Origin of the sequence: Putridiphycobacter roseus (assembly GCF_003234935.1) — a bacterium.
GTDB lineage: Bacteria > Bacteroidota > Bacteroidia > Flavobacteriales_D > Crocinitomicaceae > Putridiphycobacter > Putridiphycobacter roseus.
In genome coordinates this window covers 57,672-115,342 of record NZ_QKSB01000001.1, presented here as the reverse complement: position 1 = coordinate 115,342, position 57,671 = coordinate 57,672, and the positions used below count along the sequence as shown (strand labels likewise).

The following is a 57,671-nucleotide window of genomic DNA, read 5'->3' as shown; positions in this document are numbered from 1 at the left end:
GGCTCTTGGATGCGTTTTTTACACGGAATAATGTCTGTGTCGTCAGTAAGACCTACTTTATAACTATAAACAATTGAATGGGTATCACAGGTTTTTACTGCTACCGTATAAGCACTCGAAATATTCGTTTTTAATACTATGGCGTCAATGGTTTGTACCAAGTTTTCAGGTTCAAAACCAAATGGCGTATCAAATTTTATTGTGTATTGATTGCCTGTTTTTTGAATGGGTAAAACACGAGAAGTACTGTCTCCATTATTTAACATGATTTGATGACCTATCATGCGCAATGCAATTTCAATAGGAGGGGTTTCCTCTTTGGCTAAAGCCACATTAAATAAATAAGGGCTGCAATAAAAAATAGTAAAGGCAGTAGCTTAATAACCATATAAGCAAATCTATGTCTTTCTGGTTGATTAAAAGAGTATTTGTTTTTCTTTTACATTAATTTACATTGTAAAAATGGTCTTCTACATGGTCAATGTAAAATGGATGTTGGCTAAAGTGAAAACAATAAGAAAATAAAAAAAAGAATAAGTATTTTATTATATTTGGTAATAATAAATTGAATTTCAGTACTAAATTGAATAACATGGAAAGAACTTTTGGCCCACTATTATTAGCAATAATCTTAATGTTCTGTTCCAGTCAATCGGCAAAAAAGGAAAGTAGTATAATTTTTACTGGTAAAATTGAAAATCCAAATACCAATCATATTTCATTGCTAGACTTAAGAAGGAATGTTGTTTTACAAATGAATATAAATGAGGAGGGAACTTTTCAGGATACTTTTTTTGTGGTAGAAGGTTATTATTATTTGGAGGATGGAAATGAAAATACCACAGTTTATTTAAAACCTGGCTTCCATTTAAACTTGCATTTAAATACCACGCAATTTGATGAGTCTATTATTTACAGTGGTATGGGGGCTGTAGAAAATAATTATTTGGCAAAAAAAGCGTTGATCCTAGAGGATTTTGGAAAGTTGAATTATTATGGCTTCTACACAAAATTATCCGAAGCAAATTTTTTATCATTAGCCGACTCATTATATAGTGTTCAAAAATCATTTTTAATGGGACAAAAAAATATGGACGCTGAATTTAAGGGAATCGAGTTAAAAACATTGTCATTTAATTATCTGCAAAAAATTTCGAATTTCGAAGGAATGAAAAGGTATTTGACAGAGGAAAAGGATTTTCAGGTGTCCGACAAATATCCAAACGCGTATGCGGACATTAATTTAACAGATGAAAAACTATTAAAGTCACCGGCTTACTTAAACTTTGTTGCGTCCTATTTAAGAGGCGAAGTCAATTTAATGTTGGACAAGTATGATGAGGACTATACCTTATTGTATGCACAGCATATCGTTAAGAAGGTGAAAAATATAAAGATAAAGGAAGCGTTATTGTATGATGTTGGAAAGTGGGAGTTAGACAATACAAAGGAATTGGAAAAGGTATACGACCTAATCCAAGGCGCATTAAAAAAGGAGTCCTATTTAACCGAACTTTCGGAAAAGTACCAACGATTACAAAAAGTGCAAAAAGGACAAGTATCTCCTACCTTTGAATTAAAGGATAGCCATGACAATGTGATTAAATTAGAAGATTTAAAAGGTAAATTGGTTTATATTGATGTTTGGGCGACATGGTGTATGCCTTGCCTGGTTGAAATACCACATTTAAAAGAATTGGAAGCACACTTTAAGGGAAGGGATATAGAGTTTGTAAGTATCTGTGCAATGGATACCGAAGAAAGTTGGCGAAAAATGGTAGCCGAAAAAGAACTAAGAGGAATACAGCTTTTTGCGCCAGACTTAAATATTCCATTCCTTGTAGATTATATGATTTATGGTGTTCCAAAATTTATTCTATTGGATGAAGAAGGGATTATTATAGATGCAAATGTTTCACGACCTTCCGATCCATCTTTAATTGAAATGCTTGAAAAATTATTATAATTTCCATTTTCAGGACTTAAATAGACCTTTTTTTAGATAAATTGTATTGTTTTTGGCCGTTTGAAGGTTAATCTATACCTTTGCAAGGCATGATGAAATTTAATCACGAAAACAATAACCAAGGTATTTTTACATTTAATTTTTTGGTTTTCCGTACCCAATCAGAAAAATTTATCCCTCCTGGGGTATAATGTCATGCCTTGCTAATTAATCTTAGCATTACTCTCCCCCTAAATAATTAATAAGTCAATTTACTTGGCTTAAAACTTTACGCCTCTTTTTTAAGAGATTGCGGTGACTTAAAATACTAATTTATATTTATGAAATTACTGACCATTAAAAGAACAATTCAAACAGAAAATAGATTCTCTCCACAAATGGGGAGATTAAGGACAAGAGTGACCTATATAAAAAAGCATTTTTTAGGTTTACCAATTAAAACTGTCCATCATTATAGGGAGACCTATTACGGTGAGATCAAAAACTGCGAAGACTGTAATTTATGCCGATAGAAAATACTTTTTATTAAGTGGAATTTTGTTGTCGTTAAAGTCCTAATTGTCCTATTTGAAGCTACCTTTGTGGCAGAAGATTTATTAGCATGTTAAGAAAATTAAAACGCTTATATATAAACTTTCTACTTTTTAGAAAGGCATTTATTAATTACCCATTTCGCAGGTTTAATTTTATTGAAATATTTTTAATTTGGTTGAGCCAAAAAATTAGTAGGTCACAATTTCTTATCATTTCGGGGATTCTGGTCGGATTAAGTGCAGGTTTAGCAGGGGTTTTCTTAAAAATTTACGTCCACTATATTCAGTCTTTTCTTAACAATAGTATTCCTTTCGAAGTCCGTATTTTCGTTTACGCTATTTTACCATTGATCGGTATTACACTTACCACTTTAATTGTTAAATACCTCTTTAAATCAGATGAAGAAAAAGAACTTTCTTTTGTGTTAAAAGATATTTCTCAAAATCAAAGTAGGGTAAAGTCAAATAAAATGTATTCCCAAATTATACAAAGTGGTATTACTGTCGGGTTTGGTGGTTCTGTCGGACTAGAAACCCCTATTGCGGTAACTGGTTCTGCTATTGGTTCTAATTATGCCTTAAGGTATAGACTTGGCTTTAAAGAAAGAACTTTATTGTTGGCTTCGGGTGCTGCTGCTGGTATTGCTGCTGCATTTAATGCACCTATTGCTGGTGTAATGTTCGCTTTTGAAATACTGTTGACAGGTTTGGTGTTTACCGACTTTATTCCTTTGGTAATTGCTGCCATTTGCGGCAGTTTACTTTCTACCATTATTTTAAACGAAGAAGTATTGTTTAATTTACAGGCCCGCGAAATATTTAACCACACTAATGTAATTTACTTTATTATTTTAGGGGTATTAACAGGTTTATATGCCCGATATTTTTTAGTAGTGGGGCAAAAGGTACACCACTTCTTTAACGGGTTTAAAAAAAATAAATTCTTATTGAAGGCATTAATTGGCGGGTCATTATTGTCCTTGCTCTGTGTTTTATTTCCGCCACTTTATGGCGAAGGATATTTACACATTAAAACACTGCACCAGGGTAATGTTGATTTGTTAATTCATGAAAGTTTATTCCGTTATTTTGAGTCCTCAAATGCCATTGTAATTTTATTTTTAGTTTGCGCTATTTTACTGAAAGCATTTGCAACTAGTATTACCTTAAGTGCTGGTGGTAATGGTGGTAACTTCGCTCCTTCTTTGGTCGCTGGCGGATTTCTGGGCTTTTTATTTGGTTATGTGTTAGAATGGATGGGTTTTGGTGATGTACCTACCACTAATTTAATGCTTGTAGGCATGGCTGGTGTAATGTCAGGAGCCATGTATGCGCCACTTACAGCCATATTTTTAATAGCGGAAGTCAGTAGTGGATATGATCTGTTTGTTCCTCTGATGATTGTGTCTGTGATTGCATACGCTATCAATCGCTTTTTTTCTCCGATTAATCCTGTTTATCTTGAATTGGCTGAAAAAGGGGAAATTTTCACGACCCAACAAGATCAAAACATACTGGCACACATTTCACTGAAAGAGTGTATGAATACAAACACATGTATAATCAATACGAATAATAGTATGGATGAGGTGTTGCAACTGTTTAGGAAAAGCGACCAAAATACAATTGCTGTTATTGACAATCACCAACAATTTTTTGGGGTCATTAATCGGGTCCAACTGCGGCCATATCTATTGGGTAAAATTGCAATTGAAGATACCAGTATAATGGACTTAGCCATTAACCCTCCTTTTGTTGTCGGTCATGATGATTCCGTTATGCAGGTTACTAAAATGTTTGACGAAGCAGATGTATGGCAATTGCCTTTATTGAACGAAAATAGGAATTTTGAAGGCTTTATAAGCAGATCAAAAATATTAACTAATTACCGTTCATTACTCAAAGATTATTCTGAATAATTGATGTAAAAATTCCTGGACTTATTTCAAGTTTATTGTCTATATTAGACAGAAAGTTGCTAAGGGAATAGGTGCTGCTAATATTTTTTAACACATTAAATCGAAACATGGGATTTTATCAATTCAAAAGAAAACAATTTGTTCATACAGACATTGAAACGCTCTGGCATTTTATTTCTAATCCGGTTAATTTAAAAAAAATTACGCCAGATTATATGGGGTTCGAAATTACCTCTGAGACACCGGAAGAAGAAATGTATGAGGGGATGATTATTGTCTACCAGGTTACACCTTTACTTGGTATAAGAACCACCTGGGTGACAGAAATAACAAAAGTAGAAAGAGGTAAGTTTTTTGTGGATGAGCAAAGAATGGGTCCATATAAAGTATGGCATCATGAGCACCGAATTGAAAAAGTTGAAGGTGGGGTGATGATGACTGATATTGTAAGTTACCAACCGCCATTTGGTTTTTTGGGTAGCATTGCAAATTCTTTGGTGATTGAGAAAAAGTTGCATGAAATTTTTGAATACCGCAAAAAAGTATTGGAGGAATTATTTTAAAAAATACTTGTTTTTAATAACAAATATGAAACAAAGCCTTCCCAACATTCACCACAGACTTATTGTCGTGACCAAATATAAAAGCATCTCTTTTTGCTGTTACTTTATGAATTTTACTAGTGTATGGGTCTGTTATATATCCCATTAATTCTCCTTTTTTCACCCATTCACCCGATTGTTTTTGTGCGACAAAAATTCCAGATGCAGTAGCCCGCATCCAAGTCTGGCTTTGATAAGTTACAGGTTTTTGTACAGGTACTTCATCCGCTGTCATCTGATAGTGATTTAGTACCCGTTTAATACCGTTTATTCCTTCCGTTATGGATAAGGCGTCTATTCTTAAAGATTCTCCACCTTCAAATACAACCATAGGAACGTTATGCTTAAAGCATTCTTTTCGGAATGATTTTGCTAATAATCCAGATTCCAAAATTAAGGGTGGAGCAAAAATATTCGCCAAAGCTATGCTGGCAGCATCCTCACTATTGGCCCTAATTTGTGGGTAATTATAAATACTTGAGCCACCGGTATGAAAATCAATACCCATATCGACAATGGGAATGATGTGACGGGTGATGGTGCTGGCAACTCTAGCGGCTAAAGACCCAATATGAGAGCCTGGAAAACTGCGATTAACATCTTTACCGTCTGGTAAATCGCGAGAAAAATTATTAAAGCCGTATAAATTCACTAATGGAATAGTGATCACAGTACCACATTTTAATTTATTAAACAATTTTTGCGCAACTGCTCGTCTTACAATTTCAACACCGTTTATCTCGTCTCCGTGTACTCCGCCCGTAATCAAAATGGTTGGACCAGGCTTTTTACTCCTAAACACATGTGCATACAAACTAATCACTGTGCCAGAAGGGAGTTTAGAAACATTGAGTTCTATGGTTGTATTCGTCCCCGGTTCAATTATGGTGTTGTTAATTTCCATGTGCGATATATTCTATAATTGCAGCAGCAACGTTAATTGCAGTTGTTTTTTCAATGCCTTCAATTCCAGGTGAGCTATTTACCTCTAGCAATAATGGACCGTTTGCAGAACGAATAATATCTACACCAGCAATGTTTAAACCTAAAACCTTGGTGGTTTTAATGGCTAAGTCTTCTTCGATTTTAGATAGTTTCACTATTTTACCAGAACCACCCCGGTGAATGTTCGACCGAAATTCATTTGCCGAAGCAACTCTTTCCATGGCGGCAACAACTTGATCGCCTACGACAATAATTCTAATGTCTCGTCCAAACGATTCGGAAACAAATTTTTGGACAATCACTTTATTTTTAGAACCAGAATATAAATCGAAATAGCGTTGCGCGGTTTCTTGGTCTGGAATTAAGAATACACCTATACCTTGGGTGCCTTCTATGAGTTTTAATATAAAAGGATACCCCATTTTTTTAGTCACTATCCCTTCCGCTTCATGTAAATCTTCGGATAGGTAAGTAGTGGGGACAGCAATGCCTTGTTCTACCAGACATTGCATGCATTTAAATTTATCTCTCGAAAGAATTAAGCCCATAGCTGAGGTCAAGGTTTTTACCCCCATTTTTTCAAAATGACGAATCACCTTTTCTCCATACCCCGTTACATTCGCCCCAATTCTAGGAATAATATAGTCTGGTTTTGGTAATTCTTCTCCATCTTGTAATACCACAAACTGATTGTTTTCAATGAGTAGGTCGCAATGTAGATGATTGATGACACGGATTTGGTGTCCAGCCTTACGGCCTTCTTCAAAAATTCTAGACGTGGAGTAAAGATTTTTGTTTCGCGATAAAATATAAATGAGCATATAATTCTAAAAGGTAATGTAAATGGGGTCAGTTTCCCCTAAATTACTATAGTTTAAAGCACGATCGACTAATTGAAATTGATATTTAATAGTATCTGCGTTAGCTGAAAATGGATTATAAAATTGCACCTTACCAAATGCATAAGTAATGGTACCTTTTATCCCTTTGGATTTATCATAAGGCAAAACAGGATCTACTCTAAAAGAAAACACAATCGGAACACCGTTTACTTTACCAGGTACCCAGCCAAGACTATCGTCTTTTTCAAAATAATATAAAAAGAGGTTGTTGTAGTTTTCACCATCTTTATTATATGGTGCAAGGGTATCACTCTCTAATAAACCAATATCTCCTTCACCATCTGTAAAATTTAAGATGAAAGTAGCACTGTCGTGTTGACCATATAGAATAAAATCATTAAATTCAACTACCGGAACGGAAGGGTAAGTTTCTTTTTTAAAACATGAATTTAGTCCTAAAATTAAACTTAAAATTATAAAAATAAAACGTACTTTTGCTTGCATAAACCTCAGTAATACTAGGAGTGTTAATTAATTATTAAAGATATATTAAAATAAAGTCAAGTGACACATTCTCCAATCGATTTTCTTGATAAGATACAAAAAATTAACAATAATAACCAATTTGAGAAATTAGCGCTTGAATTATTTAACTACCAATTTTCATCCAATTCTATTTACCAAAAATACTGTTTGTCTTTAAGAAAAACACCCGAAAATGTAAAATCATTAAATAATATTCCATTTTTACCCATTTCTTTTTTTAAATCACATGAAGTAAAGTCGGGAAATTATACGCCTGTAATAGCTTTTTCTAGTTCTGGGACCACAGGAATGGAAAGAAGTCAACATTTTGTAAAAGACATGGAGGTGTATGAGAAAACCTTTGAAAAAGCTTTTGAACTGTTTTATGATGACCCTAGCAATTATGTGGTAATTGGTTTATTGCCTTCGTATTTAGAAAGAGAAGGTTCTTCTTTAGTCTACATGGTAGACCATTTGATTAAGGCTTCCGGACATTCAAAAAGTGGTTTTTATTTAAATAATTACGAAGAACTGGTCGGTTTTTTAAAAGATTACCAAGGGGAAAAGCAAATTTTATTAATAGGAGTTTCTTACGCGTTACTTGATTTGGGGGAAATGTTTGAAGTGGATCTTTCAAAATATATTGTCATGGAAACTGGTGGTATGAAAGGTAAAAGAAAGGAAATGACAAAGGCGACTTTGCACCAAACGCTTCAGGAAAACTTAAAATTAACAACAGTACATTCGGAATATGGCATGACTGAACTAATGTCACAAGCTTATTCAAAAGGGAATGGTGTATTTCAAACACCGCCGTGGATGAAAGTATTAATTAGAGAATACAATGACCCTTTTAATTATATTGAAAATAAAACAGGAGGGATTAATGTAATTGATTTAGCCAATATTGATTCCTGTGCATTTATTGAAACAGAAGATTTGGGTAAATATAACAAAGATGGGTTTGAGGTGATTGGGAGATTGGATACTGCCGATTTAAGGGGCTGTAATTTATTAGTACAATGATAAAATTTTTATATACTTTTTATGGATTTATTTAACCGGGAACTAAGTTGGTTATCTTTTAATGAGAGAGTGCTACAAGAAGCATTAGACTTAAACACGCCCTTAATTGAGCGGATTCGTTTTTTAGGAATTTATTCTAATAATTTAGATGAATTTTTCCGTGTTCGTGTCGCTACAGTGCGAAGGTTAGCAGTATTAAATGTTAAAAAATTAGAAGGTTTTCCAGGTACGGCTGAAGCTTTGCTGATTGAGGTGAAAAAGGAAGTTTTAAAACAACAGCAATTGTTTGAGCTGGCGTATGAAAACATTTTAACTACCTTAAAGAAAAATGGTATTGTACAATGTAACGAAATAAACTTAAGACCTTCGGAACAAGAATATGTAAGAGAGTATTTTCAAGATGTAATTCGGGCTAGAATTGCACCTATTATCCTCTCGGATAAAATGCCTTTTCCACATTTAAATGACGACGCTATTTATTTAGCCGTTAAAATGGTAGAATACGAAAAGAAAAAAGTACGCTATGCCATTATTGAAATCCCAAAGTCGTTAAACCGATTTGTGGTTTTACCTTTCGAAAAAGGAGAAATTAGAAAGGTGATGCTTATTGACGACATCATTCGTTTTGGGTTGAAAGATGTATTTAGCATTTTTAATTTTGATAAAATAGATGCATATACTTTTAAAATAACCAGAGATGCAGAGTTAGATATTGAAGATGATATTTTACAAAGTTTCTTAGAGAAAATGAAGAAAAGTGTTGCCTTACGTAAGGAAGGGGACCCCGTAAGAATGGTGTATGATGCTTCCATTCCAATTGATTTATTACATTATTTAATTAATGAATTAGATCTACTGGTGGGTGAAAATATTATTCCAGGTGGTAAATACCATAACTTTAAAGATTTTATGGGTTTTCCTGATTTTGGGATGAAAGAATTGGTGTTCCCTAAACTTAAACCATTAGAACATCCCGTTTTTAAAAATTCGAATAAATCTATTCTTAAAACCATTTTGAACCAAGATGTATTATTGACTTATCCATTTCAAAAATTTCAATATTTAGTAGATTTATTACAAGAGGCAGCCATTGATCCTAAAGTACAAAGTATTAAAGTCAATTTATACCGTGTTGCGAAAGATTCACAAATCATAAATAGCTTAATCTGCGCCACTCGAAATGGAAAAAAAGTGACGGTTGTTATTGAGCTCTTGGCAAGGTTTGACGAAGAAAATAACATGAAATGGGCAAAATATCTGGAAAATAATGATGTACAAGTTATTTTTGGTGTCCCAGGTTTAAAAGTACATTCAAAATTAATTTTAATTAAAAGAAAGACCGGGAATAAAGTGCAGTCTATAGCCCATGTTGGTACTGGTAATTTCCATGAAAAAACAGCTGAAATTTATACGGATTATGGTTTGTTAACTGCTAATTCTAGAATAACAAAAGAAGTAGACAAGGTCTTTAAAATATTTAAAAGTAATATCGATCGTTCTTTGTTTAGAGAATTAATCGTTTCTCCATTTAGTTCCAGAAGAAAATTCAATGCCTTAATAGAGCAAGAAATTAAAATGGCTAAAAATGGTGAAGAAGCTTATATTGAATTAAAGTTAAATAATTTAGTGGATTCTAAATTGATTAAAAAACTGTATGAGGCATCTAATGCAGGTGTGCAAATAAAATGTATTGTTCGTGGAATTTGTGCCGTTAAACCTGGGGTTAAAGGCTTGAGCGAAAATATTGAAGTAAGATCTGTTGTTGGTCGGTTTTTAGAACATACGCGATTGTTCATTTTTAGCGGTGGTGGTAGTCCTAAATATTTTATATCTTCTGCCGATTGGATGGAAAGAAATATTGATAAAAGAATTGAGGTTACTTGTCCGATATTAGATAAAGGTATTCAAAAAGACTTGAAGGAAATGTTTGATACCTATTGGGCCGATAACGTAAAGTCGAGAATTATTGACGTGAATCAAAAAAATAAGTACTATTCAAACGATAATCCGAAAAAAATAAATGCACAAATGGAAGTGTACCAAAACTTCAAAAAAAAACTAAAAGGATAATATGAAATACGGGGCAATAGACATTGGAACCAACGCAGCCAGATTATTAATTGGTGAAATTAGTAAAAATGATGAAGGATATGTTTTTGTGAAAAAAATTTCCTACACTCGTGTTCCCCTTCGGCTCGGAATGGATGTCTTTGAAAGAGGTAAAATTGGAGAAAAGAAAAAACAAGATTTTATTAAAACCATTAAAGCATTTCAACTTATTTCAGAAGTTTTTAATGTGAGAGAAATGCGTGCCTGCGCAACTTCTGCCATGCGAGAAGCGGAAAATAGTGATTCGGTTAAAAAAGCCATCCTAAAACAAACCGGGGTAGATATCGAGATTATTGACGGGCACGAAGAGTCTGAATTGGTTTTTTCTGTTTTCTTTTTGATGGAGTTGGAAAAAAATATGCCTTTCTTAGTAATTGATGTTGGTGGTGGTAGTACTGAAATTACAATTTTTAAAGAAGGGAAAATAACGGCTGCTAAATCATTTAAAATTGGAACCATTCGATTGTTAAAAAATAAAGTAACCGAAGAAATTTGGACGGAAATGTTTGAATGGCTCAGCAGTAATACCAATGCTAAGCATAAAATAAAAGTTTTTGGAATCGGAGGAAACATCAATAAGGTGAATAAACTACTGGGGAAAAGAGATTTTGAAAATATGTCTTTTAAGGAAATTGACTTACTATATGAAGAATTAAAACCACTGTCGGTAGAAAAAAGAATCAGTAGGTACCAGTTGAAAGCCGATAGAGCAGATGTAATTGTTCCAGCAATGGACATCTATTTACGCATCATGAAAAAAATTGATGCAAAAAAAATTATTGCACCTAAAATCGGTTTATCTGATGGTATCATTTATAGTTTACACAACAATCATCTAAAATCTCTTTCGAAAAAAACAAAACTGTCTTCGGATAATGGATAGGAATCCTTTTTAACGGCTTACTTTTCTTCGGTATGAAAATAGTCCCTAATTTAGAGACTGTATGAAAATTCCACCACAAGTTTTAAAACCTATAAAACGACACCCATTAAGACGCGCTCTAGGGAAGGAGTTCTTTTGTTTAAAAAGAAAATGGCATTGGTATAGCGATAAGACAAAATATGCCAAGGAGATTAGACATGTAAAATATCCGATTGAGATCACACAACACCAATCTTTTTTACTAAAACCACTTCAAAATGTGGACATGCAGTTGCAAAGAAATAAAACAACCAATTTGGCAATTGCCATCAAAAAATTTAACGGTATAGTGATTAAGCCTGGAGAAACTTTTTCTTTTTGGAAATTGGTGGGAAGACCTTCCAAATTAAAAGGATATTTACCAGGTTTAGTGTTAAGTGATGGGCAAATTAAAAGTGGAATTGGTGGTGGACTTTGCCAATTGGGAAATTTACTTTTTTGGATGAGTATGCACACTCCTCTAACTATTAAACAAAGGTATAGACATAGTTATGATGTTTTTCCAGATGTAAATAGAAAGGTGCCTTTTGGTAGCGGTGCAACTTTGGCTTACAATTATATCGATTTACAGATATATAATGGCAGCGACCAAGCATTTCAACTCAATGTTTGGTTAGAGAAAAGGTTTTTAAGGGGCAGTATTAGCACAGAAATTGCATTAAAACATACTTACCATGTTTTTGAAAAAGAGCATAAATTTGAATTGCAGTGGTGGGGTGGGTATACTCGGCATAATGAAATCTGGCGAAATGTTATCCATAAAGTGAGTGCAGAAACTACCGAAGAATTAGTGACTGAAAATCATGCCATCATGATGTACAATCCTTTGCTAAATTAAAGTCGCTTGCGGAAACATTTAGTATTATTTAATGCATTCTCCGCTTATATATTAGTAATTTTGTGACAAATTATAATTTCAATGCAAAAACTTAAAGAATTTCCAATTTCAGATTTTATTATAAAATTCCTCAATAATTGGTTGGGTGAAATAGGGCTTTCGGATAAGTGGATTGATTTGGGGCGTACCGGAATTCTGCTGGTTGGAGTAGGCCTACTTATTATGCTACTTTGGTGGTTGACTCGAAAAGTGTTGATTAATATCTTGCATGTCTTGGTCAACAAATCAAAAACTAAATGGGATGATTATTTAGTAAAGCACAAATTTTTTGCAGTCATTGCTAATCTAGTGCCTCTTTTGTTTATGGATCACTTTATTTACACGGTATTTTATTCTTATCCGCGTATCAATACCTTTTTAATAAAAATGACTGATTTAGGAATCGTCATTGTGGTGCTATTTGGTATTTTAAGATTTTTATCTGCAGCTTCTGAAGTACTATCCACCAAAGAAAAATTAAGAGATAAACCCATTCATTCTTATTTTCAATTGAGTAAAATTCTTGCTGGTGGATTTATGGTCATATTAGGTTTGTCTATTCTTACAGGTAATTCTCCGCTATATTTTTTAACTGGTTTAGGTGCTGCAACGGCAATTTTATTGTTAATTTTTAAAGATACAATACTTGGATTTGTTGGTTCTATTCAGCTTGCGGCTAACGATATGGTGCGCATAGGAGATTGGATTACCATGGAAAAGTATGGTGCAGATGGTGATGTGGTGGAGATTAATCTGGCAACCGTAAAAATCCAAAATTTTGATAAGACCATTACAACCATTCCTACTTATTCTTTTATTTCCGATTCTTTTAAAAATTGGAGAGGCATGGAAATGTCAGACGGTAGAAGGATTAAACGTGCCATAAATATAGAAATTAACTCTATAAAATTTGCAGATAGTAAATTATTGTCTTCCTTAAAACAAGTAGACTTATTGGGCGGATTTATTGAAGAAAAAGAAAGCGAATTGGCAGATTTTAATGCAAAAAGCATCAAAGACCCTAATATTTTAGTCAATGGACGTAGACAAACTAATATCGGTCTTTACCGAAGGTATATTACCTCTTATTTAGAAGGTTTGGATGACATTAACCATGAGATGACTTTGATGGTGCGACAATTGGCACCAACCGAATTAGGAGTGCCAGTAGAAATATATTGTTTTTCTAAAAATAAGGAATGGGAAGTGTATGAAGAGATTGTTGCAGATATTTTTGACCATTTATTTGCAACTACAAAATATTTTGAATTAAGTGTTTTTGAAAGACCGACAGGCAAGTCATTTTCAAATGAATTACTTAACTAATTTATTTTACTTGTTTATAATGGTAAATAGTTTCTATTAATTTACTGCGTTTGTATATGCCATGAAATAACAGTTTTCCGTCTGGTTCAAATACTTTTTTATCACCCGACATTAAGCCTAACTCATAAGCTATGTCCGATTGTAATTGGCCATTTTCATAGTAGTATAAAAGTTTGCCTTCATATTTTCCATTTAATAATTCGGCAGTTTTTTTTAATTTACCGCCGAGATAGTATTCTTTACAAGTACCTGAAAACGGAGACAGAGGATCGCCCAAATGGAATACATTATAGTTGGGATGGTATTGCAGGGACTTGCAGTCGCAAGTGTTTGTTTTATTAATTTCTTCCTTCATTGCCCCTTGGTTGCAAGACAAAAGAAAGAAAGCGATTAAGAAATAGTACTGCATTTTTTTATGTCAATTTTTGAATAATAGTCTGGTGGGAAGGAAATTTAGCCAATAATTCAGCTGTAGTAAATAGCTTAAAATCTTCAAAATCAAAACCAGGTGCTACTGCGCAACCTACCATGGCGTATTGATTTTTTTGGTCGACTGTGGAGCCAAATATTGTGCCACTAGGAACCACTGCTTGGAATTGTTCTCCGGCTTCAAAGTTGGGACCAATTTTTAGTTGGTAATATTCCCCCTTAGGACTAATGCAATGCACCGTCAATGCTGAGCCGCTGTGGTAGTACCATAACTCATCACTTTTAAGGACATGAAAACGCGATACATTTTCGGAAGTTAATAGAAAGTAAATACTCGTTAATAAACTCCTGCTATTTTCGTCCAAAGGGATGTTCCTGTTCGAACGGTAATTTTCTTTATACCAACCACCTTCTGGGTGTGGTAACATGGCATAATTTTTCACCAGGGCTTCTACTTGTAATTCCATGCCTTAAATTTATAAACTTGAATCGGTTTTATCCCCATTATTTCATAAAAAAACCCCAGTGTTGCCACTGGGGTTTTATATATAGAACCGTCTAGTACTATCTCCGTTGATAGAAGGAAATACCAGTCGTCTAGAAATGCAAATTACATCATTGGCATTCCGCCACCGCCCATTGGAGGCATTGCGTGGTCGTCTTCAGGAATATCAGCGATTACACATTCGGTAGTCAATAACATAGAAGCAATAGAGGCTGCGTTTTCAATCGCAATTCTAGTCACTTTAGTTGGGTCAACTACACCTGCAGCTAATAAATTTTCATAAACTTCAGTTCTTGCGTTGTATCCAAAATCAGCTTTTCCTTCTTTTACTTTTTGAACAATTACCGCGCCTTCATCTCCAGCATTGGCAATAATTTGTCTCAAAGGTTCTTCCACTGCTCTTCTAATAATAGCAATACCAGTTTTTTCATCCTCATTAACGCCTACAACTTTGTCAATCGCCTCAATGGTTCTGATCAAAGCAATTCCTCCACCAGGAACAATTCCTTCTTCTACAGCCGCTCTTGTTGCAGATAATGCATCATCTACACGATCTTTCTTTTCTTTCATTTCAATTTCAGTCGCTGCGCCAACGTAAAGTACCGCTACACCACCAGCTAATTTAGCCAATCTTTCTTGTAACTTTTCTTTGTCATAGTCAGAAGTAGTCGCTTCCATTTGAGACTTGATTTGGTTTACTCTAGATACAATTGCATCTTTGTCACCAGCACCATTTACAATGGTTGTGTTGTCTTTGTCAATATCAATTTTCTCAGCAGTACCAAGCATGTCTAAAGTCGCGTTTTCCATTGTGTAACCACGTTCTTCAGAAATAACCATTCCACCTGTTAAGATAGCGATATCTTCTAACATTGCTTTTCTTCTGTCACCAAAGCCTGGCGCTTTTACAGCTGCAATTTTTAATCCTGCTTTTAATCTATTGATTACCAAAGTAGATAATGCAGTGCCATCAATGTCTTCTGCAATAATCAATAATGGCTTCCCTTGTTGCGCAACAGGCTCTAAAATTGGAAGAATCTCTTGAATATTTGAGATTTTTTTATCACAAATTAAAATATAAGGGTTTTCTAATTCCGCAATCATTTTCTCTGTGTTTGTCACAAAGTATGGCGATAAATAACCTCTATCAAATTGCATTCCTTCCACAGTTTTAACTTCTGTTTCTGTCCCTTTTGCTTCTTCAACTGTAATTACACCTTCGTTACCTACTACTTTCATTGCTTCCGCAATTAAAGTACCAATAGTATCGTCGTTGTTCGCCGAAATAGTTGCAATTTGTTTGATTTTTTCGTTGTCTGATCCAACTTCGTTTGAATTGCTTTTTAAGTGCGCAACAACTGCTTTTACCGCTTTGTCAATGCCTCTTTTCAAATCCATTGGGTTAGCACCTGCAGTCACATTTTTTAAACCTGCACTTACAATTACTTGCGCTAAAACAGTAGCTGTTGTTGTTCCGTCACCTGCAATATCTGCAGTTTTAGAAGCAACTTCTTTTACCATTTGAGCACCCATGTTCTCCACAGCGTCTTTTAATTCAATTTCTTTGGCAACTGTTACACCATCTTTAGTGATGTGTGGCGCACCAAACTTTCTGTCTATAATTACATTTCTCCCTTTTGGTCCTAATGTTACTTTTACTGCATTTGCAATAGCATCAACACCTCTTTTTAAGGCATCTCTAGCTTCTGTGTTAAATAATATTTCTTTTGACATAATGTTAATTTGTAATTGTTAAGATTAAAGAATTCCGTAAACGTCAGACTCTCTCATGATGAGGTAATCTTTTCCTTCTAATTTAATTTCAGTACCTGAATACTGTCCGTACAATACCGAATCACCAATTTTTACTGTCATTGGCTCATCCACTTTCCCTGGACCTACTGCAATTACTTTCCCTTGTAAAGGTTTCTCTTTTGCAGTGTCAGGAATAATTATACCGCTTGCTGTTTTTGTTTCAGCTGGTGCAGCTTCTATCAATACTCTGTCTGCTAATGGTTTTAACATAGTCTTACTATTTTTAGGTTAATTATTCTAATTTTAAATCAGTTGTATCCTGTCATATTTTATGCCAAACGCTAATTTTAATAGGGAGTATGACAGAATGGTCGTGATTAATTTTTAGGACAAAAAAAATGTCAGTACGAAGTGACATACTGACATTTTAAATCTATTTTTTTATTGAATTCTATCCTTCAAAATCTGTTGGGATATTTTCTGCGCTAGATTCAATTTGAATATTATCTACATCATCTACATTGGTAGTAGATGGTTTGTAAGAAATAGCTAAAATTAAACATAAAACTGCAATTCCAATTGCTAGTCCCCATGTTCCTTTTTCTAAAATATCTGTAGCTCTTTTGGCTCCTCCTAATTGGGTCGCTGAACCAAATTCAGAATTGATACCACCACCCTTAGGGTTTTGGATCAATACAAATAAAATCAAGGCAACACTTACAACGGCAATAATAATTAATAATAATGTATTCATTTTAATTCTTCTTTTCTAATTTTCTCAATTTGATTTGCAAAGAAACTCTTTTTTTTCGGATATAACAAGCTTAATTGCGCATAAGCTTTAATTGCCTTCGAATAATTTTTTTGCATGTAATATATTTTTGCCAGTGTTTCACTGACTAATACATCCGATTCATCCAAGCTTTCCTTGGCGTTTTTTACCGGATTATAAAATTCTTTTTTTATGCGTGCCATTTTAGGCTCTTCATCTATGAACTTGTTTAGCAGGTTATTAATTTCTTTTTTAGTAAGCTTTGTTTCTTTTTCTATCTCTTTTTTTATCGGCTTATCGACTGCAATTTCTTGGTGATTTTTTTTCATCTTTAACCAATCTGAAAAAGACAAATTGCTGACAGAAGACTCGGTTAAAATATTTTTTTCTTTTGATTTTTTTTCTAATTCTAAGGTGATTTCCTCATTATTAGGCTCAAAATTTAGTTCAATTCCTGTTTCAATCGAAATATTACCTTTTTCTAAAGGGATTTCTTCACTGGGTTTTTCTATATTTTCAACGTCAAATAATACCGCATTTTCTAATGCGCTACTGATAATGTTTTCGGTTAAATTTCGTTCATCAATCTCATCCGCTAACGTTAAATCTTGTGGGACTATGTCTTCGGTTACTTCCGCTACTTTTTCTGCCAAAATAGGCGGCTCGCTTGTAGCTTCTGTTTCTTGCTCTACGATATTGGAATCCACTTCAGTTATTTCTTCTACCAACTTACTGCTTTCCTCTTTTAAAGATTTGGCATCTGCAGTAATAGGGTCTTGAATTGTTGTCTCTTTAATAGATTCCGTTTCCTCTAATTCCTTGTCTACCTTTTTTACAGTAATGGTTTCGTTTAGCGAATTATGTTCGTGAATTAATTGGTATAATCGCTCTCGATTGTTCGCATGGATAGAAGCTGTTTTTAAGGCTTCTTCAAAATGAATATCCTTTGCATTAGCCAATGCTTTTATGTATAATAAATGAAGGGAACTACAAAAAGGGTATTGCTCTTTAATGGCTTTTAAATCCTTTAAGTTGTTACGACCAACTAGGTTGGGCTCTACAATAAATGTTGCAAGTTTATCTGTATCCATTACCAGTTACTTGTTAGTTTATTAATAATGTCCTGCCCTAATTTGGCATTGATGTCTTCTAATAGGGCATCTTCCACACTAGAAAGGTCACTGTCGGCTGAGAAATCAGAAAATTGACTAAAACTTTGCTCAAAGCTTTCTAAGGGATTCTTGTTATTGACTACCGTTACTAAAACAGTAATGGTTAATCTATTTTGTGCCGCTGTTTGGTCTCCTTGAACAGCAACTGGGTTTACTAAATAATTCGTAATTCGACCACTTATTTGAATGTCTGCAGTGCTGTTACTTAATTTTAATGAAGACCTGCCAATTATAAAATCTTTTAAGTACTCTGTAAATTGGGAACCATATCCTACAGGAGCATTGGCTGCCCTTTCTTCGAAGATTTCTACGGCAAAATTTTCGGCATCAATGCTGCCATCTAATACTGAATAACTAAAGCATCCTTGTAAAAAAGGCAATAATAAAAGTATGGTAAAAAGTTTGCGCATATTAGTCTAACGAATGGTAAATATAATTATTCTATCCACATTAATCATTTAAATCATATTCCTTAATTTTACGATATAAGGTTCTTTCTGATATACCTAAATCTTGTGCTGCATATTTTCTTTTTCCCCGGTGTTTCTCAAGCGCTTTACTAATTAATTCTTTTTCTTTATCCTCTAAAGAAAGTGATTCTTCCACTTCTACAGCAGGCTCGAAATGATCGGGTTCGGCTGTTTCGTGGTGACTTGGTTTTGTGGGTTCACTTTGTATATGTCCTTGTGGAAAATGAGGGAGTAAATTTTTGGTTTCCGGTTGAATGTCTTCGTATAACTGTTCAATTATTCTGGTCTTTTCTTCTGTGCTGATTGATCCCGAGTCACTTTGAATGATTTTTAATACTAGTTTTTTTAATTCATTCAAATCCTTTTTCATGTCGAACAAAACCTTGTATAGGATGTCTCTTTCTGAGAAATTATCGGCTTCCTTTTTTTGTACCATTGGTAAAGAAGAAGTCGGTTTTAATTCGGGTAAATATAATTTTAAAACAGCAGCAGTTATCTCTCTTTCTTGTTCAATTATCGATATTTGTTCTGTCGTGTTTTTTAATTGACGTATGTTTCCAGGCCAATTGTAATTCGTCAATAATTGGACTGCTTCTTCATCTAGTCGAATGGTCGGCATTCTATATTTTTCTGCAAATTCACTGGCAAACTTTCTAAATAGTAAATGTATATCTTCATTTCTTTCCCTTAAGGCGGGGAGGTGAATAGGCACGGAGCTTAAACGATAAAATAAATCTTCTCTAAATTTGCCACTGGCTATAGCTTCTTGTAAGTTTTCGTTGGTTGCTGCTACAACTCTTACATCTGTTTTTATGGGTTTCGAAGAGCCAACTCTTAAAAATTCACCGGTTTCTAATACCCTTAATAATCTTACTTGGGTTTGCGTCGGTAATTCTGCTACTTCATCTAAAAAAATAGTACCACCATCTGCCTCTTCAAAGTAACCTTTTCTTTTGTCGTGTGCTCCCGTGAAGGAACCTTTTTCATGTCCAAATAGTTCTGAATCAATGGTGCCTTCTGGAATTGCACCACAGTTTACCGCAATGTAAGTAGCATGTTTTCTCGCACTTAAATGGTGAATTACTTTTGGCATATTTTCTTTACCAGTACCACTTTCACCAGTAATTAGTACATTCATATCCGTAGGCGCTACTTGTGTAGCGATACTTAAAGCCCTATTTAATGCAGGGGAATTGCCAATAATACCAAATCGTTGTTTTACTTGCTGTATGTCCATTTTTATACAATTTCTCCGATTAATGTAGTGGTAGTGTAGTCTGATATTTTAACGTTTACATAAGTACCAACTTTATGTGCTCCAATTGGGAATATACAGGTGACATATTGCGTGTTTCTGCCATAGGCATCTTTTTCCGACCTTTTGGAAGTACCTTCAATAAGAACTTTGTATGTTTTACCGACGTTACTTTTGTTATGCGCTTTTGATAATACATGTTGTAAATCTATTACTTCTTGTAGTCTAGATTTTTTCACCGCCAACGGAATGTCGTCTTCAAATTTTCTTTCTGCCAATGTCTTTGGTCGTTCAGAATAGAAAAACATGTAAGAGAAATTATATTTTACTTCTTTTATAATAGATACCGTGTCTTCAAATTCTGCTTGCGTTTCACCGCAAAATCCGGTGATTATATCTGTAGATATGGCGCAATCAGGCATGATGCGTTTAATGGCTTCAATTCTGTTTAAATACCACTCCCTAGTATACCCCCTGTTCATTCTTTTTAAGACCGCTGAATTTCCAGATTGAACTGGCAAGTGAATGTATTTACAAATGTTTTCGTGCTTAGCCATGGTGTGTAATACGTCATCCACCATGTCTTTTGGATGGGAAGTGGAAAATCGAACCCTTAAATCTGGATTTACCAAAGCCACCATTTCTAAAAGCTGCGCAAAGTTTACAGTCGGTTTTTCTGCGTCTATAATTTCATCTTTTTTAGAAATGTTCCAACGATAACTGTCTACGTTTTGTCCTAATAAAGTAACCTCTCTATAACCATTGTTAAATAATTCTTGCGCCTCTTTTACTATGGTCTCAGGATTCCTACTGCGTTCACGTCCACGAGTAAATGGTACCACACAAAAGGAACACATGTTATCGCATCCACGCATAATGGAAATAAAAGCAGTAACACCACCCGATCCTAATCGAACGGGAGAAATATCGGCGTAAGTTTCTTCTCTGGAAAGTAATACATTCACTGCTTTTTGACCGCTTTCAACTTCTTGAATTAAGCCTGGTAGATCTCTATAAGCATCCGGTCCAGCAACTAAATCGACTAATTTTTCTTCTTCTAATAAATCCTTTTTTAAGCGCTCTGCCATACATCCTAAAATGCCAATTATTAATTTAGGATTGTTTCTTTTTTGCTTTTGGTATTGGCTTAGTTTATTTCTTACCCTTACTTCTGCATTTTCTCTAATAGAACAAGTGTTCATTAAAATTACATCCGCAATACTGGAATCTCTAGTGGTTGAAAAACCTTCTCCAATTAAGATAGAAGCAACAATCTCACTGTCCGAAAAATTCATCTGGCAACCGTAACTTTCTAAATATAATTTTTTACCGTTGTTGTTGGATGCCATCATCAATGCCTCACCTTGCTGTGATTCATCTATGGTTTTATGGAGGTCTATTGTATCTTTCATTTTCTATATTCTGCTGCAAAGTTAAAGATTAATTTTTTTCTGCCATTATGACAGTAGATTATTTTAAGGAAGAATTATCTTGGAATTGCTTACTTCTGCCGTTTTTAGGGTGTTTCTTAGGGTGTTTTTACTTAACTATTCTTTTCTTTATGACCTGAAGCAGACAATTTAACTTTTTTTAAAAGCAAAGATATTTAGTTGTATACGCTTGAGGTAAAGCAATATAAACCTATCTCTTTCGTTGTTTGTAAATCAATATTGGATTCCTAGATTTTTTAAAAATTAGATTTATCCAATTACCTTTTATAACTTTGTGCTCTGAAAATTCGAGAATAGCGTTTCCAAAAAAGTAATTATGGCAAAAAATTTAGTGATCGTCGAGTCACCTGCAAAGGCAAAAACAATTGAAGGATATTTAGGAAAGGATTTTACGGTAATGTCGAGTTATGGACACGTGAGAGATTTGGGTAAAAAAGAAAATGCAATTGATGTTGAAAATGATTTCTTGCCCAATTACGAGGTTTCTGTAGATAAGAAAAAAATTGTTGCCGAACTTAAAAAATTAGCAAAGGGTGCTGACATTGTATGGCTAGCGACGGATGAGGATCGCGAGGGAGAAGCTATATCTTGGCACTTAAAGGAAACTTTGGGACTAAAAGAGGATAACTATAAAAGAATCACATTTAACGAAATTACGAAGTCAGCGGTAACGAAAGCTATTGAGAATCCAAGAAAAATTGACGACGATTTAGTAAATGCACAACAAGCAAGAAGAATTTTAGATAGATTGGTTGGTTTTGAATTGTCCCCCGTTTTGTGGCGAAAAGTAAAACCATCATTGTCTGCCGGTAGAGTACAGTCGGTAGCGGTGAGATTAATTGTAGAGAGGGAAAAAGAAATTGAAGCATTTAGTACAAGTAGTTACTTTAATACAGATGCGATTTTTAGCGTGGATAATGCAAAATTCAAGTCTAAATTAAATAAAACTATTGACGGTAAAGCTGCGGCAACTAAATTTTTAGAAGCTTGTAAGACTTACGATTTTAGTATTGCAGATATTCAAAAAAAACCAGCAAAGAAATCTCCAACAGCTCCTTTTACAACATCAACCTTACAACAAGAGGCAAGTTTAAAATATGGCTTTTCTGTTTCCAGAACCATGTCGGTTGCACAAAGATTATATGAAGCTGGAAAGATTACTTATATGAGAACAGATTCTGTTCATTTGTCGGATACGGCAGTGAATGGTGCGGTAAGTGAAATTAAAAAAGCTTATGGTGACGATTTTGTAAAGACAAGAAAATATAAAACGAAGTCTAGTAATGCACAAGAAGCGCATGAGGCCATTAGACCAACAGATTTTTCCATGCATACTGTGGTTGGAGAATCTGATGAAGAAAAATTATACCAATTAATTTGGAAACGTGCCATTGCTTCACAAATGAGTGATGCGCAATTAGAACGTACTACAATCTCTATTGATGCACCGCAAAGCTACCAGTTTTTAACCAAAGGTGAAATTATCAAATTCGAAGGTTTCTTAAAAGTTTATTTAGAAACGAACTTAGATGACGACGAAGAGGAAGCAGCAGATGGTTTGTTGCCGGACATGAATAAAGGAGACCATTTAAATAAAGAATTAATCCAAGCTACTGAACGTTTTTCTAGACCGCCTTCAAGATATGTGGAAGCAAGTTTAGTGAAGAAACTTGAGGAATTAGGAATTGGTAGACCGTCTACCTATGCACCAACTATTTCTACGATTCAAAAAAGAGGATACGTGGAAAGAGGTATCCATGAAGGAGACGAAAGAAAATATTTGCAGTTAGCTTTAACTGAAAATAAAATTGCTGAAAAAGCTTTAACTGAAAAAACAGGAAGTCAAAAAGGGAAAATGATACCAACGGATATTGGTAGAGTAGTAACCGAGTTTTTAGTGGAGAACTTTGGTAGAATTATGGAATATAGTTTTACTGCTAGTGTAGAAGAAGAGTTTGATGATATTGCACATGGTCTAAAAAAATGGACTGAGATGCTTAAGAAATTTTATGTTCCTTTTCATAAGAATGTAGAAGATACCTTAGAGAATTCGGAAAGAGCAACAGGAGAAAGAGCGCTAGGTGATGATCCTAAAACTGGAAAACCTGTCATTGCCAGAATCGGTCGTTTTGGACCAATGATTCAAATTGGGGTTCAAGATGATGAGGATAAACCAAAATTTGCTTCTTTAAGAGCTACACAAAGTATCCACTCTATATCTTTAGAAGATGCATTAGAACTCTTTAAGTTTCCAAAAGTAATTGGTGAGTTTGAAGATAAAGATGTGAAAATTAATGTAGGACGTTTTGGTCCTTATGTACAACATAACTCAAAGTTTGTTTCTATTTCTGAAAAAAATGGAGACAGCATAGATACCATTACAATCGATAGAGCGATTGAATTGATTAAAATCAAACGAGAAGAAGACGCTAAAAAACTAATTAAGACCTTTAGTGAAGATGATACCATGCAGTTATTGATTGGTAGATGGGGACCTTATTTAAAAATAGGTAAAAACAATTTTAAACTGCCGAAAGATGTGGAAGCTGAAAATTTGACTTACGAACAATGTGTTGAGATTTCAGAAAACCAACCCGCTAAAAAGGGTAGGGGAGCAACCGCGAAAAAAACGGTAGTTAAAAAAGCTGCACCTAAAAAGAAAGCAGCTGTAAAGAAAAAAGCAGTGGCTAAAAAAACTACAGCTAAAAAGCCGGCAGTTAAGAAAACAGCAGCCAAAAAATAATATAAAGTACTAAACCTTAAAGTGTAAAAGTATGTTGACAATGATTTGAAGATTTCATTGTTAACAGTACTTTTAAAAAAGGATTTTTTGTGCCGCTTTTTCTGATAAATTTGATCTTTCAATTTATTACATGAAGGATATTTCTATTTATTTTGACCCAATTAATTATACCGAACCAGCATATAATACGGATCTAGGGTCGCATATAAAGACAGAAAAAGAACACGCTTTTCAATTAAAAAAAAACAGCATAGCCCTCATCTTTGTCGGGGAATATAGAGGTAGTGATCAAAACGCCGATACGCTTTCTATTGCTAGTGTAGTAGATAAATTAACAGGACTGCAATGGGGCGACTGGAAAAAAGAAGTCTATTTATTGGGGCAGATTAAACCTGGAGCATCTGTTGGAGATACTTATGTCGCTTTAAAAGAAGTTGTTTTTGAATTGGTAAAAAAAGATATCTTTCCTTTTATTATCGGTGGTAGCCAAGACTTAACTTACCCTATTTATCAAGCTTACGAAAAATTAGAGCAAACAGTAAATCTGTTATCTATAGATTCACACTTCGATCTTGGAGACCCTAACGAAGCAATTAAAGCCAATGGTTGGTTAAATAAAATTATTTTGCACCAACCAAATTACTTATTCAACTATGCTAATATTGGTTACCAAAGCTATTATGTAAATGCCGAGGAAATTGATCTGTTTAACCAATTGTATTTTGATGCCAATCGATTAGGTGATTATTATACCGATAGTACTTTAGTGGAACCATTGGCAAGGAATTCCGATATTATTTCATTCGATATGAATTCAATAAGGAGTAGTGATTATTCAGGTAATACTGAAAAATCTCCCCATGGTTTTTATGGCGAAGATGCTTGTCGAATTATGCGTTATGCTGGTATCAGTGATAAGTTAACCAGTGCCGGTGTTTTTAATTTAAATACAGAAACTGGAGACGGTGAATTGAGCGCTAATTTATTGGCGCAAATGATTTGGTACTTTATAGAAGGATTCAACCAACGTAAAGGAGATTATCCGGTCTGTACCAAAAAGAATTATATCCGATACCATGTCAATATAGATGATTTTAAGGATGAAATTTTATTCTATAAAAGCGATAAGTCAGGCCGTTGGTGGATTGAAGTTCCTTACCCCAATACAGATCGTTCTAAATTTCACCGCCATTTATTAGTGCCCTGCACTTATCAAGTGTATGTAGATGCAACTAAAAATGAAATGCCTTCACTTTGGTGGAAAACTTATCAAAAACTCCTTTAATGGTTTGAAGCTTAAAAAATCATAGATTTCTATTAAAAAAAATCGTATTTTTAAAAAAATATATTTACTTTAGCCACCGCATGAATTGTTTTTCGTGCTCAAAAGATTTTTTTTATGAAGAAGATTCTACTATTACTTACGTGTTATTTAACTGCTAATGTGTCGTTTGCGCAGAGTGACAAAAACTTTACACATTACATGGCTGATCAAATGTCTTTCAATCCAGGAGCAACTGGTTTTAAAGGAATTTGCGGAACGTTTATCTATAGAAACCAATGGATTGGGTTTGAAAACGCACCGAGTACAATATTGTTTAATGCCCAAATGAATCTCCAACAAATTGGAGCAGGTGTGGGTATTTCATTTATGAATGATAAAATTGGCTTTCAAAGTGAAACGGATTTTAAAATCAATTTTGCAAAACATTTTGAAGTAGTAGGATACGGGTATTTAAGTGCTGGTATTGGATTAGGTCTAGAAAGTATGGGGTTTTCACCAACTTGGATTCCACCACAGCCAGGTTTAACAGATGTTAATTTGCCAGAGGAAGTTTCTCAGGCAGGTATAGATATTAATTTAGGCCTGTTCTGGAGAGGAACATCTTCCCCATATTATATTGGTTTATCATCTACGCACATTACTGCGCCTGAGTTAAAAACAGTGAATTTTAAAAAATCAAGACATTACTACGCTACTGGTGGAATGGATGTAGATTATGACATGTTACCATTGGTAAGTGGGTTAACATTAAAGCCTTCTATGATTATCTATTCTGATTTAGTTTCTACTTCAATGGATATTACCTTAATTGGAGATTATGAATTAAATCCTTATCAATCTGTTTACGCAGGTGCTTCTTATAGAAGAAAAGATGCGTTAGCGGTATTGTTAGGTTTCTCAATGAAAATATCTGATGATGATAATCACGGACCTTTAGGCGGTGATCCAAGTGTATTAAAAATTGGGTTATCTTATGATATTACAACAAGTAGTATTAACGATCCAAGTAAAGGATCACCAGAACTATGGTTGAATTATTGTTTATTTCAACCAGATCCAGCAGTGGCTCGATACGTAAATCCGTTTATTTTACAATAGGATTTAAAAAAAATTGTAACTAAAAAAGTGAAGTTTCGTTTATAAACTATAAAACCAACCCTTATATAGTGAGTCGAAATAAAATTGGTAGCATGAAAAAAGAAATTTTTGGAATTATAATGATGGCGATAATGCTTGCAGGATGTGATCCTGGCACCGGGCATTTGACAGGAGTGCAGGGAAGAAGAGTCTTTTATCCCGAAGTACCTTTAGGAATGGTCTACATTCCTTCTGGATCCTATACCATGGGACAAAGTGATGAGGATGTTCCTTTTTTACATCAATCTCGCTCTAAAGTAGCATCTGTATTTGCTTTTTATATTGACAATACGGAAATTACTAACAATGAGTATAGAGAGTTTGTAGAATGGGTGAAAGATTCCATCATGCTAGAACGTGTTTATGAAAATGCGTTGAACTTAAATGTAGACGGAATTGTTATCAAGGATGAAATTTCTGATGAACAATTAGGAGACATGCTTAACCATAGTGATGTCTACTTTGATGAGTCTGCTGGAGAGTGGAAAGTGTGGGCTGATGAATTTGATCCAGGTGATCCTTATTTTAGAGAAAACTTTAATTTAAGTTGGTCTATGAAAGGAATTACTGATTTTCAAATTTTACCCTTGGTTTCTGATTTGTATTTAAAACCAAATGAAAGATGGTATAATATGCGTCAAATTGATGTGAACCAATTAACCTTTAAATACTATTGGGTAGATATTCGTGAAGCAGCAAAAAGAGGGGAAGTAAACATTAAAAGAAATGGATTTAAACCTGAAAGTGGTGGATCTGGTGGAGAACCAACTAATCGTTCTTTAGACCCACAACATAGAGATTTAAAAACACCAACAACTAATTTTGTTGGAGAACCTATTGGTTTGGACGAAAACTTAGGTTGGTTCAATACTAAAGGAGAAAATAATGCCATTAGAGGGCATAGTAATAGAGGTCAATTTATTATTGAAGAGCAAATCCGTGTGTATCCTGATACTTTATGTTGGATACGTGATTTCACCTACTCATTTAATGATCCTATGGTAAATATGTATTTCTGGCATATTGCTTATGATAATTATCCTGTAGTTGGGGTAACTTGGAAACAAGCAAAAGCTTTCTCTCACTGGAGAACACAAAAATTAAATTCTTGGTTGTCAAAACAAGGGATGACTTGGGTACAAGATTTTAGATTACCAACAGAAGCAGAATGGGAATTTGCATCAAGAGGTGGATTAAAACAATCGCCATATCCTTGGGGTGGTCCTTACATTAGAAATTCAAATGGATGTATGTTGGCTAACTTTAAACCTATGAGAGGTAGATATGTGGATGATGGTGGTTTTTACCCAGTGAAAGCATATTCTTATAATCCAAATGGATTCGGCTTATACTGTATGTCAGGTAATGTTGCGGAATGGACGGAGACTGCTTATGATGAATCTGTTTACGAGTTTTCAAATGATATGAATCCTGATTATAGATATTATGCTTTGGATTGGGATCCACCAACATTGAAAAGAAAAGTGATTAGAGGTGGTTCATGGAAAGATATTGGTTATTACTTGCAAAACGGAACAAGAACCTACGAATTTCAAGATACAACCAAGTCTTATATTGGATTTAGATGTGTACAAACTCACATTGGTCGTGGTGGAACTGACTTCGATAGAGAAGGCGGAGATAATGCTAGATCGGATATAGAACTATAATATTATACAATAAACAATAAACCAAAAGTTAAACTAAAAAACAAGGAAAATTATGAAACCAGGAAGTAAAAAGTGGAAAAATTTTATGGCGAAATTATACGGTATCGGGGCTGCCGTAGTAATCGTTGGAGCATTATTTAAAATTATGCACTGGCCATTCGCTGGACCCATGTTAGTTATTGGGTTGTCTGCAGAGGCTATAATTTTTCTTTTCTCTGCATTTGAACCATTACACGAAGATCCAAATTGGGAATTAGTATACCCTGAATTAGCATTAGCACATGATGAAGATTTTGATGTACATGCTTATATCTCAGAAAAAGGTGTTTCTGGAGTTGTTGCCGGTGGCGGTGGCGGCGGTGGTTCCGCAACTGGAATTACAGAACATTTTGATAGCTTATTAGAAGAAGCAAAAATTGATGCTGATTTATTAAATAGATTAGGAGATGGGATTAGAACTTTAAGTGAAAACGCAGAAGGTTTAAAAGCTGTTTCTGGTGCTGCTGCAGCAACGGATAATTACGTAGCTAGCTTAGAAGAAGCTTCTGGACAAGTAAAACAATTGTCAAGTACTTACGAAAGAGCGTCTGAGTCTATCTTAGGTTTGACTGCTGGTACGGAAGATGGTGCTTCATTTGGAGAACAAATGCAAAAAGTATCTACTAACTTATCTGCTTTAAATAGTGTATATGAATTGCAATTGAAAGGTTCTTCTGCTCACTTAGAAGCAACAGATAAATTTCAAAGTCAAGTGGTTGAAATGATGGCTAACTTAAGCGATTCAGCTGAAGATACAAAACGTTATAAAGAGAATATGGCAATGCTTTCTCAAAACTTAACAGATTTAAACCAAGTTTATGGTAATATGTTAAAAGCCATGACAGTTTCAAGAGATTAATTTCTCAAGTTGAAATTGTTTATTAATTAAATGTTTAATTTAAGCTAATTAAAGAAAATGGCAGGAGGAAAAGAAACCCCAAGACAGAAGATGATCGGGATGATGTATCTCGTATTAACGGCACTATTGGCAATGAATGTTTCTAAGCAAGTAATTGCTGCATTTATTACTTTGAACGATAAAGTTGAAGTAAGTACAGGTGCAATAGAAAACAAAAATGGTGCAATTTACCAAGGATTTGAAGCAAAAAAAATGTCTTTAAAATCTACTGGTGGAGATGTAAAGGATATCGAAAAGTGGCAAAAAAATGCAACTGAAGTTAAAAATGAAGCAGATAAAACTGTTGGTTTTTTAATTGGACTATCTAATGAAATGATTGGCCTTGCAGAAGGTGGTCAAGATTGGATAGACCATGATTTAGATGTGGAAATTGATGGACAAACTTATCCGTCTGGTTTGAAGTCCTTAGGTGGTATTCAAAATTTTGATAACTACGATATTCCAACTAATTTATTTGTTGGTTCTGATAGAAGTAATCCAAATGAAAAAGGGATTAGTATTAGAACTAATTTAAATGGATATAGAGATTATTTAGTAACAAAAATCGGTAACTATAGCGAAGGTAAAGTAAAATGGACTTTTGAACCACCAGCTGAAAAATCGGATTTAAAAGCAGCTTTGGCTAGTGCTAATCCAGTAGATACAAGTAAAATCATTCAATTGTATGATTTATTAAACTACCCGGAAGAAGTACACGGTCATGATGAAGGAGCAGAAGCAATGCCATGGGTAGCTGCAATGTTCGATCACGCACCGATTGTAGCAGCAGCAGCAATGTTCTCTGCATTAAAATCGGATGTAAGAAACGCGGAATCTGTAGCAGCACAACATATGTTGGATAAAGTAGATGCACCAATGTTTAATTTCAACAAAATTGAACCAATGGCATTTGCACCATCTGCATACATTAACCAAGGTGATTCTTTACCTTTAAATGTGAAAATTGCGGCTTATGATTCTACTGAAATCGCTGAAATCGCTTACGGTATGGATGCGGATACACTTCCTGAAAGATGGAAAAAAACAACGGGAACTATTGGACTTTCAGGAGCAACTGCTGGTAGCCATAAAGTAAAAGGTGTTATTTATGTGAAACAAAAAGGAGAATTAGTGCCTAAACCATGGTCATTCAACTATACAGTTGGACAACCAATGGGTGTGGTAGCTTTACCAGAAATGAGAGTTTTATATCGTGGATATAAAAATATTGTAGAAGGTACTGCGTCTGGTTTCCCAGCTGATAAAGTTTCCTTAAGTGGAAGTGGCTGTAATTTGTCTAAGTCAGGTAAAACTTGGGTAGCAACTGTTGGTTCAGGTGTTAGAGAGGCAAGTATTAGTGTTATCGGAAGAAAAGATAATGGTGGATCTGTAAATTTAGGTTCTTTTAAATTTAAAGTTAAAAAGTTACCTGCACCTACAGTTTATTTAGGTGGTATTACAAACGGTCAAAACCCTGGTCTTTCTTCTGTGAAAGCGAATGCAAACAGTAAAATATCTTGTAGATATGACGAGTCAGTTCCTTTAACAGGTGTAGCATTTACAGTAGTAAGTGGTACAGTAACTGTAGATGGTTTAATGGCTAAAGGTCGTGTTGGTGGCGGTGGAAAACTAGATGGTAATGCTAAGAAAATTTTAGCACAATCTAGAGGGAAACAAGTTACTATGCTAGTTACTTATAGAGGACCAGATGGTGTTTCTCAAAGAGGAGCTTTAGTATTTACACCTAGATAATTATAATTTAAGTAGAGAGAGATGAAAAAATTAAGTATTTTATTAGTGGTTTGTCTTTTGGGTTCAATAGCAATTGCCCAAGGAGATGATGTGAGAGGGCCTATTTCATATCCTGCACCCGGTGTTATGGATGGAGTGTATATGGAGTCTAATATTCCAACTAAAAAAGTGGTTCCTTACGAGTTTGTGAGAGAAGCGGATGTTATTTGGAGTAAAAAAGTGTGGCGAGTGATTGACTTAAGAGAAAAGTTTAATCATCCTTTATACTACCCTTTGGATGATATTGAAGAAGGAATGTGGAAAAAGAACACTACTAGATGGAGTTTATGGACAATTATTCGTCACCATATCATGACTGGAGAATTAACTTTATATTCCCCATTCAACCCTAACTGGGAGGCATGGAAAGATGGTGATTTATTTAAATATCCTGTAACTTCAAACAATCCTGGTGGAACTTATTATAACGATAAGGAATTCCGTGAAAGAATGTTCATCTATGTTGGTACTGAAAAAGTAGATCCTTTTGCAGATCCATTAAAAAGTTTGGTATATCCAGATGAAGATAGTTTGAAAATGGGAGCGGATGGTTTTATGGAAGCAGTTTACCCTCCTAGTGATACCTTATGGTTTAAATCTAAAGATATTGTTCAATACAAAATTAAAGAACAATGGTTCTTTGATAAGGAAAGATCAATAATGGAATGCAGAATTTTAGGTATTGCACCTATGGTTTATGCTAGAGATAATAACGATAATATTACTGGATTTAGAGAGTTATTCTGGTTGTATTTCCCACAGTGTAGATACGTTTTCCAAAACTTCTTCGTACAAAGTTCTTCGAATGATGCGCAAAGAATGTCATTTGATGATTTATTCTGGAAACGTAAGTTTACTTCTTACATCACCAAAGAATCTAATTTATACGATAGAGATATTGATACTTATAAAGCAGGTGTAGATGCTTTGCTAGAATCGGAAAGAATTAAAGAAGATATCTTTACTTTTGAACACGATTTGTGGAGTTTCTAAACACGCTTTAATATACATTATTGAAAACGGGAAGCAACTTGCTTCCCGTTTTTTATTTATTATCACTACTTTTGCGCTTTATTTATAACTATGATTCGATTAAATAATCTTTCTTACCACTTACCTCAGGGATATTTGTATAAAAATATTTCAATGTTTATTGATAAAGGCCACAAGATTGGCTTGACAGGGAAAAATGGTGCCGGTAAATCTACCTTATTGCGTTTAATCTCTGGTGAAATAAAACCAACAGAAGGAAATGTTGTAAAACAAAAGGATTTAAATATTGGTTATTTAACCCAAGATATTATCATTCAAAAGAACATCAGTATTCGTAGTTATATTGAAACTTCTAATGAAAGGGTTAATTTTTTAACAGAAAGGTTAGAACAGGTAAATGAGGGATTAATATCTAGAACCGATTATGAATCGGATGGGTACATGGATTTAATCAATGAGGTGACAGAAATTAATGAGGAATTAAACTTGTTAGATGCCCATCAATTTGCAGAACGTATTGAGTCGGTATTAAAAGGTTTGGGCTTTCATCCAGATGATTTTGATAAAGACATTGGTTCTTTTAGTGGGGGTTGGCAAATGCGGGCCGAATTGGCCAAGTTATTAGTGAATAATCCAGATATATTATTAATTGATGAGCCTACCAATCACTTGGATATCGTTTCGATACAATGGTTGGAAGATTACTTAAAAAACTATAAAGGTGGGTTGGTGTTAATTTCTCACGATAAACGTTTCTTAGACAATGTAACGAATCGTACCATTGAGGTGGCTAACCAAAAAATATACGATTATAAATGTAATTATTCTAAGTATTTGGTGTTGCATGCGGAAGCATTGGAAAGAACCATGCAAACCAAAAAGAACCAAGATAAAGAAATAGAACGTACGCAAGCCTTAATCAGTAAATACCGTGCAAAAGCGAATAAAGCTGCCTTTGCACAAAGTTTGATTAAGAAGTTAGATAAGATGGAAATTATTGAGGTAGATTCTATCGAAAGAAAAGCATTTAGTGTCAAATTTCCAGTGACCCAAGCTTCTGGTAAAATTGTCATGGACATTAAAAATCTTTCAAAAGTTTATGGGGAGAAAACGATTTTTCAAGACATGGATTTGCTTTTAGCCAGAAATGAAAAAATTGCATTGCTAGGCCCAAATGGGGTAGGAAAATCTACTTTCTTGAAAGCATTGACGAAAGAAATTGAATACGAAGGAAATATCGAGTTTGGACACAATGTGAAAATTGGCTATTTCGCCCAAGATTCTGCAGAAAAGTTAGATCCTAATAAAACCGTCTTCCAAATTATAGATGATATAGCGGAAGGAGATAAAAGAGGGGACATTAGAGCCACTTTAGGAGCGTTTCTTTTCGGTGGTGACGACATAGATAAAAAAGTAAGTGTACTGTCGGGAGGAGAACGTACAAGACTTGCAATTTGTAAATTGTTGTTCTATGATTTCAATTTTTTAATATTGGATGAGCCTACCAATCACTTAGATTTAACTTCGAAAGATATTTTAAAAGAAGCCCTTAAATCTTATGAGGGGACTTTATTGCTGGTATCGCATGATAGGGATTTCTTAAATGGTTTGAGTAACAAAATTTGGGAGATTAAAGATTACAAATTGAAAACTCATTTGTTTGGTGTTAATGAATTTTTAGAGCGTATTGGTGAAGAAACATACGATAATCAAGATATAGCCCTTATTCAAGGTAAACAAGAAGATAAGGCTGTTCCTGAAGAAAAGAAAGTTAATCCGGGCGTTAATCAAGAGATTAAAAAACTAGATACGAAAATTAAAAATGCGGAAAGAAAAATTACCGAATTGGAAGAAGCGAAAGCGAAAGCCTTAACGGAATTAGAAAGTACCGATTTTAATGAAGCAGCAGTATATACCACAGCTTTAAAAAAGTATGAGTCAGCGGAACAGGAATTAAAAGATGCTGAAGAAAAATGGGAAGCTTTGGAATTGGAATTAGAAACTATCCAAGCATCACTTTAAAGGCTTAAAATCCGATTGCATTCGAATAAAGAACTTAGAGATATATTTGTAAAAAATATCTGCCAATAACCAAGTAATTAATAAGGTTATTATTGGATAAACGACTTTAATGATTGGCGCGGTTATACTTCGGTCTAGTGATTCTATGGCAATTAAAATTATAACGGCTATGATTGGAGACAATACAATCATGTTATAGCTTAGTTTACCAAGACGCATGATAACTTTAATATCCCTTAATTTTAAAATGGAATGTTTTGCAAAAGTTTGTTCCATGATCATGCAGGCAATTAATAAAGTGAAAACCATTTTTATGAGCGCACTCAATATTTCAATTTGCAATACAAAAAACCAAAGTAGTATTATACTGATTACAGTAATATAAAAGGTCACAATTTGTGCGTGGGATAATTTTTTTATCCAGTCCACTAAGTTTTTTTGTTTTCTGAAAATAACGGCTAATGCTGCGCCAATACCTACTTCAAATATATAATATAAAATGTAATGCTCAAAACTGTTACTTTCGTTAATATATAGAAATTTTAAGAATACCCCTCCAACAATTAATAGTATAGAAATAAGTGGTAATATAGATTGTAAATATTTTAATACAAATCCCCATACTAAATAAAAGAAACTGATTAATAACACATTATAGAGGATGTAGGCATAAATAAAAACTTCGGCTCTTAGTAAACCATGGTAAGTAGGAAAAAAGAGTAAGTTTTTAATAGAATTACTGCCCTCTAAAGAGGTTAATTTTAAAAAGTTAATTAATAATGGGTGTATAAAAAAATAGAACAATAGGCCTATGATTAAAATGGGGGCCACTTTAAGAAGTCTGCGGATATAAAATTTTCTAAGTGAAAATGATTTGGTGTATTTGTATTCTCTTAATCCTTGTACCGTAATTAAAAAACTACTCAACAAAACAAAAAGACTCAAGCCAACATCTGCAAATTCGGAAGTATAAGCCAGCGCATGTATAGAAAAATCGGAACGATCATTAGTTGCCAATAAATACATGATGATGTAAGAGAATATTAATAGCATTCCAATTAATCGGAATCCAGCTAAATCCTTGTAGTATAAATGTTTTATTTTTTTCATGCGCTTCATTCAAAAGTAATAATATTATTCATCTTTATTTTTTTTATTAAAATTAAATTTGGATTTAATAAAAACCTAAAATGAATATTCGAGAATAGAATTATATTTGCACATGCAAATATCCTATTTAAAATCCATCTTAATTTTATGTGTTGCAGCCTTATTTCTGGGCTTGTCATTTCCTTATTCAGGAAGCTTGTTTCCACTAGTTTTTATTGCCTTTACACCCATCATTTGGTTTAATGTGGAAGTGAATAAGGCTTTGAAAGGTAGAGGGGTTAAACGGTTTTTAGGAAACTATATTTACATGGTTATTTTTAATGTTGTTGCTACTTGGTGGATAAAGAATGCCTCCTTGGAAGGGGCTTTAATGGCATTTTTTGCAAATGCATTTTTGATGACTTTACCTTTTGTGGTTTTTGGCTTTTTTAATAGAATATTAAACTTGAGTAAAAGTTTAATTGGATTAGTTGCCGTTTGGCTTTCTTTTGAACATTTAGACCATATTTGGGATCTTTCTTGGCCTTGGTTGAGTTTAGGGAATGCTTTTGGGAATCACCCAGCATTAATTCAGTGGTACTCCTATACCGGAGTTTCCGGGGGAACTTTATGGGTTTTATTGGTTAATATTTTGGTGTATGTTTTATATGTTAATATCAAAGAGAAAAAAGAAACTGTTAGCATTCAAAGTCCCTTGTTTTTGTTAGGCGCAATAATGTTATTACTACCAATTACAAGTAGTTTGTGGCATTTTTATCGCTACGAAGAAAAAGTAAATCCGGTGGAAGTGGTAATTGTACAACCTAATTTAAATCCTTGGAATAGTGATTTTACGGGGCCAGGGGTTAAGTTTACAACGCCTACCTCCCAACAAATTTCGGACATGTTGGACTTAGCATCTACTAAGATCACTAAAAACACAGCTTTAATTGTTTTTCCTGAAACAGCAATTTCTTCTTATATGGATGAAGCCGCTTTGGATAACATGGGGGTAATATTTAAATTAAAAGCTTATACGAAAGAAAAAGGTATTCCAATTTTAACGGGTGCCGACACTTACGGTTTGTTCGAAAAAGAAAGACCTTTTCCAGCAGTTAAAAAAAGAAATAAATGGTTTGAAAACTATAATACGGCCTTATTGATAAGTGGAGATGATAAAATTCAAAAATACCATAAAGCAAAATTAGTACTGGGGGCCGAAAAATTGCCTTTTGTAGACCTGTTTCCTTTTATGGCTAAATTGTCGGTAGATTTAGGTGGTACCAATAGTATATTAGTTGGTAATACTTATCCTAATTTATTTTACACCAAAGTTTTAAAAACTGCCCCATTAATCTGTTATGAATCGGTTTACGGGGAGTATGTCAGTGAGTTTGTTAGCATGGGAGCCGATTTTTTGTGTGTAATTACAAATGATGGCTGGTGGGGGGATACGCCAGGGTATAAACAGCATTTAATTTTCTCTCAAATTAGAGCCATAGAAAATAGAAGATCATTGGTGCGTTCCGCTAATACAGGTATTTCTTGTTTTATTAATCAAAAGGGAGAAATTGTAGAAGCATTGGATTGGGACAAAAAAGGCGCCATGGTACAAAGTATTAATAAAAATGATACCATCACTTTTTTCACCCAGTATGGAGATATTATTGGAAGGGTGTCTGCCTTTTTATTAATTGGCATATTTATTATGGCAGTCAGTGATTATTTAAAATCGAAGGGTAAGACATTAAAAGGTTTTTAAAATGGTGTAAGTTTTTTGCATAAATTGAAACTCTTTTTTATTCAAATTATTTTTAAAGGCTTGTGCCAGTGGAGAGGCTAAGGATATAAAAGTAAAAGATTGCCCTTCAATTTCCTTTTTACCCGCATTAAAACTCATGTAAAAACTACCAGCATTGGTTTCTACAACAGTTCCAACGCCAAAACTTTTTTGTTGGCTATTGTCGATTAAAATGGGAATCAGTTTTTTTAATTGTACTACTTCATTTAATTGTTTACTTTTTTTTTCAATTTCTAAATGCATCATGGCCCTGCTTGTGTCGTGCTTGTCGCCAGCGGTACTGTTGGATGCAGAGTGTAAGGAAGAGTTAGCATCTTCTATAGATAAACTTAAATCCATCTGCTTTTTTTCAATAAACTGGATGCAATGTTCGTTCAATATTTTTTTTAATTGGATAGTGCGCATTATTAAAACTTGATATAGGTTAACAAATGTAATTTAAAAAGCCATTTGTCATAGGAATGATGTAAATTTGTCCCCAAAATAAAAAAACATGAAAAATAACACTGAAATTGAAGAAATGGGAGATGACCATTTTGGAACAGCAGGTGACACGCCGTTACGAAAAGATGCTTTCCTTTTATCCGACGATCAAAAGATTGACATCATCCAGGAAAAGTTTGCTGAGATTATGGAAACACTGGGGTTAGACTTAACGGATGATAGTTTAAAAGCAACGCCGAAACGTGTTGCAAAAATGTATGTTAAAGAATTATTTGGCGGATTAAATCCTGATAAATCTCCAAAAAATTCCACCTTCGAAAACAAGTATGCTTATACTGAAATGTTAGTAGAAAAAGACATTACTGTTTATTCTACTTGTGAACACCATTTTTTACCAATTGTGGGAAAAGCCCACATAGCGTATATTTCTTCGGGTAGAGTAATTGGACTTTCGAAAATGAATAGAATCGTAGATTATTATTCTAAGCGACCACAAGTACAAGAAAGATTGACCATGCAAGTGGTAAATCATTTAAAAGATTATCTTCAAACAGAAGATGTGGCTTGCGTAATTGATGCCAAACACCTTTGCGTTAACTCAAGAGGAATTCAAGATATTCAAAGTAGCACCGTTACTGCTGAATTTGGTGGGAAATTTGCAGAACCTGAAGTAAAGAAAGAATTTTTGAGTTATTTAAGAATGAAGCTATAAGCTTAATTTTCTAGCGAATTTACTTCTAAAACTTAAGTAAAATAGCCCAATAATACATAGAATCATACCAACTAAAAATGCATCTCCGAAACGAGATGCATTGTTTTGGTAGGCTAATTGTCCGGTATATGTACCCGCAAATATGCCAAATTCAAGCGCTATAAATAATGTCCCCATACCTCTTCCTTTGTATCTTGGGTTTGCTAAGTCGGTAGTCCAAGCAAATAGAGCAGGAGAGGTAATACCTGACCCAATGCCATAAACAGCACCGCTAATCATAAATAAAGTTGGTTCTGTGGATAAAAAAGACAAGGTCATGGCAATAAAAAGAATGGCAACGCCAAAATAAAGACTTTTTACCCTACCATATTTATCGGTCGCTCTGCCTGCAAAAAAACGAATAAATATCGTAGTCATGGTGGTGAACCCAAAAAATAAACCCTTGTTCGTTAACCCCAAATGAGTGCTAAAATCGGGGACCATTAAATAATAAATACCACCACACATAGCAGTCAAAAACATAATTACTGCTGGGTGAATTACTTCAGGGGCTATAATTTCGTTAAATCGAGGGATAATATTTTTTAAGATAAAAGGCTTCTTCTCCGTCATAGATTCAGTTATAAAAGGAACCGTAGCTAAGGCAATTAGCCCCATGATTAGTGTGGTATAGAATAAACCGTTAATACCAACCAGCGCAAAGGTATGGGAGCTTAAAAAGTTACCCAAGCCAAAGCCTATACTGATGGTTAAACTAAATATCCCCATGGCTTCTCCTCTTTTGCGATATGGGATAATGTCTCCCACCAATGCCGTTGCACCCGTTGGTTGAAAACCAGTACTAAATCCATGTAAAAAACGCAAGACTAAGAAGCCGAATACAGAAGTAAATAATGGGTAAAAAAAGGAGACGATTATACTAATGGAAATGCCAATGTAAAGGGTGGGTTTTCGACCAAAATTATCCGCAATTTTACCACTGAATGGTCTGGCTATTCCAGCAGCAATAGTCCATAGCCCTAAAATCATCCATTTGTAATCATTGCCACCAAGATTTTTTAGATAATCATTTAACTCCGGAATTAACAGATTAAAACTTGTCATAAAAACAAGCATGTTTAAGCACAAAAGCCAAAAGCTAGGCGGGTATGTATAGGCGTTTTTGATGGTGTAAAGAAAAGCATTATAAATAAAAAAACACCCACTTTAATAGTGGATGTTTCTTATTTCTTTTGGCATTAATAAACGCTTAAGGTCTTGGTGGATGAGGCGGTCTGTTCGCATCATTTTTTTTATCCCCTTTTTTTGCCTTTCTTTCTGCTTCCAATGCTAATTTTTTTTCTAACTGCTCTTTGGTTAGTAAATCATTAATATCGGCTTCATGTTGTGTTTTATTAGCTTCGAATTTAGCCTTTAAAGCTTTCATTTCTTTTTTTAAAGCTAAATTTTCATTCGCTTGTTTTAAATTTATAGCGTACAATTTTTCTGTTTGATTTTCATCTAAACCAAGGTCTTTTACGGCCTTGTCTGTTCGTTTTTGTGCTATTTCTGCTGGAGTTAATTTTTTAGCATTCTCCATTTTCTCTCCTCTTTGAGCAATTGCATTGCTAAAAGTACCGGCCATTAACATCAGGCCTAATATTAAAACTGTTTTTTTCATGTGGATTGTTTTTGTTATTCCAACCTATGACAATTAAAATAGTAAAAGGTTTAATGTGTTTAGTTTTTTATCCTGCAGTTACAATAGTAAAGGAGTCTGGTTTCAAATATTTTTTCGCTACGTTTAATATATCCGCAGGGGTTGCGGCTTGAACTTTTTGAAAATAATTGCTGTAATAATTCTCAGGCAACTTGGCAAAATAAATATTTTTGAATTTTTCCATCATTGGAATAGGTCCGTCTGCGTTTTTTAAAAAAGAGCCCAATAGGTAATTTTTTACAATTTTTAATTCTTCTTCTGAAACCAATGTCGTACTCAAGATTTTCATTTCTGAAAAAATTTCATCTATAGTTAATTGCATATTTTCTTTTCCAACTTCTGTAGCAATGAAAAAATAGGTGGCATTTTCTAAGGTCGAGATGCCAGAGCCAATGCCGTAGGTATATCCTTTTTCTTCTCTAATGTTTTTCATTAGTCTACTACCAAAATACCCTCCTAGTATGGTATTCATCATTTGAAAATGGGTATAGTCAGCTTGGTTTTTGTCTATACACAGTTTCCCAATTCTGATGGCCGTTTGTACCGCTTTTTCCTTTGGTATATGGGTGGTGGTTAATTGCTGTTTGGGTACTTTGGGTTGAAAAGAATTAAGGTGATTTGGGAAGCTTGCAGAAAAATCATCCAATTGATTTAAGAATGCATTATCTGCTTGCCCTACGAGAAAAATGGCGGGTTGTTTGGCTTGGTAATTTTCGGTGTAAAATTGCACAATCTCCTTTTGCTTTATATTTTCGAAATCTGCCGGCACAACGTTTTTAGCATAATAATGCCCTTCTCCAAAAAGTTGCTGGTTAAAGGCTCTTCGGGCCAAAACGTTAACTTTTTCTATGTTTAAGTCGTAATTTTTCTTCTCTATCTCAATTAATTTGTGGATTTCACTTTCATCAAATACCACTTGGTCAAAGGCATGTAAAACAATTTTTACAATGGCATTGATGTTTTGTTGGAGACCAAAAATGGTAAAGCCACCGTGGTCTGCATTGTGGTCAAAATTAACATACCCACCCAAAGCATCAATTTGTTCATTGATGGTTAAAGCGTTTAATGTATTGGTTCCGCTCAAAAGTAATTTATTGCAGAGTTTAGATATTAACTTTTTATCCTCGTATTTGGAACCAGCGTCCCAAACAAAATCTAATTTAATGGTTTGATCGTGTACTTCATCTAACCAATAGAAATCTAAATTATTTTTTAGTTGAATCTGTTTAGGAAAAAGAAGATGTGCGGTTTTTATGGGGTTTAATTTAGGTGGGATGGATCTGTTCATTATTTTTTATTTACAATCAAGGTTGTACAATTTGTTTTTACAAAATACTTGGCAGCAAAATGCTCAATAGTTTTGTTATCAATGGCGTCGTAGTGACTTAATTCTAATTCAAAATCTTCCAATTTATCCATCAGCGCAAATTGCGCAATATTCATACAACGGTTTAAAAGACTTTGGTTTTGAAAAGCAAATGCTGTTTTAAATTTCTCTTTTACTTTAGAAAGTTCTTTATTTTCAATGGGCATTTTCATTTGGTTTAGCTCTTCCCATATTGCGTCTTTTGCCATTTGAATGGTACAGGTATCGGTTAAAAAACCCGTAACGATAAAAAGGCCATGTTCCCAACCCGAAGAAATATAGGCGTTAATTTGGGTAAATAGCTTTTTGTTTTTGACTAAGTTTTCATGGAATCTTGCGGACTTACTACCGCTTAGAATATCGGAACACAAGTCTCCAGTATAATGGTCGTCACTCACCCTATTTCCAATTCTAAAAGCCATGTAAATGGCATTCGAAGGTACTGCTCTTTCAATGGTTTTTTCTCTATATTCTATTTGTGCGGGCTCCGGTTTAATGTCTCGTACATAATGGTTGCCTGTAGGAATGTCACCATACCATTTCTCAATCATTTGATGCATTGCAGCACTGTTGAAGTTACCACCAATCACCAATATAGCATTCGCAGGAGAGTAATGTTTGTTAAAAAATGCCTTTACGTCGCTAAGTACAGCGTTTTCAATGTGCGATAAATCCTTTCCTATGGTAGGCCATTGGTAGGGGTGTTCTTTGTATATCAATGGTCGAAACTCATGCCAAACGTCGCCGTAAGGTTGGTTGATGTACCGTTGCTTAAATTCTTCAATCACGACACTTTTTTGTACGTCCAAGCTTTTTTGAGTGAAAGCCAGTTGCAGCATTCTATCGCTTTCTAACCAAAGGATGGTTTCTATATTTTCTAAAGGACCAGTACAGTAGTAATTGGTAATGTCGTTACTCGTAAACGCGTTACTTTCTCCGCCTGCTTTTTGTAAAGGCGTATCAAAGTTTGGAATATTTTCCGAACCACCAAACATCAGGTGTTCAAATAAATGTGCAAATCCAGTTTGATCTGGAGATTCATCTCTTGCACCAACATTGTAAATGGTATTTACAACGGCAATTGGGGATGTTTTATCTTGGTGTAAAATAACCCTTAAGCCATTTTTTAAGGTGTAAGTTTCTATATCAATCATTCAGGTCTAGTTTGCCAGTTTTAATGTTATTAATTGCTTGGTTATATGCTTCAATAATTTCTTGGATAATATCGGCTGCAGGCATAATTTTATCGATTACTCCTGCGATTTGTCCTACTTCTAATTCGCCATGTACTAAATCTCCTTCAAACATGCCTTTTTTAGCACGTCCTCTTCCCAATAAATTGTTTAAGGTTTCTACACTGGCTTTGGCTGCGTATGCTTCTTGAATTTCTTGGTAAAATTCATTTTTAATCAGCCTTACCGGGGTAAGTTCTTTTAAAGTTAATTCGGTATCTCCTTCATTGGTTGCCAACACTCTTTCTTTGAAGTTTTGGTGGGCGGAAGATTCATTGGAAGCGATAAAGCGACTACCAATCTGTACGCCATCTGCCCCTAATGTCATAGCGGCCAACATGGTTTCTCCAGTACCAATACCGCCTGCTGCAATTAAAGGAATTTTAATGGCTTTGGCGACAATAGGTAGCAACGTTAAGGTGGTGGTTTCATCTCTACCATTGTGGCCACCAGCTTCAAAACCTTCAGCTACTACTGCATCTACACCAGCAGCTTCAGCTTTCAATGCGAATTTAAGACTGGAAACAACATGCACCACTGTAATGCCTTTTGATTTTAAATAGCTGGTATATTTTTTTGGATTTCCCGCAGAAGTAAACACAATTTTTACCCCATGTTTAATAATGGTTTCAATATGTTCGTCAATGGCTGGATAAAGCATGGGTAAATTTACAGCAAATGGGTTTTTAGTCGCATTTTTACACTTGATAATGTGCTCCTCTAAAATTTCGGGATACATAGAACCGGAACCTATAATTCCAAGTCCACCAGCATTAGAAACAGCGCTCGCTAATTCCCAACCTGAACACCATATCATACCCGCTTGAATGATAGGGTATTTTATTTGAAATAATTTTGTGATTTTATTTTCCATTTTTTTGTCATGAATGAAAGGCGAATTTAAGGTTTTCACCAGATTATTAACAGTTTTAATTTAAAAAAAAAGTAAATTTTCGCGGTTTATTTGCTGTAAAAATTTATTTTTGTAGCAAATACGTTTGTATTATGAAGAAACTATTGTTTGTTTTAGTAGCTATTGTGCTGCATTCTAGTCTTGTAGCTCAAAGATATAACCTTGACTTTGGGGTTAAAGGTGGGGTGGCAAATTACCTTGGTGACATAGGTGGCGGTGATCTTGCTCGTCCTTTTGTCTTTAATTTAGAAGTAAAAGATACGCGCTGGTCAACTGGTGCGTTTATTAGATATAGATTTCACCCACTTTTTGGATACCAAGGTGCCTTTACTTATGCACGTGTTCAAGGAGCAGATTCTGAATCTGAAAATCCTGCTAGATTAGGTAGAAACTTAAGCTTTAAAAATGATATCTTAATTTTAGATAATAAATTAGAATTTTATCCGCCACAATTAACCATGTCTGATGTGGGTAGAAGAGGACGTTATAGAACAGATTTTAAAACGTATTTATTTTTAGGAATTGGTGCTATTTATCATAACCCAAAGACTTTGTACGAAGGGGAATATGTTAAATTACGTCCCTTAATGACAGAAGGTGTGTCTTATAGCCCTTTTTCAATTTCTATTCCTATTGGAAGTGGTTTCTATTTTACCTATAGAAAACAACATAGATTTGGTTTGGAAATTTCCTGGAACTATACCTTTACTGATTATTTAGATGATGTTTCTGGTTTTTATGTGAATCCATCTGATATGAGTAGTGATCCTTTGGCTGCTATTCTTGCAAATCGTAATCCTGAATTGCAATATACAGCTGGTAATACTTATCCAGATAGAGCAAATTATGGTCCTTCTAATGCTATTTCACAAGCTGAAAATGTATTTAATAAAAGAGGGGAAGCCCAAAATGATAACTTTATCTTAATGACTTTGTCTTATAGTTTTGTGGTTAAGTCTAATAGTGGATTTAATAGAAGCTATTCTTGGATTTATAGAAGTAAAAGTAGATTTGGTAAAACCAAAGCAAGATTTTAAAAATCTATGGTTACCATTTCCACAATTATACCTTGCTATAATTGCGAAGATCATATTGAAGAAACGGTTCGTTCTGTATTAAACCAAACCCTGCAGGAACTAGAGATTATTTGTGTTAACAATAACTCTACAGACAGTACTGCAAAGGTTTTGGCTACTCTGGCTAATGCAGACAATAGAATAAAGGTTTGTAGTGAACCCCAAGCTGGTGCCAATTATGCTAGAAATACAGGCTTGGCATTAGCTACTGGAGAACTTATTCAGTTTTTGGACGCAGATGATGTTATTACCGCAAATAAATTTGAAGTACAATGCCGTGAGATGCGTGCAGCTCAGCTGGATCTTATTATTTCTGACCGAGAAGTGTATGACGAAAATCTAGAAACCGTATTAGAATTTATCGACTTTAAAGGCATCTTGGCAGACCCATTAGCTGTAGCAATTTCAAAAATTATTATTACCGGAAATCCAATTTACAGAACCGATTTTGTTAGAAGAATTGGCGGCTATTTAAAGGAATTGACGTCTGCACAAGACTGGGAATTTCATATCCGTTGCTTTCTAAATCAACCAAAATTTGACTATTATCCAGCCGTTTTTTTACATTCTAGAAAATTGGACAATTCCCTATCTAGTGATTTTGTAAAAGTAAGTAATAATGCCTGTACCGTAATAGAAAGCTTTAAAAAGGATTTTATTGAAAGAAAGGTATTCGAAAATCAAGATGTACTTGAAAAAATAATCATGACTTACTTTATCTCCTATGTGTATTCCGGAGAGGCAACTTACAAAAATGAAGGATTGTTTTGGCATGCATATAGTAAGGGTAGACCTGTTTTTAAAGGGATTAATCAGCAGTTTATCCGTGTGTTTGGTTTTAATGCCTTTTTAAGGAGCAAAAGATTTGTCCACTCGCTTAGGGGGAAAAAATAAAAAGAATGAACTTATTAATTTTATATACAAAAAACACCAAAGAGGTTTTTAATAGAAAATCGGCAATTGGTTCTTATATCAACTGTTTGAGTAACATTTTACAAGCGGAAGGCAACACTATTTTTTTGAACGGTATTCCATTTAATGAAATTCACTTGAATGAAACCCCAGAGCAAGGTGGTTCTTCAAGAGGGGTAATTACTCGTTTTATTCCTTCTTTTATTAAACGCAGGTTAAGAGACCGTTTGGTTTTAAAAAAGGCCGATCTTCTTACCGAAGAACTACTGAAGAGTACTGTGAAATTTGATGTAATATTGGAGTTTTACAACCTGGGCTCCCAAGTTGGAGTATCGCTATCCAAAGCTTTAAATGTACCGCTTATTATTACTTATGATGGTCCAATAATTGAAGAATACGAATTCTTTAATCAGGGTGAAAAGCCATTTTATTATGACCAATTTGTGGACAGACAAAAGGAGTCTTTATTGCAAGCAAAGGAAATAGTGGTGTACTCTAATCCCATGAAGGATTATATTACGGCTATTACTAAAAACACGCAAAATTTAACCATTCATCAAAATGTGGATTTTACAAGGTTTGATATTTTTGAAGCAGAAAAAGACTTTGGTTCTAAACCCATTAAAATTTGTTTTATCGGTTCTTTTTTAAAATGGCACCAAGTAGATATGCTGGTAGAAGTAGGGGTAGATTTATTAAAAAGTGGTAAGCAAATTGAATTTTATTTGGTTGGAGATGGCATGGAGCGACAAAGTATTGCCGACCGGGTGGAAAGATTGGAACCAGTTGTAAAAAGTAAATTTCACCTCTTGGGCTTTTTAGATGGAGAAGAATTATTTGATTTAAAAAAACAAATGCACATTGGGGTAATGCCTGGCTCTAATTGGTATGGTGCGCCCAATAAAATATTTGAATATGGGGCCATGAACATGGCTGTGGTTGCACCAAATACCCCTACCATAAAAGATCTTTTTACCGAAAAAGAAATTAACTTCTTCGATTGGAAAGACCAAGCTTCATTAGCGAAAGCTTTGGCTAATTTTATCGACCACCCTGAAGGGATGGAAGAAAAAGCGGCTACCCTGCAAGCGTTTATCTTGCAAAAGTATTCGGTGGACCAAACCAGAAAACATTATGTGGATTTACTGTCTTAAAAATTGAAACTAAAGATACATGGCTTTTTGCCTGCTAGTGTAGTATGTGTTTTTTAAAATACTGTCATTGGATAGGGGACTAAATTATGGCATATTATAGGTCTAGTTTAGCGGATTAAATGTATTTTTACAGGAGAATTTAAGTAATGAAAATCTTTAAATAACTACTAGAATACAAGTTGCATGGAAAATAAAATCATTGGAATTAAAGCAAATTACTATCCCGAAATAAGAAATTTTACGGGCTTAGAGATAGAAGGTTTTTCCTTTGTTAAAAAACATGATTTTTATAAATTTTTGTCTTTCCCTTATTTTAAATTATTGCATAAAACGCATCCCAAGTGGTTGAATTTGTTTCAAGATTATAATCTAGGAAAATACGACATGCTGCACTTTTTTAATGCGATTAGCTTAGGAAGTAAACCATGGGTAGTTACTTTTGAATATTTTTTACCCAGAGGTGCACATCAAATTGGAAAATATCCCAAAGAAAATAAATACATTAATAAGGTTTTAAAAAGCTTGGCAGGAAATGCCTGTAAACAAATTATTGCTTTATCTGCTTATGCCGAAAATGCGCAAATTGACTATTTAAAAAACGTGGACCCAAAACTAAAAGATGCCATTTTATCCAAAATAGTGGTCTTACATCCTTCCCAAAAATTATTGGTGAATAAGGTGGTGCCTTCTACGGATAAAGAAGAATTACACTTGGTGATGGTAGGTGCCGATTTTTTTAGAAAAGGCGGACTGGAAGTTCTAAGAGCCATGGATAATTTAAATGCATTGCAAGATAAATTAAAATTGACTATTGTTTCTAGCATGCAATTTGGCGATTATGCTTCCCGAAGTACTACCGAAGATGTTGCGGAAGCAATGCAGTTGATTCAAAAATACAGTAACATTACTTTACACCATGCTTTACCGAACCCTGAGGTGATTAACCTTTTTAAACAAGCGGATATTGCATTATTGCCTTCTTACGACGAAACTTATGGGTATACGGTGCTCGAAGCGCAAGCTTGTGCTTGTCCTGTAATTACGACCAATGGTGGTGCTTTTACAGAAATTAATAATGAAGCATGTGGTTGGGTGATAGAAGTGCCTTTAAAAGAAGGACGTTCTATTCCTAGAGGGAAGGTAGAAAAAGAAACCTTTCAAAAAATTTTGGTAGCAGGCCTAGAGAAGGTCATCAAAAGTGCTTTAGCGGATAAGGATGCATTGGATAAAAAAAGTGCTGTGTGTATGCAAAGAATAGCGGAGCAGCACGACCCAAAGCGTGCGGCAGAAACTTTGAGAAATATTTATACGAAGGCGCTTGCTTAAGGAATACTTTATCCTATGAATTTAAACTTTTTTACAGCCAAATATCCATACACCAAAGGGGAGCCAATTGTGGAAAATGAATTTCCTTATTTGGCTGCTAGTTTTGAGCAGGTAAATATTTTTCCACATCTTTTTGAAAAACAAGACTATTGCAGAGATACTTCAAAAAATGCAAGTAGGCATAATCTTGGAGAATATAAAAAAGTAAAGCTCAGTTGGAGCTGGTATTGGAATATATTTTATTTTTATTTACTAGAACTTTCATTGGCACCAAATAAAAAATTCTATTTAAAAAACAGTAAACTTTGGTTGGCTTATTTAAAGGAGGCTGCCAAAAAAGCAAAATATATTGAACAGACTAAGGTCTTATTGCCCAATGCGGTTAATTATTCTTATTGGATGAATGATTGGGCATTGGTTTTGGCCTTTTTAAAACATAGAAAGTGTATTGACAATTTTGTGTTTCGCTGTGGCGGATTTGATATTTGGGACGAAAGACATGCCGGAAATTATTTGCCTTTTCGGAACTTGATTTATAAATATGCCAATCGGGTTTTTCCAAACGCAAAAGTGGCTGGAGAATATTTACAGGGTAAAACTAAATTTAAAGATAAAATTTCGGTAGCTTATTTAGGGACAAACGACCATGGTTTTGGGGCTTTTGTACCAGATGAAAAAGTATTAACCATAGTGTCTTGCGCGAGTTTAATCCCACTAAAAAGGGTACATTTAATGATTGACCTATTACAGGAGTTAGACCAAAAGGTACATTGGGTGCATTTTGGAGATGGGCCAGAACGAGCAGCTATTGAAAGCGAGGCGGCTAAACTTACCCAACATACGGTAACTTTTAAAGGAATGGTAAACAACGCGGCCATTATGGACTATTACAAAAATAATAGTGTGGATTTATTTATCACTACCAGTGCTACAGAAGGTTTACCTGTTTCTATTCAAGAAGCCATTAGTTGTGGTATTCCTGTTATTGGCACCAATGTAGGTGGGATTTACGAAATTGTGAATGCGCAAACAGGGTATTTAATTCCTGCAGATTTTAAAATAGAAGAGGTGGTACTTTTATTGAAAAATTGGAGAAATTCAAAGTTTTATCAAGCTAGCCAAAGACAAGTGATTAGAAAATTTTGGCAAACTAATTTTGACGCGCAGCAAGTTTATCCAAAATTTGTGGATAGCATAAAAAAGGAAAAAATGAGTTAAGCTTTTTTTACCTTACTCCATAAATAGCGTAAGTTTTTAAAAGAATAAAGTTGGTTTTGGACCATGTAAGTGAAACCTTGCTTGGCAGATTCATCTGCTACTTTATAAAAAAGCCTGTTTTTTCTTCTTTGTATTGCTGCTTTCACTTCTTTTTCTGGGTGGTTTGCTTGTATTAGCGCAGCTTCTAACTGTTGAAGGTATACTTTTAACGCTTTTACATCTACGTGGTTTAAATCAACTCTTGCCACTGCCCAGTGTAAGCTTAATAGGTCTTCGTTTACTTCTTTAAAAATAGTACCTAAAAAATAACGGTAAACCTCCAGGTGTCTTTCCTTTTCGGTTGCACGGTTATTGGCTGTAATGTTTTGCCCCTCTATGCGGTATTTTAGCAATACGTTGGGCAGGTTAGCAATTTTTAATTGCTTGGCTTGGCAGTTAAACCAAAATACCCAATCTTCGGCATGTATAAAGTTTTCAGGGTAATGCAATTGTTGTTTTTCTAAATCCGCGCGCCGCATCATTACCGTAGGGTGATTAATGGGATTGTTAAAATACATTTCAATGGCAATTTCATTGGTGGACAATACTGTGTTTACCACATGGTTTTCTGCCCCAAAATATTTTATTTTCGCCCCTAAAATAGAAATGTCTGGATGTGATTCTAAATAATGATACTGAATGGCTATCCTGTCTGCCATGGCAATATCATCTCCATCCATACGGGCAATGTACTTACCTTTGGCCTCTTTTAAGGCTTTATTTAGTGTAAAAATGATACCACTATTACTGGTGTTTTCTAATACTTTTATGCGTGGATCATTTACTTGTTGAATGGCCAATAAGGTTTCGTCTGTAGACCCATCATTTACCACAATAATTTCTAAATTTTTGTAGGTTTGATTAACAATAGACAACAAGGCTTCGCCAATATATTGCGCGCAATTGTATGCCGGTATTATGACAGAAATAAGTGGGGTGTTCATGGTGTTAAAAAATATAAATATAAACATAAAAAAACCGCTACAAATTAATGTAGCGGTTTAATATATTTAATAAGGTTTGTTATTTAATAACTGATAATTTCTCAGTTTGTAATACTAAACCATTGTTGTCTTTTACTTGTACTACATACAATCCTTTAGCGAACTCGCCTAAAGAAACTTTATGAATTGAATTCATTGCATTTGCAGTATAAACTAATTGACCGTTTGTGTTGTAAATAGATACGTTAAATGCATTCAAGTCTGTTTGAATGTTTACGATATCTGAAGTTGGGTTAGGATACACATTTAATGAAATGTTTGCAGCTACAGTAGTTGCTTCATTGTTTGTGTTTACTTCACCAGACTTCATAGTTGCATTACCACTTGTGTTACCACCAGCCAAAATCATTGGCGTTACTGGAGGTACAATTGTAGCAGGTGCAGTAACGTTACAAGCAGAACTAAAAGCTCCCCAAGTACCACTAACTCGTGCTCTTACGCTAATAGCATAAGTTTTAGCAGTAGTTATCAAGCTAATTCCAGCTTGTGCAAAAGAAATATTTTGGTAATTCTTTGTTACTGTCCAAGTAGAATCTGGTCCAGCAAATTCATATTCGTATAAACTTGCTCCTGCAACGTGTTGTGCTGGCATAATTGTAGTGTAACCCGCAACTGTAGTACCACAAACACTAGCTAATAAATTAGTGTTAGGTACACTTGTAGGTGCATTTAATTGACAAGCTGTACCATAAGGACCCCAAGTACCGGCAACTTTAGCTCTTACTTCTACGTTGTATTGTGCACCAACAGTTAATAAGCCTGCATCTAATAAATGTATAGTATGCCAATTGTCATCATATAATGTAATTGTTCCTGATCCAATTTCTTGAAATCTAAAACCGTATTCAGTTGCACCAGAAATATTTGCTACTGAAAAGTTTTCATTAAATCTAGTTAAAGTAGCACCACAAGTTAATAAAGAAGATGTTGGAATATTACCAACGTGAATAGAGCAAGTATTACCATAATCACCCCAATCTGGCACAGCTACAGTTCCTATATTTACTTTTACTCTAACATCATAACCACTGTTATATGCTGTTAGACCTACTTCATTTAAGCTAATGGTATGGTAGTTTTTAGTAAAAGTAGTCACTAGGTTTCCAGTAACGAAATCTTTAAACTCAAACTCGTATTGAGTCGCTCCAGCAACACCCGCTGAACTAAAGTTAGTTGCTACAGAAGCTAAAGTTTGCCCACAAGAAGCACTCGTAAGTTGTGGTTGTGGAATTGTTACTTCTGAATTAATAAAACAAGTGTAACCGTAAACACCAAAAGCTACATCAGCTGTCGTTGTTAAAGGATCATTATCACCATCATTATTCAAATCAATATTTGCTTTTACTCTAACATTATATGTAGTATTTAAAGGTGCCAAACCTGCACCACCAAAAACAGCATCTAAATTTGGAATAGCATTCGTTGCACTGGTATAAATGGTAGTGGTAAGCAGCCCGTCAGATTGGTTAACAAATTCAAATATATATTCATATGCGTATGGAGTAATTACACTTTCAATTATTGTACCTGCATTAGTCGCTAATTGCGCGCCACATGAAGTAGCAAGGTCTAAATAAACTAAAGGAACATCCGTAGGTGTGAAAATTTGACAAACAGATCCTAAACCACTCCAAACAGCAGTTGGTCCTGAACCATATTTTACTCTTACTTGTACATCAAATGATGCAAAAGGTGTAGAAATTCCAGCTAATGCTAGCGTAGCAGATCTAAATGTATTATTAGTATAGGTATATACTGCTCCACCAGCGCCATTTGTTACGTCGGTAAATGTGAATTCATAAGCAGTGGCACCAGCTACTGGTGTTGCTAAAATAGTTTGTCCGTAATTTTGTAATTGATAATCTGTTACACCACAGCCTACTAAAGAAGTAGTAGGTAAGCTTGTTGGTGCTTGAATTAAACAAGCACTACCATAATTAGAAGATGTTCCGCCAGAAAATACGCCTTTTACCCTTACTTCGTAAATAGTACCTGTAGTATATAAACCAGCAGTAGCTAAATTCATAGTTTTCCAAGTTGGGTTAGTTACAGTTGCAACAACTGTAGGATCACCTTGTACGTTAAATTGAAAAGTATAACCTGTTGCTCCTGGCGCTGTATTTGCGAAAAAGTTAGAGTTAAAAGTTCCCATGGTTGTACCTGTACCTGTAGTTACACAATTTGCTAAAGTAATTGTTGGAGGTGTAGTTGACATAGTACTAGAACAAGTTGAACTCCAAGGTCCGTAAGTAGGACTTGTTGTTAATTTTGCTCTAGCTTTAAAAGTATAAGTTCCACTATAAGCAGAAAAACCTGCCATTGCTAAAGATACAGTGTGGTAGTTTCTATCTACTGTAGCAGTAGTTGTTCCATCAGAAACTTCGAATTGGTAATCTATACCAACACTAGAAGGATCAGGAATACCGTTACATCTAATAAGTTGACTTAATGAGTTAATGGTAACACCACAATCGTATGTCTCAATCTGGACATTTTGTGATGTTGCTGCGAAGCCTATAAAGAGCAGCAAAAAAAGTGAAATTGATTTCATAATCTATTTATTTATTTATTATTTCGACCAAAGATAATTATTTATAGATTAACAGCAATAAATATCCGATTAAAGTTATTATTAATTATCCATAATCTTTTAAATATGAAGCTGCTTTGAAGAAATGAGTTGTGCTCTAACACTAGAAAAATAGGGTGGAGCAGGTAGTTTTTGGGAAATCAATTTTTGGATTAAACCTCAAAAAAAATATTTTCATTAAACTATGCTTAAATAAATCTCCCTATTATTGTACCATAAACTTAATGGTTTCCACCTTGTTGTTATACTGTAATTGGCCAATATATATACCACTTGCCAAGTGACGGCAATCAAGTGCTGTTGCGTTTTGAACTGCAATAATTCGTTTTCCGCTAGCATTGTAAATCATTAAGGTGTTATTTGCTTTTAATTTAGAATTAATGAATAATGTTCCGTTGGCTACCCAAAGTTGTTTTTCAACTTCGATTGTATTTAAGCCTAGGCATTCTAAATAATTAATAGCAATAGAATCTTTTGCTTCACAACCATTAGCATCTGTAATTGTTAGCCAATATTGCCCTGTGTTGGTTGCTTGAATAGTGCTCGTACTTTCGTTGGTGTTCCAATAGTAATCGTAATTTCCATTTGGTCCACTTAGGTCTAATACATTGTAATCACATAAAGAGGTGTCCTGTCCTAAATCAAAATTTAAACCTGCCGTATTAAATTCAGTTAGGTTAATGGTGTCTGTTTTTATACAACTATTACTGTCGGTAACTGTCAACCAATAAGTGTTAGAAGCATTAACATATATAGCATTGGTGTTTTGGTTAGTAGACCATAGGTAATTAAAATTGCCGCTTGGCCCAGTTAATAATAAAGAATCATTGTCGCAAAAACTGGTGTCTACCCCAAAGTCAAAAGTCATGGCATTGGTATTAAAATTACTAAGTACCATGGTGTCGGATTGGGTACAGCCATTTACGTCACTCACCAAAAGCCAGTATGTCCCTGCTTGGCTCACTAAAGTAGAATCGGCAAAAGTATTGTTAGACCAATCGTAGTATAAATTATTAAAGGGTGCATTTAATTGCAGGTATTCATTGTCACAAATGATGGTATCGTTTCCTAAGCTAAAGGGAACAACCATAGTGTTGCCTAAGTCTTGGGTAAATAAAATGGTGTCCTTGTATTCATGGTTGGAAACTACTATAAAGCCTGTACTTGTAAAGTTAGAGTCGATTACCATATATAGGGTGTTTCCTACTTGCCAATTATTAATGTTATTTTGGTCGAGCACCAATTCGTAACTTAATGGTGTGGTGATACCACTTGCAACTAAAGTAATGGTATCGCCATAGCAAGTTATAGTATCGTTAAACACAAATTGAGGTTCGGTATGTTGTACAATTTTTCCAATAAAAGCATTTATGGAAGTAGCAGTTACAGAAATGTCATCAAATTGAGGGGTGGTATAAGAGCCTCCCGCATAAACGTTTTCATATTTATCTACTGCAATTGCATGACAGCTTCCATTTAAACTACCGCCTTGGTTTTTAGCCCACAATACATTACCATTAGTATCTAATCTGGTAAAAAAAGAATCATAGCCCGCAGAGTCACTAGTTAATTCAAAAGTACCAAACTGAACGGTATCTTGAAATACACCGCCTAAATATACATGGTCTTCACTGGTTACATCTACGCCCAGGCCGTAATCGTAGCCTATGCCACCAAAACCTTTAACCCATATTAAGTTACCTGAAAAGTCGTATTTTGCAATAAAAATATCTCTTGCTTGGTTGTGTGTAGCGCTATTATATCCTTGTCCGTTTGAAACTATGGTGGTACCATCAAAAGTGGCACTAGCTGAAAAACATCCAGTCATATATACATAGTTATCACTTATTGCTATTCCTTCACCAATATTGTAATTCGATCCAGCGCCTAATTGAATCCATTGTACCTGTAGGCTCGTGTCCATTTTTAGAATAAAGGCATCTCTCCAAGCAAGAGTGGTTGGTCCGGTTACTAAATAGCCTGCAAAATAATTATTATATTGCGTTTCTCCAGTTAAATATATATGGCCGTTGTCGTCTGATTTAAGGTGGTATCCGCTAGAATATTTAGGTGCTATTTCTTCCACCTGCAAATAATTCCCTGCAGTATCCATTTTAATGATAAATCCGTTATAGGTACCATTCGTTCCTATGCTTACCCCGTTTGCACTGGTGGCGCTTCCAACAAATCCGGTGATGTATAAATTACCGGCATTATCCATTTCAATGTCTTTTCCTTTATCTGATGTTGTACCCCCAAAGGTTTTTGTCCAAATAAAATTACCGTTCGGATCTAATTTTGATATAAATACATCTCGGTCTCCATTACTGTATATAGTGTCGGAACCAAAAACAGCAGAATCGGTAAATTCACCAGTAAAATAGGTGTAACCTTGATTGTCTGCTACAATTCCCCATCCCCAGTCTGGTGCTATACCACCACATTGGTTGGCCCAAAGCAAGTTGCCTGATTTGTCGTATTTTGCAGCAAAGGCCTCCGTATGTCCTTGCCAAATTGGGTCAATTGGGTTAATAGGGTCTTCAAACGTAACGCCATATTTAGAACGGCCTGTAATATAAACATTAGCGGAGTCATCAATAAATACATCACTAACATAGTCATTCCCTAAACCATTTACTTCTCTTACCCAGTCCCATTTTTGTGAAAATATAAAGCTGCTAATTAATAAGGAGATAATGGTAATACTAAGTTTCATAGGGATAAAGTTACAATTTAAATTTATATTCTAAACCATTCGGCTGGTATTAAATCTTTTGTGTTTTGGTTTAGTTTTGGGTCGTTAAACCATGTTTTTGGGCAATATACTTGTTTTGCTGCGTGTTGTGCTAACCATGCACCCCACCAACTAAAACTGCTATTGGCAATGATAAAGTTTTTACACTGCGTCATCAAGTACATGTCTTGCCAAGAATCAGCACCAGTATTCCAATCTACAAAGGTGACTTTACTTTGGTCTGACATTGTAAAATTTTCTTTTACCCATTGCATGTCATCCGAAAAGAAAACCAAGTGATGGGTGTTTAAATCAAATTTTTTAAGCGCGTCCTTATAATAAGACAATGGTAATGCTCCATGAATGGCATTGATATGTTTTTTACTCACATAGTCGCCACGGCGAATATGTATGGCAATACTATTTTTATTTTTAAATGTAGCCACGGCGGCTTTTGTTTGTGCCGAAGGCGTTTTCTTGAATTCAAATAAATTTAACACTTGCTCTCGGTATTCTTTAAAATATTTTTCCGATTGAAAATAGCCTTCTAAATAAGAATTTGCGGTTAGTTGTTTTACCGCTGGTTGAAAAAGTAAGTTGGGTTCAAAAAAGGCAGATCCTTTACGAAGTTTCCGTTTTATTTTTGCAATAAAACTATTTTCAAACAAGTAACTGTATGCTTTCTGGTCAACGATTTGGGTATCGCCAATATTAAAGAAGGTAGCCAAATCAAAGGGGCGACTGGTAAATTCTTTGCTGTCTTTTTTGTTAAATAAGCTAAGGTCAACCGCTACTTTTGTGCTGTTTTTTATTGCCAGAGCAGTAGCCGTAGCAAACTGAAACATTTGATTACCTAGTCCTCCTGAAATTTTAAGAAATATCATTTAAGCCTGTGATTTTTTTTGCAATTCTAAATGTAATAGGTAATTTATCTATGCCTAATATTTTATAACTTCCTTCAATTATACCAAGTTCTGAAGCCATAGGAATCATAAAGCCTGGTGAATTGATTTTAAATTTACCTTTTTTTAAGCTGTAAAAAAATAAGGATAGAAAAGAAGCCGTAGACGGTATTCTTACCAAATCATTTTTTAATTCCGGAAAAGCTTCGTAGTGCACGGTAATGGAAGCGTTGACCATAAAGAGCAATTTTTTAATGTAGTTTAAATTGGCTTTATCGTTAGAAATAAAGTGCACTAAACTAAGGGATGGCGCCATACCTACAGCATAGCCCATCATAGTGGCAACATGTATAATTTGACTGTCTCCACCACTAGAAAGACTTTTTCCGCTTCTATCTTTGGCCACCAATTCCTGGTCTTCTACTTTTTGAATGTATTTTTTGAGAATGTTTGTTTTTACTACCAAACCTGTACCTGCAGGAGAATAAGCATGCCAACCTTTTAAGCTACCATATTTAACGTAGTCATTGTTTTTCTCTTGAAATATCTGCTTGTTCGATTCAATCCAAGCGGGTACTTCTCCTAAAAAATCTACATTTACAATACCAGGTCCCCAACAACCCACAAATGGGTAGCGGGAATTCAGGTCGATAATGTTTTGAACATAATCCGGATTTAATACATTGTCATCATCTACAAATAATACCAAATCACTTTCCGAAGCTTTAATTCCAGCAATTCTGGCAAAAGTTAAGCCACTTTTGGTTTCTTTTATTAGGGTTGTTTTTGGCGTATTGTTTTCTAAAAAACGCGCAATATATTCTTCTGTTTCAATAGGTTTTTTTGAATTATTGTCAACAATAATTACTTCTACCAAGTTAACAGGTTTGTTTAAGTTTTCAATGGCAGTTAATACCCGTTCAAAAATTGCTTTATTGGGGTTATAGGTGCAAATAACCATTGAAATTGTTGCGTTATTTTTGTTGGCTTCCATTGTTATTTAGTAAGTAAAGTATTTCTACCAATTGTAAGTTCCCCAGACACAAAGAATTCATAGTTATTTTGTTTTAATATTGCGTTAATATGTGCTCTGTCTCCTACGTCATCATGAATCTCAATAGCAATAAATTTTGTTTTACTTAAAAAAGAAGCAGCATATTCTGGCGATTCAAATAATTTAAACTCGCTACCTTCAATGTCTATTTTTAAAATGTCTACTATTTGATCTGCGGGGAAAAGTTCTTGTAAGTTGATAGATTTAATGGGACCATTTTCTTCTTCTACCACACTTAAAGACCAAGGTTTGCCATCTCTAAAATCGGTAGATATAGATAGGTTCGTGGTTTTGTTCCAAATACCATTATTTAAGCATTTGGCGTTAATGTTATTGTTTTTTAAATTGGTTTGCATTAAATCAAAGGACTCTTGGAAAGGCTCTACAATAGTAATTTGTATACTCGGAAAAAAGGAGTGCACGTAAA

Annotated in this window: 49 protein-coding genes (2 of these 49 cut by a window edge); 23 read left to right on the top strand and 26 right to left on the bottom strand. The window is 34.5% G+C overall.

All coding sequences use genetic code 11. The features are described 5' to 3' along the window. On the bottom strand, window positions 1–332 hold the start of the coding sequence (locus DNU06_RS00470; protein WP_111061244.1) for a winged helix-turn-helix domain-containing protein. The gene continues 475 nt to the left of window position 1, outside the view; only the first 332 of its 807 coding nucleotides appear in the window; its start codon is at window positions 330–332; its stop codon lies beyond the left edge, outside the window. Window positions 333–592: 260 nt separating this feature from the next. Between DNU06_RS00470 and DNU06_RS00465 the strand changes: the two genes are divergently transcribed. The 3 genes from DNU06_RS00465 (at window position 593) to DNU06_RS00450 (ending at window position 4,981) form a co-directional block, all read left to right on the top strand. Beyond that, on the top strand, window positions 593–1,966 hold the full coding sequence (locus DNU06_RS00465; protein WP_111061243.1) for a TlpA family protein disulfide reductase: 1,374 nt from the start codon (window positions 593–595) through the stop codon (window positions 1,964–1,966). A 601-nt stretch (window positions 1,967–2,567) separates the two neighbouring features. Then, window positions 2,568–4,418, top strand: a complete 1,851-nt coding sequence (locus DNU06_RS00455) for a chloride channel protein (protein WP_111061241.1) — start codon at window positions 2,568–2,570, stop codon at window positions 4,416–4,418. Window positions 4,419–4,525: 107 nt separating this feature from the next. Beyond that, on the top strand, window positions 4,526–4,981 hold the full coding sequence (locus DNU06_RS00450) for an SRPBCC family protein (RefSeq protein WP_111061240.1): 456 nt from the start codon (window positions 4,526–4,528) through the stop codon (window positions 4,979–4,981). A 13-nt stretch (window positions 4,982–4,994) separates the two neighbouring features. On the opposite strand, the gene DNU06_RS00445 is transcribed toward DNU06_RS00450, so the two are convergent. From DNU06_RS00445 to DNU06_RS00435, 3 genes are read right to left on the bottom strand one after another with little or no spacing between them, the layout of a single operon-like run. Continuing rightward, window positions 4,995–5,924 carry a succinylglutamate desuccinylase/aspartoacylase family protein gene (locus tag DNU06_RS00445; RefSeq protein ID WP_111061239.1) on the bottom strand — a complete coding sequence of 310 codons (930 nt, stop codon included), beginning with the start codon at window positions 5,922–5,924 and terminating at the stop codon, window positions 4,995–4,997. Next, window positions 5,914–6,786, bottom strand: a complete 873-nt coding sequence (locus DNU06_RS00440) for an ATP-grasp domain-containing protein (protein ID WP_111061238.1) — start codon at window positions 6,784–6,786, stop codon at window positions 5,914–5,916. The genes DNU06_RS00445 and DNU06_RS00440 overlap by 11 nt, the downstream gene beginning before the upstream one ends. Before the next feature lie 6 nt (window positions 6,787–6,792). Then, the gene (locus tag DNU06_RS00435) at window positions 6,793–7,311 is read right to left on the bottom strand and encodes a hypothetical protein (RefSeq protein WP_111061237.1); all 519 of its coding nucleotides are present in this window, start codon (window positions 7,309–7,311) and stop codon (window positions 6,793–6,795) included. A 60-nt stretch (window positions 7,312–7,371) separates the two neighbouring features. Here DNU06_RS00435 and DNU06_RS00430 point away from each other — a divergent pair, with 60 nt between their 5' ends. The 5 genes from DNU06_RS00430 (at window position 7,372) to DNU06_RS00410 (ending at window position 13,592) form a co-directional block, all read left to right on the top strand. After that, a complete protein-coding gene (locus DNU06_RS00430; protein WP_233502906.1) occupies window positions 7,372–8,358 on the top strand; it encodes a LuxE/PaaK family acyltransferase in 987 nt (328 codons plus the stop codon). Between the two features lie 21 nt (window positions 8,359–8,379). After that, complete coding sequence (gene ppk1, locus DNU06_RS00425; RefSeq protein WP_111061236.1) at window positions 8,380–10,428, top strand: polyphosphate kinase 1; 2,049 nt, start codon at window positions 8,380–8,382, stop codon at window positions 10,426–10,428. A gap of 1 nt (window position 10,429) precedes the next feature. Next, window positions 10,430–11,350, top strand: a complete 921-nt coding sequence (locus DNU06_RS00420; RefSeq protein ID WP_111061235.1) for a Ppx/GppA phosphatase family protein — start codon at window positions 10,430–10,432, stop codon at window positions 11,348–11,350. 61 nt (window positions 11,351–11,411) lie between these two features. Further along, window positions 11,412–12,227 carry a VanW family protein gene (locus DNU06_RS00415; RefSeq protein ID WP_111061234.1) on the top strand — a complete coding sequence of 272 codons (816 nt, stop codon included), beginning with the start codon at window positions 11,412–11,414 and terminating at the stop codon, window positions 12,225–12,227. 81 nt (window positions 12,228–12,308) lie between these two features. After that, the gene (locus DNU06_RS00410) at window positions 12,309–13,592 is read left to right on the top strand and encodes a mechanosensitive ion channel family protein (protein ID WP_111061233.1); all 1,284 of its coding nucleotides are present in this window, start codon (window positions 12,309–12,311) and stop codon (window positions 13,590–13,592) included. A 1-nt stretch (window position 13,593) separates the two neighbouring features. Here the strand turns inward: DNU06_RS00410 and DNU06_RS00405 are convergent, their stop codons facing one another. The 9 genes from DNU06_RS00405 to miaB all read right to left on the bottom strand — a co-directional run bounded on the left by DNU06_RS00405 (window position 13,594) and on the right by miaB (window position 21,362). Then, a complete protein-coding gene (locus DNU06_RS00405) occupies window positions 13,594–13,947 on the bottom strand; it encodes a toxin-antitoxin system YwqK family antitoxin (protein ID WP_158526789.1) in 354 nt (117 codons plus the stop codon). A 58-nt stretch (window positions 13,948–14,005) separates the two neighbouring features. Beyond that, entirely contained in the window at window positions 14,006–14,488 is a 483-nt protein-coding gene (locus DNU06_RS00400; protein ID WP_111061231.1) for a cupin domain-containing protein, read from the bottom strand. Window positions 14,489–14,631: 143 nt separating this feature from the next. Continuing rightward, window positions 14,632–16,260 (bottom strand): chaperonin GroEL, encoded by a 1,629-nt coding sequence (gene groL, locus DNU06_RS00395; RefSeq protein WP_111061230.1) that lies wholly within the window; start codon window positions 16,258–16,260, stop codon window positions 14,632–14,634. A gap of 24 nt (window positions 16,261–16,284) precedes the next feature. Continuing rightward, a complete protein-coding gene (locus DNU06_RS00390) occupies window positions 16,285–16,551 on the bottom strand; it encodes a co-chaperone GroES (protein ID WP_111061229.1) in 267 nt (88 codons plus the stop codon). A 181-nt stretch (window positions 16,552–16,732) separates the two neighbouring features. Beyond that, entirely contained in the window at window positions 16,733–17,035 is a 303-nt protein-coding gene (secG, locus tag DNU06_RS00385; protein ID WP_111061228.1) for a preprotein translocase subunit SecG, read from the bottom strand. Continuing rightward, window positions 17,032–18,144, bottom strand: coding sequence for a Tim44 domain-containing protein (locus DNU06_RS00380; RefSeq protein WP_111061227.1), 1,113 nt, complete (start codon window positions 18,142–18,144; stop codon window positions 17,032–17,034). Before DNU06_RS00380 ends, secG begins: the two co-directional genes overlap by 4 nt. Then, complete coding sequence (locus DNU06_RS00375) at window positions 18,144–18,635, bottom strand: LptE family protein (protein WP_111061226.1); 492 nt, start codon at window positions 18,633–18,635, stop codon at window positions 18,144–18,146. Before DNU06_RS00375 ends, DNU06_RS00380 begins: the two co-directional genes overlap by 1 nt. A gap of 40 nt (window positions 18,636–18,675) precedes the next feature. Continuing rightward, window positions 18,676–19,932, bottom strand: a complete 1,257-nt coding sequence (locus DNU06_RS00370) for a sigma-54 interaction domain-containing protein (protein ID WP_111061225.1) — start codon at window positions 19,930–19,932, stop codon at window positions 18,676–18,678. A 2-nt stretch (window positions 19,933–19,934) separates the two neighbouring features. Continuing rightward, window positions 19,935–21,362 carry a tRNA (N6-isopentenyl adenosine(37)-C2)-methylthiotransferase MiaB gene (gene miaB, locus DNU06_RS00365; protein WP_111061224.1) on the bottom strand — a complete coding sequence of 476 codons (1,428 nt, stop codon included), beginning with the start codon at window positions 21,360–21,362 and terminating at the stop codon, window positions 19,935–19,937. Between the two features lie 355 nt (window positions 21,363–21,717). On the opposite strand from miaB, the gene topA reads away from it, so the two are divergent. The 8 genes from topA (at window position 21,718) to DNU06_RS00325 (ending at window position 33,979) form a co-directional block, all read left to right on the top strand. Beyond that, window positions 21,718–24,144, top strand: coding sequence for a type I DNA topoisomerase (topA, locus tag DNU06_RS00360; RefSeq protein ID WP_111061223.1), 2,427 nt, complete (start codon window positions 21,718–21,720; stop codon window positions 24,142–24,144). Window positions 24,145–24,274: 130 nt separating this feature from the next. Continuing rightward, on the top strand, window positions 24,275–25,429 hold the full coding sequence (locus DNU06_RS00355; protein ID WP_111061222.1) for a formimidoylglutamase: 1,155 nt from the start codon (window positions 24,275–24,277) through the stop codon (window positions 25,427–25,429). Between the two features lie 114 nt (window positions 25,430–25,543). Beyond that, entirely contained in the window at window positions 25,544–26,527 is a 984-nt protein-coding gene (locus DNU06_RS00350; protein ID WP_111061221.1) for a PorP/SprF family type IX secretion system membrane protein, read from the top strand. Window positions 26,528–26,619: 92 nt separating this feature from the next. Continuing rightward, window positions 26,620–28,236 (top strand): T9SS ring complex lipoprotein PorK/GldK, encoded by a 1,617-nt coding sequence (porK, locus tag DNU06_RS00345; protein WP_146239096.1) that lies wholly within the window; start codon window positions 26,620–26,622, stop codon window positions 28,234–28,236. Between the two features lie 52 nt (window positions 28,237–28,288). After that, window positions 28,289–29,134, top strand: a complete 846-nt coding sequence (porL, locus tag DNU06_RS00340; RefSeq protein ID WP_111061219.1) for a type IX secretion system motor protein PorL/GldL — start codon at window positions 28,289–28,291, stop codon at window positions 29,132–29,134. Between the two features lie 57 nt (window positions 29,135–29,191). Next, window positions 29,192–30,925 (top strand): type IX secretion system motor protein PorM/GldM, encoded by a 1,734-nt coding sequence (gene porM / locus DNU06_RS00335; RefSeq protein WP_111061218.1) that lies wholly within the window; start codon window positions 29,192–29,194, stop codon window positions 30,923–30,925. Between the two features lie 21 nt (window positions 30,926–30,946). Continuing rightward, window positions 30,947–31,957 carry a type IX secretion system ring subunit PorN/GldN gene (porN, locus tag DNU06_RS00330; RefSeq protein ID WP_111061217.1) on the top strand — a complete coding sequence of 337 codons (1,011 nt, stop codon included), beginning with the start codon at window positions 30,947–30,949 and terminating at the stop codon, window positions 31,955–31,957. 153 nt (window positions 31,958–32,110) lie between these two features. Continuing rightward, window positions 32,111–33,979, top strand: a complete 1,869-nt coding sequence (locus DNU06_RS00325; protein ID WP_158526788.1) for an ATP-binding cassette domain-containing protein — start codon at window positions 32,111–32,113, stop codon at window positions 33,977–33,979. Here DNU06_RS00325 and DNU06_RS00320 read toward each other — a convergent pair. Next, window positions 33,971–35,089 carry an acyltransferase family protein gene (locus DNU06_RS00320; RefSeq protein ID WP_111061215.1) on the bottom strand — a complete coding sequence of 373 codons (1,119 nt, stop codon included), beginning with the start codon at window positions 35,087–35,089 and terminating at the stop codon, window positions 33,971–33,973. The two genes, DNU06_RS00325 and DNU06_RS00320, sit on opposite strands and share 9 nt — an antisense overlap. A 112-nt stretch (window positions 35,090–35,201) precedes the next feature. Here DNU06_RS00320 and lnt point away from each other — a divergent pair, with 112 nt between their 5' ends. Further along, the gene (lnt, locus tag DNU06_RS00315) at window positions 35,202–36,830 is read left to right on the top strand and encodes an apolipoprotein N-acyltransferase (protein ID WP_111061214.1); all 1,629 of its coding nucleotides are present in this window, start codon (window positions 35,202–35,204) and stop codon (window positions 36,828–36,830) included. On the opposite strand, the gene DNU06_RS00310 is transcribed toward lnt, so the two are convergent. Continuing rightward, complete coding sequence (locus DNU06_RS00310; RefSeq protein WP_111061213.1) at window positions 36,816–37,274, bottom strand: hypothetical protein; 459 nt, start codon at window positions 37,272–37,274, stop codon at window positions 36,816–36,818. The two genes, lnt and DNU06_RS00310, sit on opposite strands and share 15 nt — an antisense overlap. A gap of 88 nt (window positions 37,275–37,362) precedes the next feature. On the opposite strand from DNU06_RS00310, the gene folE reads away from it, so the two are divergent. Further along, window positions 37,363–38,025 (top strand): GTP cyclohydrolase I FolE, encoded by a 663-nt coding sequence (folE, locus tag DNU06_RS00305; protein ID WP_111061212.1) that lies wholly within the window; start codon window positions 37,363–37,365, stop codon window positions 38,023–38,025. On the opposite strand, the gene DNU06_RS00300 is transcribed toward folE, so the two are convergent. The 5 genes from DNU06_RS00300 to DNU06_RS00280 all read right to left on the bottom strand — a co-directional run bounded on the left by DNU06_RS00300 (window position 38,020) and on the right by DNU06_RS00280 (window position 43,196). Then, the gene (locus DNU06_RS00300; RefSeq protein WP_111061211.1) at window positions 38,020–39,141 is read right to left on the bottom strand and encodes an MFS transporter; all 1,122 of its coding nucleotides are present in this window, start codon (window positions 39,139–39,141) and stop codon (window positions 38,020–38,022) included. The genes folE and DNU06_RS00300 overlap by 6 nt on opposite strands. Window positions 39,142–39,274: 133 nt before the next feature. Beyond that, a complete protein-coding gene (locus tag DNU06_RS00295; protein WP_111061210.1) occupies window positions 39,275–39,685 on the bottom strand; it encodes a hypothetical protein in 411 nt (136 codons plus the stop codon). A gap of 67 nt (window positions 39,686–39,752) precedes the next feature. Beyond that, window positions 39,753–41,012: a M16 family metallopeptidase gene (locus DNU06_RS00290; RefSeq protein ID WP_111061209.1), complete on the bottom strand. Its 1,260-nt coding sequence runs from the start codon at window positions 41,010–41,012 to the stop codon at window positions 39,753–39,755. Further along, window positions 41,012–42,244 (bottom strand): M16 family metallopeptidase, encoded by a 1,233-nt coding sequence (locus tag DNU06_RS00285; protein ID WP_111061208.1) that lies wholly within the window; start codon window positions 42,242–42,244, stop codon window positions 41,012–41,014. The genes DNU06_RS00290 and DNU06_RS00285 overlap by 1 nt, the downstream gene beginning before the upstream one ends. Further along, a complete protein-coding gene (locus DNU06_RS00280; RefSeq protein ID WP_111061856.1) occupies window positions 42,237–43,196 on the bottom strand; it encodes an NAD(P)H-dependent flavin oxidoreductase in 960 nt (319 codons plus the stop codon). Before DNU06_RS00280 ends, DNU06_RS00285 begins: the two co-directional genes overlap by 8 nt. Window positions 43,197–43,327: 131 nt before the next feature. Here DNU06_RS00280 and DNU06_RS00275 point away from each other — a divergent pair, with 131 nt between their 5' ends. From DNU06_RS00275 to DNU06_RS00255, 5 genes are all read left to right on the top strand, one after another. Continuing rightward, the gene (locus DNU06_RS00275) at window positions 43,328–44,272 is read left to right on the top strand and encodes a DUF6089 family protein (protein ID WP_111061207.1); all 945 of its coding nucleotides are present in this window, start codon (window positions 43,328–43,330) and stop codon (window positions 44,270–44,272) included. A 6-nt stretch (window positions 44,273–44,278) separates the two neighbouring features. After that, complete coding sequence (locus tag DNU06_RS00270; RefSeq protein WP_111061206.1) at window positions 44,279–45,205, top strand: glycosyltransferase family 2 protein; 927 nt, start codon at window positions 44,279–44,281, stop codon at window positions 45,203–45,205. Window positions 45,206–45,210: 5 nt separating this feature from the next. Further along, window positions 45,211–46,377 carry a glycosyltransferase family 4 protein gene (locus DNU06_RS00265; RefSeq protein ID WP_111061205.1) on the top strand — a complete coding sequence of 389 codons (1,167 nt, stop codon included), beginning with the start codon at window positions 45,211–45,213 and terminating at the stop codon, window positions 46,375–46,377. A 183-nt stretch (window positions 46,378–46,560) separates the two neighbouring features. Further along, entirely contained in the window at window positions 46,561–47,703 is a 1,143-nt protein-coding gene (locus DNU06_RS00260; RefSeq protein WP_111061204.1) for a glycosyltransferase family 4 protein, read from the top strand. A 15-nt stretch (window positions 47,704–47,718) separates the two neighbouring features. Further along, window positions 47,719–48,921, top strand: coding sequence for a glycosyltransferase (locus DNU06_RS00255; protein WP_111061203.1), 1,203 nt, complete (start codon window positions 47,719–47,721; stop codon window positions 48,919–48,921). Here DNU06_RS00255 and DNU06_RS00250 read toward each other — a convergent pair. From DNU06_RS00250 to DNU06_RS00225, 6 genes are all read right to left on the bottom strand, one after another. Beyond that, window positions 48,918–49,904 carry a glycosyltransferase family 2 protein gene (locus DNU06_RS00250; RefSeq protein WP_158526786.1) on the bottom strand — a complete coding sequence of 329 codons (987 nt, stop codon included), beginning with the start codon at window positions 49,902–49,904 and terminating at the stop codon, window positions 48,918–48,920. The two genes, DNU06_RS00255 and DNU06_RS00250, sit on opposite strands and share 4 nt — an antisense overlap. 79 nt (window positions 49,905–49,983) lie before the next feature. Next, window positions 49,984–52,515, bottom strand: a complete 2,532-nt coding sequence (locus tag DNU06_RS00245; RefSeq protein ID WP_111061201.1) for a T9SS type A sorting domain-containing protein — start codon at window positions 52,513–52,515, stop codon at window positions 49,984–49,986. Between the two features lie 244 nt (window positions 52,516–52,759). After that, the gene (locus DNU06_RS00240) at window positions 52,760–55,270 is read right to left on the bottom strand and encodes a T9SS type A sorting domain-containing protein (RefSeq protein ID WP_111061200.1); all 2,511 of its coding nucleotides are present in this window, start codon (window positions 55,268–55,270) and stop codon (window positions 52,760–52,762) included. 23 nt (window positions 55,271–55,293) lie between these two features. Then, window positions 55,294–56,172 (bottom strand): alpha-1,2-fucosyltransferase, encoded by an 879-nt coding sequence (locus DNU06_RS00235; RefSeq protein WP_111061199.1) that lies wholly within the window; start codon window positions 56,170–56,172, stop codon window positions 55,294–55,296. Then, window positions 56,159–57,184, bottom strand: coding sequence for a glycosyltransferase family A protein (locus DNU06_RS00230; protein WP_111061198.1), 1,026 nt, complete (start codon window positions 57,182–57,184; stop codon window positions 56,159–56,161). The genes DNU06_RS00235 and DNU06_RS00230 overlap by 14 nt, the downstream gene beginning before the upstream one ends. A gap of 2 nt (window positions 57,185–57,186) precedes the next feature. Continuing rightward, on the bottom strand, window positions 57,187–57,671 hold the 3' portion of the coding sequence (locus tag DNU06_RS00225) for an FkbM family methyltransferase (protein ID WP_111061197.1). 358 nt of this gene lie beyond the right edge of the window; only the last 485 of its 843 coding nucleotides appear in the window; its start codon lies off the right edge, out of view; its stop codon occupies window positions 57,187–57,189.

Bases quoted from the DNA above. Each gene is read 5' to 3' on its own strand.
- DNU06_RS00465 (WP_111061243.1), top strand. From the start codon at position 593: ATGGAAAGAACTTTTGGCCCACTATTATTAGCAATAATCTTAATGTTC.
- DNU06_RS00455 (WP_111061241.1), top strand. From the start codon at position 2,568: ATGTTAAGAAAATTAAAACGCTTATATATAAACTTTCTACTTTTTAGA.
- DNU06_RS00450 (WP_111061240.1), top strand. From the start codon at position 4,526: ATGGGATTTTATCAATTCAAAAGAAAACAATTTGTTCATACAGACATT.
- DNU06_RS00445 (WP_111061239.1), bottom strand. From the start codon at position 5,924: ATGGAAATTAACAACACCATAATTGAACCGGGGACGAATACAACCATA.
- DNU06_RS00440 (WP_111061238.1), bottom strand. From the start codon at position 6,786: ATGCTCATTTATATTTTATCGCGAAACAAAAATCTTTACTCCACGTCT.
- DNU06_RS00435 (WP_111061237.1), bottom strand. From the start codon at position 7,311: ATGCAAGCAAAAGTACGTTTTATTTTTATAATTTTAAGTTTAATTTTA.
- ppk1 (WP_111061236.1), top strand. From the start codon at position 8,380: ATGGATTTATTTAACCGGGAACTAAGTTGGTTATCTTTTAATGAGAGA.
- DNU06_RS00420 (WP_111061235.1), top strand. From the start codon at position 10,430: ATGAAATACGGGGCAATAGACATTGGAACCAACGCAGCCAGATTATTA.
- DNU06_RS00415 (WP_111061234.1), top strand. From the start codon at position 11,412: ATGAAAATTCCACCACAAGTTTTAAAACCTATAAAACGACACCCATTA.
- DNU06_RS00410 (WP_111061233.1), top strand. From the start codon at position 12,309: ATGCAAAAACTTAAAGAATTTCCAATTTCAGATTTTATTATAAAATTC.
- DNU06_RS00405 (WP_158526789.1), bottom strand. From the start codon at position 13,947: ATGAAGGAAGAAATTAATAAAACAAACACTTGCGACTGCAAGTCCCTG.
- DNU06_RS00400 (WP_111061231.1), bottom strand. From the start codon at position 14,488: ATGGAATTACAAGTAGAAGCCCTGGTGAAAAATTATGCCATGTTACCA.
- groL (WP_111061230.1), bottom strand. From the start codon at position 16,260: ATGTCAAAAGAAATATTATTTAACACAGAAGCTAGAGATGCCTTAAAA.
- DNU06_RS00390 (WP_111061229.1), bottom strand. From the start codon at position 16,551: ATGTTAAAACCATTAGCAGACAGAGTATTGATAGAAGCTGCACCAGCT.
- secG (WP_111061228.1), bottom strand. From the start codon at position 17,035: ATGAATACATTATTATTAATTATTATTGCCGTTGTAAGTGTTGCCTTG.
- DNU06_RS00380 (WP_111061227.1), bottom strand. From the start codon at position 18,144: ATGGATACAGATAAACTTGCAACATTTATTGTAGAGCCCAACCTAGTT.
- DNU06_RS00375 (WP_111061226.1), bottom strand. From the start codon at position 18,635: ATGCGCAAACTTTTTACCATACTTTTATTATTGCCTTTTTTACAAGGA.
- DNU06_RS00370 (WP_111061225.1), bottom strand. From the start codon at position 19,932: ATGGACATACAGCAAGTAAAACAACGATTTGGTATTATTGGCAATTCC.
- miaB (WP_111061224.1), bottom strand. From the start codon at position 21,362: ATGAAAGATACAATAGACCTCCATAAAACCATAGATGAATCACAGCAA.
- topA (WP_111061223.1), top strand. From the start codon at position 21,718: ATGGCAAAAAATTTAGTGATCGTCGAGTCACCTGCAAAGGCAAAAACA.
- DNU06_RS00355 (WP_111061222.1), top strand. From the start codon at position 24,275: ATGAAGGATATTTCTATTTATTTTGACCCAATTAATTATACCGAACCA.
- DNU06_RS00350 (WP_111061221.1), top strand. From the start codon at position 25,544: ATGAAGAAGATTCTACTATTACTTACGTGTTATTTAACTGCTAATGTG.
- porK (WP_146239096.1), top strand. From the start codon at position 26,620: ATGAAAAAAGAAATTTTTGGAATTATAATGATGGCGATAATGCTTGCA.
- porL (WP_111061219.1), top strand. From the start codon at position 28,289: ATGAAACCAGGAAGTAAAAAGTGGAAAAATTTTATGGCGAAATTATAC.
- porM (WP_111061218.1), top strand. From the start codon at position 29,192: ATGGCAGGAGGAAAAGAAACCCCAAGACAGAAGATGATCGGGATGATG.
- porN (WP_111061217.1), top strand. From the start codon at position 30,947: ATGAAAAAATTAAGTATTTTATTAGTGGTTTGTCTTTTGGGTTCAATA.
- DNU06_RS00325 (WP_158526788.1), top strand. From the start codon at position 32,111: ATGTTTATTGATAAAGGCCACAAGATTGGCTTGACAGGGAAAAATGGT.
- DNU06_RS00320 (WP_111061215.1), bottom strand. From the start codon at position 35,089: ATGAAAAAAATAAAACATTTATACTACAAGGATTTAGCTGGATTCCGA.
- lnt (WP_111061214.1), top strand. From the start codon at position 35,202: ATGCAAATATCCTATTTAAAATCCATCTTAATTTTATGTGTTGCAGCC.
- DNU06_RS00310 (WP_111061213.1), bottom strand. From the start codon at position 37,274: ATGCGCACTATCCAATTAAAAAAAATATTGAACGAACATTGCATCCAG.
- folE (WP_111061212.1), top strand. From the start codon at position 37,363: ATGAAAAATAACACTGAAATTGAAGAAATGGGAGATGACCATTTTGGA.
- DNU06_RS00300 (WP_111061211.1), bottom strand. From the start codon at position 39,141: ATGCTTGTTTTTATGACAAGTTTTAATCTGTTAATTCCGGAGTTAAAT.
- DNU06_RS00295 (WP_111061210.1), bottom strand. From the start codon at position 39,685: ATGAAAAAAACAGTTTTAATATTAGGCCTGATGTTAATGGCCGGTACT.
- DNU06_RS00290 (WP_111061209.1), bottom strand. From the start codon at position 41,012: ATGAACAGATCCATCCCACCTAAATTAAACCCCATAAAAACCGCACAT.
- DNU06_RS00285 (WP_111061208.1), bottom strand. From the start codon at position 42,244: ATGATTGATATAGAAACTTACACCTTAAAAAATGGCTTAAGGGTTATT.
- DNU06_RS00280 (WP_111061856.1), bottom strand. From the start codon at position 43,196: ATGGAAAATAAAATCACAAAATTATTTCAAATAAAATACCCTATCATT.
- DNU06_RS00275 (WP_111061207.1), top strand. From the start codon at position 43,328: ATGAAGAAACTATTGTTTGTTTTAGTAGCTATTGTGCTGCATTCTAGT.
- DNU06_RS00270 (WP_111061206.1), top strand. From the start codon at position 44,279: ATGGTTACCATTTCCACAATTATACCTTGCTATAATTGCGAAGATCAT.
- DNU06_RS00265 (WP_111061205.1), top strand. From the start codon at position 45,211: ATGAACTTATTAATTTTATATACAAAAAACACCAAAGAGGTTTTTAAT.
- DNU06_RS00260 (WP_111061204.1), top strand. From the start codon at position 46,561: ATGGAAAATAAAATCATTGGAATTAAAGCAAATTACTATCCCGAAATA.
- DNU06_RS00255 (WP_111061203.1), top strand. From the start codon at position 47,719: ATGAATTTAAACTTTTTTACAGCCAAATATCCATACACCAAAGGGGAG.
- DNU06_RS00250 (WP_158526786.1), bottom strand. From the start codon at position 49,904: ATGAACACCCCACTTATTTCTGTCATAATACCGGCATACAATTGCGCG.
- DNU06_RS00245 (WP_111061201.1), bottom strand. From the start codon at position 52,515: ATGAAATCAATTTCACTTTTTTTGCTGCTCTTTATAGGCTTCGCAGCA.
- DNU06_RS00240 (WP_111061200.1), bottom strand. From the start codon at position 55,270: ATGAAACTTAGTATTACCATTATCTCCTTATTAATTAGCAGCTTTATA.
- DNU06_RS00235 (WP_111061199.1), bottom strand. From the start codon at position 56,172: ATGATATTTCTTAAAATTTCAGGAGGACTAGGTAATCAAATGTTTCAG.
- DNU06_RS00230 (WP_111061198.1), bottom strand. From the start codon at position 57,184: ATGGAAGCCAACAAAAATAACGCAACAATTTCAATGGTTATTTGCACC.